Consider the following 57,671-nt stretch of genomic DNA (forward strand, 5'->3'; position numbering starts at 1 on the left):
AGGCTGTCGTCTGCTCCAATCCTTTGTTCCGATGTGCCAGCATGGTAACAAGGATCAGAATAAACACGGCCGTGCCTCCGATTAACGCCGTCGCATCGCCTCCCTGGAGATGGAGTACGAACATCGCGACGACATCGACGATAAACAAGAGAGGAATCAAAATGGCAAGCGTTTTCTTCCATTTCATCGGCAAGCTAACCCGATCCTCCGCTATCGAATTGACGGGATTTGTACCTGCTGCAATAAGGCCGTCTCTCCACTTGCCGGTACGCATATCTCTGCGCATCATCCAGAAGGCTGTAAGCGTGGTTACAACCCCCATTACAATGACGAGAGGCACGCTTGCCTGCATGACGCTGGTAACGGATAATCCGGCTGCATCAGCGGTCAGCTTTGGCGCGCCTTGAATGATGTAGTCACCGGATAATGCGATGCCATGGCCGAACAGGTTCATCGCCATTGCAGCACCAAGCGCCGGAAGCCCGACTCTGACGGCAACCGGCAACAGGACGGCTCCAATTAATGCGACGCCCGGAGAGGGCCAGAAAAACCATGAGGTTACCATCATAATCAATCCGATTCCCCAGAAAGCCAGCGCCGGTGTGCGCAAGAAACGGGTAAGAGGTTGAACCATCACTTCGTTGATACCGGTAATGATCAGGATGCGGCTCATCGCAACGATAATCGAGATGATGAAGATCGTACCCAGAAGTTCCTTCGTTGCATAGATGAAGCTGTTAAAAACACCGCTCACCGAATCGCTTAAGCTTTCTGTTGCGATTAGGCCTAGCGCAAAAATGCCGACCACACAAACAAGCGTCGTATCCCGTCTTTTGATCAGCACACCCATAATAAATACGATAAAGGCAAGATACACCCAGTGCAATGGAACTAACTGCAATTCCACCAACCATCACCCTTTCCAGCGACTGTTGCATTTATCGTATGCAAGCCGTGAACTGGGCGTTCGTCATGGCTGCTGCATCAGGCTGGGACGATTGTCGGTTGCCAAGCTGTTGCGATTTTCATATACATGAATATAGATTGCGAGTTCGAAACGATAGGGAGGTGTCGTGTGAAAATGGACAAACAATCCTTTTTTGACCTGCTGCTCCCATTTGCGAAACAGCTGTATGCGGAAGGCTCGCCTATTTTCCCATCCGTACGTCTAGCCCAGAGCTGGCTGGAGACGGGCGGCAATATCCCGTATTGGAACAACCTTGCCGGTTATAAAGTCGGGAGCGGGGTACCCAACGGCTTTTGGAAGGGCGCAGTAGTAGACAAACGTACATGGGAAGTCATTAACGGCAAACGAGTTACGGTCACGGCAACATTCCGGGCTTATGATAGCATTTATGCATTCTATAAAGACCAGGATTTATTGTTTGCGCGCAGTCTTTACAAGCCGGTACGTATGGCTAAGACACCTTTCGAACAGGTTCAAAAGCTGCTTGAATGCGGATACGCAACGGATCCTGCATATGCGGATAAATTGACGGCTATCATCCAAGGAAGCGACTTAACGCAATATGACATCACGAACAAAGGGGATGAACCGATGACTGCAGAGGAGAAGAAAGCATTCGATGACCTGCAGAAGCTGACCTTGAAGCTGAAGGCGGACAATGATCAACTTAAAATATCGCTGCAAGACCAGACGAATGCATTAAAAGAGCTGCAATTGTGGGCGCTTAAAATCGATGCCAGCAACGAAATGGATACGGTGCCTGCATGGGCGAAAAATGCGGTGGATGCTGCGGTGAAGGCACAATTGATCGATACGCCAAATGGCGGCAGCTATGATTTTTACCGCTTATTATTGGTGCTGTACAGGAAGAAATTGATTTGACGATGTATATATCCTCCTGAACTGGGCATTCTTAAGATATCGGCGTCGCGAGATGCCGTAGACAACCGCGGAGAAGACTTACGTTTCCCCATAAGCTCTTCGTCCGGTTTCTCCTCTCCCATGAAAGGGGCCCCAGCAATGGGGCCCCGGATTTTTTTGCCCAATAAAATCAACGTATTTCAACGATAGCCGCGAAGCTTACTATTCGCGGCTTTTTTTCATCTCAGGCAACGTCCTTTTGCTGTTTTCAACTAAATGTATAAATTTCCTGGAAACTACATGTAATTCTCCCTTGATTAAAATAAAGCCTAATGTTAGGATAATATTAATCCTATAATTAAGATAAATAATAATAGGATAAAAACAGAAGGTAAGGGGAGAGATTTATAGTGTTGTCCATTATTCTGCAAGTTGTATTAGGTTTGGGGTTTCTGCTGTTTGGTTTTATGAAGTTTGGTTCAAAAATGGTGGATGAATTTAAGCGTTATGGGTATTCAGGCGGTTTTAGAGTCTTTACTGGCTTAGTGGAAGTTATTGCGGCAGCATTTGTCATTTCGGGTATTTGGAATGATACACTAGCGGCTTGGGGTGCTTTAGTCGTTGTTGTAACCATGCTTGGTGCAATTGCAACCCATATGAAAGTTAAGGATCCTGCAAAAAACATGGTGGTGCCAGTGGTGCTGCTGATTATTGGAATCATTGTATTGCTTATCAATATCGGGTCCTTGTTTGGATATTAAAACCCTCCGCGCGGAATCATGGTTTACTTAGAAAAAACAAGCTGTACTATTCTATAGTGCAGCCTGTTTTTTGTTGCAATTCTCTTCGATCCAGTTCAGCATTGCACGGCTCACTAATATTAGGCGCCTCCGCTGCTAAACATGCAAAAAAAGCTATATATAATGAAGAAACTTTTTTGGCAAGACGCGTTACAGCAATAAAGCTACACTCCGTATATGCGTTGAAGTGATAAAGCTAAGTAAAAAGTCGCTGAAATCCGGTAAAATTTGTTCGCATCACAGCCTGAATGCGGTATGATCAAATTAGTCGCATACCTAGGAAATACTCCGAATAGTGCAGGATGAAGGGGGAGCTTGAAGCAATGAAAATAGTAGTCTTGGATGGATTTACGCTAAATCCCGGAGATCTGGATTGGGCCGAGTTTAACAAGCTTGGCGAGCTGATCGTTTATGAGCGGACAGCACGCGAGGATATCGTGAATCGAGCGATGAGGGCCGATGTCGTGCTCACGAACAAAACGCCGATATCAGCGGAAATAATCGCCAAGTTACCGGAGCTTCAATACATCGGCGTATTGGCAACCGGCTACAACGTCGTGGATATTCAAGCGGCTGAAGCGCATGACATTGTGGTAACGAACGTACCGGATTACAGTACGCATTCCGTTGTGCAATTAGTCTTCGCGCTCATGCTGGAACTGACTTATCATGTGACTGCGCACAGCAGTGCCGTACATAGCGGACGTTGGTCTGCAGGGCCGGATTTTACATTCTCGCTGCATCCTCTGATGGAGCTCTCGGGCAAAACAATGGGGATTGTGGGTTACGGTCAAATCGGTCAGCAGGTCGCAAGAGTAGCGTTAGCATTTGGCATGAATGTTGTGGTACATACACGTACACCGAGAGAGGTTCCGGGCCTTGAAGCCGTTACCTTTGTTTCAAACAGCGACTTGTTCCGTTCAGCTGACGTTGTCTCCCTGCACTGCCCGCTGACGCAGGACACAACCGGACTCGTGAACCAACGTACGCTGGGTCTCATGAAACGCTCGGCGATTCTTATCAACACGGCAAGGGGCGGTCATATCGTGGAGCAGGATTTGGCGAATGCACTAAACAGCGGCCGGATTGCCGGAGCGGGTCTGGATGTACTGAGTGTGGAACCTCCGGCTGTCGATCATCCGCTGCTGCATGCCGCTAATTGCACGATTACCCCGCATATCGGCTGGGCAACGGTCGAAGCACGAAGAAGGCTGATGGGAATTGCAGCGGATAATTTGCGTTCGTTTATTCAAGGCGATGTTCGCAATCAGGTGAACTAAGACGATGCGCGGGTTTTGCATCATTATCGGGTTTGACGGACTGGGCTGGCTGCTGCATCAGGTTGCATCCGTTCCGCTTCCCTCACATGTATTAGGGCTGCTGCTTCTGTCAGCAGCTTTATTTATGGGAATCGTGAAGCTGGAGTGGGTGGAACAAAGCGCTGGATTTCTTAACAGGCACATGATGCTGTTCTTTGTCCCGCTGCTGGCCGGTGCAGCTGCCTTCGGACCACAAATCGGATCGTCCTGGTTAGCTGCGATTGTTAGTCTTACCGCTGGGACTTTAACGATCGTAATTACGACTGGACTAATAACCAAGATGCTGGTTAAGCGGAAGGAGCAAGCCGCTAATGAGAAGTGAGCTATTCGCAGATCCGATGTTTGGCATCATACTGACGCTGGCTGCCTATGCTTCCGCTGTGCTGATACGCCGTCGATGGAGCTGGCTGCATCCGCTGCTCAGCGCACCGATTATCGTTTATTTGGTGTTGCAGCTTGGCGATATCTCCTATCCTGACTATCGAGCAGGGGGAGATATCGTCACCTTTTTTCTCGGCCCTGCAACGGTGGCGATGGCTATCCCGCTGTACAAGCATGCCATGCGTCTTCGCCGCATGCTTCCGTCCTTATTGCTTGGTTCTCTTGCCGGAAGCGCGATTGGTCTACTGGTGAATACGTTATGTGTCTTGCTGTTTGGCGGAACGGAAACCTTTCTTCGTTCGGCGCTGCCAAAGTCCGTGACAGCTGCGGTGGCCGTTGATTTATCCGGCTGGCTGGGCGGATCGCCGGAATTGACTGCCGCACTGACCGTATTGACCGGCCTTGTCGGCAGTATTGCAGGTCCTCCGCTGCTGCGGTTGTGCGGCGTACGCGACAACATTGCATCGTCCATCGCAATAGGTGCAGCCGCACACGGAATAGGGTCGGCCAAACTGCTGTCAGAGTCGGAAGAGCAGGGAGGTTTAAGCGGCTTCTCTATGGCTGCTTGCGCCGTATTTACACCTGTACTTTTGCTGCCTATCCATGCATGGCTATTTTGACGGATTTTCGATTATTTCGTCATATTTCATGTTATCTTAAGGTTTACGCGGGTTATACATGATATAGTGACTCAGTAATGTTAAAACTGATTGCAAATGCCGGAAGGGAGTTTTCAAGTTGAACGAGAAAGATAAAGAGAAGCATTTAAATGAGAATGAGCTTGAGGCAGTAGAGCAAGAAACGACAGAGCAAGAAGTTACGCAGCAGGAATTGAAAGAGGAAGTCTCCTCGGATGAAGCAGCGGAAGTTGAAGAGGATAAACAAGAAACTGCAGTGGCGCAGCCTGTATCAGAGGTAGTGGCAGCACCTGCAGCAAAGAATAACGGCAAGGCATGGATGTACATTTCCATTGGACTAGCTGTTGTTTTGATCTTCACGCTCGTGAAAATGCCACTAGGCGGCAGCAGCGATACGGTGGGCTCCGTTAACGGTGTAGCGATAACGAAGGATCAATTGTACGACGAGATGGCGAAGGTTGGCGGCGAGCAAACGCTGGACAACATGATTCAGGACGAGCTAATTAAGCAAGAAGCAGATAAAGCAGGGATCGTTGTCGGCGATGCTGAAGTAACGCAAGAAATCGACAACATCAAGAAACGGTTCCCATCCGAAGCGGAATTTGAGTCTGCGCTTCAGCAAGCGGGCATGACGCTTGACGATTTGAAGAAACAAACGCCAATGCAGCTTCGTATCCGCAAAATTCTAGAGCCGCAGGCGAAAGTGACGGACGCGGATATTAAAACCTATTTCGACCAAAATAAAGCGCAATTCGATCAGCCTGAACAGGTGAAGGCATCGCATATTCTTGTGGCAACGAAAGCGGAAGCGGATGCAATTGAGAAGCAGCTTAAAGAAGGCGCTGACTTTGCTACGCTGGCTAAAGAGAAATCAACAGATCCAGGCAGCAAAGACCAAGGTGGCGACCTTGGATTCTTCGGCAAAGGCGCTATGGATCCAGCATTCGAAGCAGCTGCATTCAAGCTGAAGAAAGACGAAATCAGCGAACCGATTAAAACCCAATACGGCTATCACATCATCAAAGCTACCGATCACAAAGATGCGAAAGCGGCAACCCTTGATGAGAAGAAAACAGATATTAAAGAGCAGCTGATCGCGCAGAAGGTGCAAGAGCTTTCGCCGACTTGGTTGGAAGACCTGAAGACCAAATCGCAAATCACGAATACGCTCAAGGACGCAGCTGCGGACGATGCGGCGCAAGAACCGGCTACGGGCAACGCGGGAACAAACACTTCGACGAACGCGAAGTAAGCCCAAATCCTAATTTAATAAGACGACCGCTACAGGTAAAATTTGGCCTGTGGCGGTCGTCTTATTTTGTGGCACAATAAGTTCGTAAAAGCTAGTGTGCACAAGGACTGAATGCGCTACCAGTCAAGTTCTTGTTAACTAATATGACATGTATGGATAGTAAATCTTTACAATTGTTCAAATTGTGTTTTACAAATTGTTAAATTCGTTGTATTATTGGCTCTGGGTTTAAAAAATTACACTTATCAACATGGAGGCGGGTTCTAAGAATGAAAAAGAAAATGCTAGTTCTAGTTTCACTCATGCTCGTTCTAACAGGCGTATTGTCTGCCTGCGGGAAAAGCGGATCGGGCAGCGATCAAACGTTCCGGATGAACCTTACATCCGAGCCGCCTAGTCTCGATGTTGCACAAGCACAGGATCAAGTATCCTTCACTGTGCTGAGCGGACTCTTCGAGGGTCTGACACGTATGGACGACAAAGGTAACATCGTTCCAGGCGTAGCTGAAAAATGGGATATCTCTGATGGCGGCAAGAAATTCACGTTCCACCTTCGCGATAACGCGAAATGGTCCAATGGTGACCCAGTCACTGCAGGCGATTTCGAATACTCCTGGAAACGCACTTTGGATCCTAAGCTAAACCCACCGGCTCCATATGCTTACCAGCTCTACTACATCAAAAATGCGCAAAACTATAACATCGAGCAAGACAACCCAGATCACATTTCTGATCCGGCGCAAGTAGGCGTTAAAGCCATCGATGATAAAACGCTTGAAGTTCAGTTGGAAAACCCAACACCATACTTCTTGAATATCGCAGCGTTCTTCACTTCCTTCCCGGTTCACAAATCGGCGAAAGACAACGCTAACTGGGCTGCCGAGTCGAAGGACTACATCAGCAACGGTCCTTTCAAAATGGCATCGTGGAAACACGGCGATTCCATTGAGCTTGTACCAAACGAGAACTACTGGGCAAAAGATGAAATCAAATTGTCCAGCGTTAAATTCTCCATGGTTAAAGACGCTAACACGGAGCTTAACATGTACAAAACAGGTCAACTTGACTGGGCAGGCGCTCCAACAGGAAGCATTCCGCCAGAGCAACTTGACAAGTTCCGCAAAGAAAACAACAAAGAGCTTTCTGTAAAAGGTATTGCAAGCACATACTACTACAACTTCAACAACCAAAAGAAACCTTTCAACAACGCAAAAGTTCGTAAAGCTCTTTCGATGGCTGTAGACCGTCAAGCAATCGTTGATAACGTAACTAAAGCCGGTCAAGTTCCTGCTTACGGTTTCGTATCCACTGGTATCCACGGCGTGAACGGCGAATACCGTTCCGAAGTGAAAGACGACTACTTCAAAGAAGATGTAACCGAAGCTAAGAAATTGCTTGCTGAAGGTTTGGCTGAAGAAGGCATGACTTCGATGCCGGAATTCTCGCTTTCCTTCAACGAAGGTCTTCACAAGAACGTTGCTGAGGCAATCGCTGACATGTGGAAAACAAACCTTGGCATCACAGTTAAACTGGAGCTTCAAGAGTGGAAAGTATTCTTGAAAAACCGTCAAAGCTTGAACTATGATGTTGCACGCGCTGGTTGGGGTGCTGACTACAATGACCCGATGACATTCATCGATATGTTCACATCCAAAGGCGGTAACAACGATATCGGCTTCGCAAACCCAGAGTACGATGCACTGGTTAAAGAAGCTTACAGCACAAACGATCAACAAAAACGTGTAGACGCTATGGCTAAAGCAGAGAAATTGCTGATTGGCGACAATCAAGCTCTTATGCCGCTTTACTACTACTCGTCCGCACAGCTGGTTAAACCGTATGTGAAAAACTTTGTAGTTGATTACAGCGGTAACGTGGATTACACTCGTATCTCGATCGAAAAATAATAACAGCAAGAAAAAACTAAGGGGTATAGGGATATATGTGGGTTCCCCATATATATCCCTTCTCTTTGATTGGGGGGGCTTGGGATGGCTCGGTATTTAGGTGGTAAGTTCGTTAATATTGTGATTTCGTTGCTAATTCTAGCCACCGCAACCTTTTTCTTGATGAAGGCTGTCCCAGGGGACCCTTTCACGCAAGAAAAAGCAATTCCGCCGGAGATTAAAGCGCAAATCATGGCGCATTACGGCTTGGATAAACCGATTGGCACGCAGTACGCGATTTACATGAAAAACCTGTTCCAACTTGATCTTGGTGAATCCATGAGAAGTCAGAACCGGACAGTAACAAGCATTATTACGGATTCCTTCGGCACATCGCTTAAAATTGGTTTGATTGCAGTGGTAGTTTCGGTTATTGTCGGGATTTACCTCGGTATGATGGCAGCGCTAAGACATAAGAAATTGATTGATAACCTGGCGATGTTTATTGCGGTTATCGGTATTTCGGTTCCAAACTTCGTTATCGGTGCCATGATCCAATATTACCTTGCAGTTAAGGTGCCGATATTTAATGTTGCAGGGTTGGAAAGCCCGATTGATTACGTGCTTCCTGTTATTACCTTGTCGACACTCCCTATTGCATTCATCGCGAGATTAACGCGTTCAACAATGCTCGAGGTATTGACCTCGGACTATATTCGTACTGCTAAGGCAAAAGGGTTGACTCCGTCAGCTATTCTGTGGCAGCACGGACTTCGTAACGGTATTTTGCCGGTTGTTACCTACCTTGGACCAATGACGGCGAACATCATTACAGGTTCCGTCGTAGTTGAGCAAATTTTCGGTCTTCCGGGTTTGGGTGCTCACTTCGTGGACAGTATTACTAACCGTGACTATACGCTCATCATGGGCATTACGATTTTCTACGCCGTCATTCTTATGGCAGCACGCTTCTTGACGGATGTTGCTTACATTCTTGTCGATCCGCGTATCAAAGTCAGCGGAGGTGTCGTTAAAAAATGAGTACGCGTCTGAATGAATTGAAGCTTGAAGAGCAAATTGCGAATGCGCCATTTGAGAAATTGAAGCAAAGACATACAGAAGCTGAAGTGATTACGGCTCCGAGTCGTTCCACGTTCCAAGAGAACTGGGCAAGACTTCAGAAGAACAAATGGGCTATGACAGGGATGTACGTTTTGATCGCCATGATAATTTTGGCGGTTGTATGTCCGATGTTTTCGCCTTATGATTCATCTACGAACGATTTGAAGAATACCTTTGCTTCGCCATCGGGCAAGCACTGGTTTGGAACCGATAACCTGGGCCGTGATCTCTTTACGAGAACATGGATGGGCGTTCGTATCTCGCTTCTCGTTGGTTTTACTGCTGCTTTTATCGACCTTGTAATTGGTGTTGCTTACGGCGGTGTTATGGGCTTTGCAGGTAAACGTGTTGGCGATTCTTTGAACAAGCTTGCAGAAGTGCTTTATGCGATTCCGCATCTGCTTGTTGTTATTTTGCTTTCCGTTGTCATGGGCTCAGGTCTTTCGACCATCATTATCGCGTTATCCATCACCGGTTGGATTACGATGTCGTGGATCGTTCGTGGTCAAATTCTGCAACTGAAAAACCATGAATATGTTCTTGCAGCGCAATCAATGGGCGCAAGCGGTTCCCGCATTTTGTTCCGTCATTTGATTCCGAATACACTCGGTCCGATCATCGTTACGGTAACGTTGTCGGTTCCGTCCGCTATATTTGCAGAAGCATTCCTTAGCTTCTTGGGTCTGGGCGTTCAATCGCCGGCGGCATCGCTCGGTACATTGATCGGCGAAGCAATGTCCTCTTGGACACTGTACCCATGGCTGATGCTGATTCCTGCATCCTTATTGAGCATTACAATGCTTGCATTCAACATTTTCGGTGACGGTCTACAAGATGCGTTCGATCCGAAAATGAAAAAATAAACAGCGCAGGGAGTGAGCTTATGAGTGATCCGATTCTAAGTATTTCTGATTTGCATATCTCGTTTCACGTGCGCGGTGGAGAGGTTCAGGCTGTTCGCGGGGTTGATTTGGAAATCCATCCCGGGGAGTCTGTTGCCATTGTCGGCGAGTCCGGCAGCGGCAAGAGCGTTACCGCTCAATCTATTCTTCGTCTGATCCCTACACCTCCGGGTGTGTACAAGAAGGGTTCCATTGAATTTATGGGCGAAGATCTTCTAAGCAAAACCGAGAAAGAGATGGAGTCCATTCGCGGCAAGGAGATCGGCATGATCTTCCAGGATCCGATGACTTCGCTTAATCCAACACTTACAGTAGGGCGCCAAATTACGGAAGTACTCATTAAACATCAGAAAATGAGCTCATCCGATGCAACTAGCCGTGCGGTTGAATTGCTGAATTTGGTTGGTATTCCGAATGCAGGAGAACGCGTAAAGCAGTTCCCGCATCAATTCTCCGGCGGTATGCGTCAGCGTGTCATGATCGCCATTGCACTTGCTTGTAACCCAACATTGCTGATTGCGGATGAGCCGACAACAGCACTCGATGTGACGATTCAAGCGCAAATCATGACGTTGATGAAGGATTTGCAGAAGCAAACCGGCACTTCGATCATCCTGATTACACATGACCTTGGTATCGTTGCCGACATGTGTGACCGCGTTGTTGTTATGTACGCGGGTAAAGTTGTAGAAACCGGCACGAAACAAGAGATTTTCAAAAATCCACAACATCCATACACGAGAGGGCTGCTTCGTTCCCTTCCTCGTCTGGATCACGATAAGAACGAGCCGCTTATTCCGATAATCGGAACACCGCCGGATATGTCATCGCCGCCAACTGGCTGTGCGTTCTGCGCGCGTTGTGATGAAGCGATGCGGATCTGTGTAGATAACGATCCGATTTCGTACACAATCAGCGAAACGCAAGCAGCGAAGTGCTGGTTGCATGACGCGGCCCTCAAAGGGGGAGAAAGTGCATGAAGTCAAACAATGAAATGTTGATCGAAGTCGATCACCTGATGAAGCACTTCGACATCGGCAATGGGAAAACGCTAAAAGCAGTAAACGATATATCGTTTGGTATTCGCAAAGGTGAAACACTTGGTATGGTAGGCGAGTCCGGCTGCGGTAAATCGACAGCTGGCCGTACGCTTCTCCGATTGTACGAACCGACTGCAGGATCCGTGAGGTTCCAAGGTCAAGACATTATGACTGCTAAAGGAGCTAACCTGAAGGCGCTGAGACGTGAAATGCAAATGGTTTTCCAAGATCCGTATGCATCGCTTAATCCGCGCTGGAAGGTTGAAAACCTCATTGCTGAACCGCTTGATATTCATGGTTTGGCTGGCAGTTCTAAGGAAAGAAAGCTGCAAGTTGAGCGACTGCTTGACCGTGTAGGCCTTCGTTCGGATCACGCCAAACGTTATCCGCATGAATTCTCCGGCGGTCAGCGTCAGCGGATCGGGATTGCTCGCGCACTTGCGCTAAATCCGAAATTCATCGTTTGCGATGAGCCGATCTCAGCGCTTGACGTTTCCATTCAAGCGCAAGTAGTCAATTTGCTGCAGGATCTGCAACGTGATTACGGCTTGACGTACTTGTTTATCGCGCATGACCTTGCGATGGTTAAACATATCAGTGACCGCGTAGCCGTAATGTATTTGGGTAAAATGGTTGAGCTTGCTGAGAGTGAAGAGCTCTACTCCAATCCGAAGCATCCGTATACCAAAGCGCTGATGTCCGCGATTCCGGTACCGGATCCGGATGTAGAAGAGAGCAAAGAGCGTATCGTCCTGACAGGCGAGCTGCCGAGCCCGGTTAACCCGCCTAGCGGTTGTCATTTCCGGACACGCTGTCCGTTTGCAACAGAGAAATGCGCTGCAGAAGTGCCTGCATTCCGTGAGGTTGAACCTAACCATTGGGCTGCCTGCCATTATGCATAAATAAACGAGAAGGACGGTTCGCATCATGCGAATCGTCCTTTTTTTGCCTATTTAGGAAACCTGTCTCTTCTATAATATACGTTCGCCGAGCAGCGAGCCGATGAGCTCTACGGCTAGCCTAGCTGTCCGCCCGTTTGTATCCAGGAGCGGATTCACTTCAACGATATCGGCAGAGGTCACCATGCCGCAATCAAACAGCATCTCCATGGCCAAATGCGCCTCCCTGTAATTGAGGCCGCCACGCACCGGCGTACCCGTTCCCGGCGCTTCCCCCGGATCTACGCTGTCGATGTCGAAGCTGACGTGTACACCTTCGGAGCCATACGAAGCGATCGCGATGGCTTTTTCCATTACGCGACCCATCCCGAGCCGATCAATATCGTGCATGGTGAAACAAGTGATGCCCGTGTCGTATATATTTCTTTTCTCCCCTTCATCCAGCTCTCTGACACCTACGAGAACGACGCGTTTGGCTTGCAATTTAGGTGATCGCCCTAGCAGATCCGTAAATCTCGGATCGCCAAGTCCGAGACTCGCAGCCAAAGCCATCCCGTGAATGTTGCCTGTCAGCGATGTGTCCGGCGTATTCATGTCGGCATGCGCGTCGATCCAGATGACGCCTAACTGCTGAATATGCTCCGTTATGCCGGCGATGGTGCCGATCGCGATGCTGTGATCTCCTCCTATTGTGAGTGGGAAAGTTTCGTTTTCCATAGCCAAATGAACGGATTGTGCAAGAGCTTCGCTCATCGCAAGCACGCGTCCCCAATTGCGCAACCGATCTAATGTGCGGCGTTCGATCGCGGATTCAGCGGTTTCTTTCCAAGGTAATATCGAGTAGTTCTGATTTAACAGCTGAAGCTTCTCTGGTAAGCCCGCTTGCAGGACAGCCTCTGGACCGCCGCTTGCACCGGGTCTGCTGGCTCCGAAATGAAAGGGGACGGGAAGGACTGTTACGGGTTGCCGATCTTTGTTCATGGGAATCCCTCCTATGGAATGTGTTGCGCTGCATGGTTATATATAGACGCGAAGGAGCGAAGTCATGACAAACCGGAGGCAATCGTTTAACATGCCGGCCCAATTGTGGTACGATACAAGCAGCAGTAAGGATGGATAAGGCGAAAGGGGCAAGAGCGGCTTTGAGAGTAATAGCGGGCACGGCTAAGGGCCGGACCTTAAAGGCGGTACCGGGCAAAAACACGCGTCCGACAACCGATAAAGTTAAAGAAGCGATTTTCAGCATGATTGGGCCATTCTTCGAAGGCGGACTTGTGCTTGATCTCTTCGCGGGTACCGGAGGTCTGGGTATAGAGTCCCTCAGCAGAGGGATGGATCGCGCGGTTTTTGTCGATTTGGACGGAGGAAGCATTGATATCATCAAGCAAAATGTACAGGCTGCCGGGGTTGCGGAACATGCGGAGATTTACCGTACGGAGGCTGTGCGAGCGGTGAAGGCACTGGCGAAACGCGGGCTTAAGTTCGAGCTCGTTTTTCTGGACCCGCCTTACCGGATGAAAGAAATGGACAGTTTAATGAATGAGCTCGCAGAACGCGACCTGCTCGGAACTGCCGCGACGATAGTCGTCGAGCATGATGCTGACCATGTGTATCCGGAGACGATGGATGTATTCCGGCAGATCAGACATTCGAAATATGGCGACACGGCAGTGACTATTTATAGGTACGACAAGGCAGCAGAGCCAAACGTACATATGGAGGCGTAAGCATGACAACACCAACAGGAATGCCAAGACAGCGTGTTGCCGTATATCCGGGCAGCTTTGATCCAGTCACTTGCGGGCATTTGGATATTATTAAACGCGCGGCCAAGCAGTTTGATCATGTGATCGTTGCGGTGCTCAACAATTCCAGCAAAAATCCGCTGTTTACGGTGGAAGAGCGTAAAGCGCTGTTGACGCAAATCACCAAAGAGCTGCCGAATGTGACGATCGACAGCTTCCGTGATCTGCTCGTTAACTTCATGCGCTCGCGCAATGCGGATTGTATTGTTCGCGGAATTCGTTCGGTTACGGACTTTGAATATGAGCTGCAAATGGCTTCGACCAATCACCAGCTGGACGGCGAGATTGAGACTATATTTATGATGACGAATCCCAAATACTCGTATTTGAGCTCCAGCATCGTGAAGGAAATCGCCAAGTTTAAAGGAAACGTGCAGGACCTGGTGCCTGATGAGGTGCGAGAAGCGCTGATCGCCAAATATGCGGATCAGGCTTAATTCGACTTCGATTGTGGTGCGGCCAGCATAGAGGCGGATAGAAGCGCCAGCAGCATGAAGAGGAATAGAAGCAGCAGGACAGGTGTATATGGCCACAGTGAATGTAAATCACCCGCGTGGATGATCGCATTCGAGGCGGCGCCTGTCTTTTCTGTTTGTTCCATTGCAGGAGCGGCCGTTGGGACGATGCGGCTTATCAGTGATGTCATTGGCTTCCACGCAGCAAGGGTAAGGAAGAACGCGAGTGCGCCTTGAATGAGCCGTGCAGCGGCGAGGCGGTTCAGCGATAAACCAGTGCCGGAGATGGCGCTGCCGGCTTGGAGAAGGGCGCTTAAGCCGCCAAAGCTGAGTACAGCCGCGATAGCTGCCGCGTTCCAAGGCAGGCCGCCGGTGAAGGTCGATGAAGCCGCGGCATAGGTGCCGATATGACTTTCGATGAGTCCCGGCAGCAGGAAGGCTGGTGTGCCTTCCGGCAGCAGCGGCTGCGTAAGTTTGACGAGAACGGCGCCGAACATCATGAAACCGCCGACGGCCATCAGCTTGTAGACGGACACGGTAACGGAATCGCCAAGCACTTTGCCGAAGGTTCGGCCATCGCGGTTTCTGGCGGCAACCATGGCGACAGCTGCTTGTTTCAGCAAAGTGGGCAGGGACGTAGATGCAGTTGCGGTTGGCTTAGCTTGCTTGCTTGCGCCGGTAGGTTTCTTCTTGCCGAAACGGGCGTTTAAGAAAGCTGTTAGCAGTGCGGAGACCCATACGGCTGCGGCGATCGCAGCGCCAACTGCAGGACGTTCTAAGAAGCCTGCACCAACGACGAGCAGCATGAACAGAGGGCTTGGCATATGTGCCAGCGCGAGCAGTCTTTGTCCTTCAGGAGCGGAAACCGTTTCGCTGCGGCGAAGGGCCGCCGTGGTTTCCGCTCCACAGGGGAATCCTCCGGACCATCCCAAAGCAATCGCAATGCCGGCTTCACCCGGCAGGCGGAACAGCTTGCGCATAAGCGGCTGCAGCAGCGCTCCGAAACCGTGGATGGCTCCGAAGGCAAGCATCAGCTCAAGTAAAGTAAGGAATGGAAGCAGACCGGGGAAGACTAGATTCCACCAGACAGTCAGCCCTTGCAAGGACGCTTGAAACGACTCGTCTGGCCGCGTAATAATAGAAGCGACGAGCAATATCGACAAGCATGCGAGCATGATGGTTCGCGTCATGGGACTCACTCCAATGATTCATGTAGGGGCTGGGACAAACACAGCCACTACATTTTTACGCTTGTCTACGAGAGTATAGACCTAACCGATGCAATCCGAATTAGATTGTGATCGGTTTCTCGTAATAGTCACGGAAGAGATCACGCGGATTTGCATCCGGCCAACCGAGCGCATAGGCCGAAGTAGCTTGGATATCAAGCTCCAAATACGGATCTGCTTGCTGTGAACGGGCAGCGCTGTTTAAGATGGGGAGCTTAGCCGTCTTGCGCATTCGTTTAAGAATTTCTTGCCCTCGAGGGCTGTATCCGAGTATTCTTATGTACTGGACACCTTTGCGCAGCCGCTCCGGTGCCAGAAGCTCCTTCGAATGCCCGAGCAGCACGGAGAGCAGCGCGCGCTGGAGCTTCGTACGGGTGTAGCGTTTCGTTTTTAGTTTGTCGAGCAACGGTTCGAAGGCAAGTGTATCGAGCGTAGGGAGCGTCTTCTTCAACCGATATTCCAAGCCCTCAGTCATTTCGTGATAGCTGCCAAGGGTGTCAGCCGACTCGCTGGCGAGCTTATGAAACAGCTGTGTCGTATATTGCTCCCAGCTGTTACGCCCTCTGCCGATCGCATGATCGCGCAAGAGCAGCTCGAGCGTGGAACGAGGCACGAAAGGCGCTGCGCCATCAGGGGAGGCAGCTTCGAGCGTGAGCTTGCGAATGGCCGTTGCACTCGCGATTTGCGCATCCGTGATCGTCGTCTGCGAGTAGCCGGCCTTCTCGCGTTTCAAAGAGAAGGGCTCGATTGCGCTGCCAAGCCGTTCGAGCGCAAGCAGATAATGCAGCCCCAGCGTATTGTTCGGCTGGGCGAGCGGGAAGGCAGCCGCTTCAGCGTCTCCGGCCGCTTCCATATACAAGCGAACAGCTTCGCTGTAGGCTGCGGGGTAGCTGGCGCCTGTCCGCAGGCAATCCGCCATGAGCGCGCTGAAGGCCGCTGGCTCATGCGCGAGCAGCCGAGCGACCCGGCGCAGCGGATCGATCTCGCCGGCCTCGCTGCCGAAGCAGAGCGCGTCTACGACGCCCGTCGCTTCAAGGAGCGCGACAGCGCCGTAGCCGAACCATTCCGCCGCCTGCGTAGAATAGGCGACAGGCAGCTCGATGACGACGTCGCAGCCTCCGCGCAGCGCCATCTCGGTGCGCGTCCATTTATTGAGCAGCGCGGGTTCGCCGCGCTGCAGGAAGTGGCCGCTCATGACGGCGATGACGGCGTCGCTTTCCGTTATTTTGAGCGATTGCTGCAAATGATAGTGATGACCGTTATGAAATGGGTTATACTCGACAATGAGCCCGACGGTTCGCATGTATGTAAGCCTCCAAAAGGGGATAGGGTATTTTTTCACTATATCACGGCGTGAAAATGTTGACAAAACGATTCAATAGTCGATATAATAAACTTTGTTTGTTTGGAGTGATGGTATGGAGATTTATGTCCGGGAATTAATAGCCAAAGGATTGAAAGTTCCCACTCAGTCAAGCTTAAACACGGATTGGCTGCTGCAAGTTCGTAAAGACGTATTACATGCAGACCCAATGAACGTCAACATGACGGCGTGGGGCGAAGATGGTATTGCTCATGTGGAGGGCGAACTGTCCGTTGATGTCGATCTTGCATGCTCGCGGTGTTTGGAGTCGACGAAAGAACATGTTGTCGTTCCATTTCACGAGCGTTTCAAGCCGAAAGCCGCTTTAAACGGATCTGAGGAAGAAGAAATCATTCCGGTGGAGGAGGACAAGCTTGAGTTTGAGCCATTTCTTGAAGAAATGCTGATGCTCGCTTTGCCTTTCGTACCGCTTTGTGAAGAGGACTGCAAAGGACTTTGCCACACATGCGGCACCAACTTAAATGAGACAAATTGCGGATGCCAAAAGGACGATATCGATCCCAGACTAGCCGCGTTGAAAGATTTGTTTAAGTCGGAACAATAGAGGATTCCTTGGAAACCACTATTGTTCCAAGGATCAAAAGGAGAGTATTCTATTCCATTTGATCCGGGAGTACGGAATTCTGTTAAGGAGGTGGGAAACATGGCAGTACCACAACGTAGAACATCTAAAACACGTCGTGACAAACGTCGTACGCACTTCAAACTCGCGGTGCCGGGTATGATTAAATGCGATCAATGCGGAGAGTTGAAATTGGCTCACCGGGTATGCAAAGTGTGCGGAACTTACAAATCAAGAGAGATCATCAAACAATAGTTTAAAGCGTAGCAATAGTACTTCATCCCGTGATGAGGTGCTATTTTTTTGCCCAAAAGTGCGGTTGAACATTGCGCTCGGCAGCTTTCTTTACTATACTATTAGTACCTGGTTATAATAGCTGATTGTAATCAGTGTGCTCAAACATGGTGTATGATAATCAGCCGAGGTACATACTTAGAACATTAGGCAAAGGTGGTGCGGACCATCGAACGTCTTCCGAAAAGACAAAGGCATCAGCTGCTGACTGGACTTATTGAAGATAATCCGTTCATAACGGATCAGGAGCTGACACGTCAGTTGAAAGTAAGCATCCAAACGGTGCGGCTTGACCGGCTGGAGCTTGGCATACCTGAGCTGCGGGAGAGAATGAAGCTGATGGCGGAGCGTTCGTATGACGCCGTCCGATCACTGCCGCTGCATGAGGTAATCGGGGATATAGTGGATTTGCAGCTGGACAACAGCGGTATTTCTATTTTTGAAATTAAGGAAGAGCATGTATTTTCAAGAACCGGCATCGCTCGCGGTCATCATGTCTTTGCACAAGCGAATTCACTCGCGGTAGCGGTGATTAACGATGAAATTGCTTTAACGGCAACAGCTGACATAAGATTCGTACGATCCGTGAAGCTTGGCGAGAAATGCATCGCTAAAGCGTACGTTCGTTCCGGCGGCCGCAGCAAAGCAAAGGTTGAGGTTTGCTCGTACGTAGGTGACGAATTGGTGTTCCAAGGCCATTTTGTCATCTATCGTTCCGCAGGCGCAGGCGAACCGGGTATCGAAGGAGGAATGGACGGTGCGGATCGCAATTGACGCGATGGGGGGCGACCACGCTCCTTCTCTGATTGTGCAGGGAGCGTTGGAAGCAGCACTTGAATGGCCGGCAGTACACCTGATTCTCGTTGGTGATACGGCTCAGATTGAAACGCATCTGGGCTCCAAACGGCCCTCAAACATTGAGATTTTACACGCAGAGGATGTAATCGGTCCTGATGATGAACCGGTTAAAGCCGTTCGCCGGAAGAAAAATTCGTCGATGGTTATGGCCGGACAGCTCGTGCGTGAAGGCAAAGCGGAAGCGATGCTTTCAGCCGGGAATACCGGTGCACTGATGACGACAGGACTGCTGGTAGTCGGACGCATGGAGGGCATTGAACGTCCCGCGCTCGTTACGATGCTGCCGACTATGGATGATAAAGGCGTTCTTGCGCTTGATCTTGGCGCGAATATGGATGCTAAACCGGAGCATTTGCTGCAGTATGCCATTATGGGCAGCATCTACCGCACCAAGATGAACGGCATGGATAAACCTCGCGTCGGTCTGCTCAATGTAGGGACAGAGGCGATGAAAGGCAATGAGCTTACCAAAGCAGCGTATGAGCTGCTGGAGACGGCACCGATTCATTTTATCGGGAATGTCGAGGCACGCGATGTTCTTCTGCGTAATTGCGATGTGCTGATCTGCGACGGATTTGCGGGTAATATCATGCTCAAGGCAATGGAAGGTACGGCAGGCACATTGTTCAAAACAATGCGTGATGTGTTCACCAGCTCGCTGTTATCCAAACTTGCGGCAGCGATCGTACAGCCGAAGCTCAGAGCGCTTCGCAACAAAATGGATTACAAGGAACATGGCGGTGCGCCGCTTCTCGGTGTGAACGGTCTGGTCGTTAAATGTCACGGCTCCTCGGATGTGAAGGCGGTTAAGAACGCTGTGCGTCAAGCGAAATTAGCAATCGAGAGCAATTTAATATCATCTATCGCAGCGGAAATCAGCAGGAAGTGAGTGGGACTATGCAGCTACATCCCGTAGGCATTATCGGTACAGGCAAGTATGTGCCGGAACGCATTTTGACGAATAAAGATTTGGAACAAATGGTGGAAACCAATGACGAATGGATCGTAACGCGGACCGGTATGCGCGAGCGCCGTATTGCTGCTCCGGATCAAGCGACATCGGACTTGGCGCTGCAAGCTTCCAAGAAGGCGCTCGAAGCAGCAGGCATTTCGGCAGAAGAGCTGGACTTGATCATCGTAGCGACCATTACGCCGGATATGTTCTTCCCTTCAACGGCTTGTCTGCTGCAAGAGAAGCTCGGTGCCAAGAAAGCAGCGGCCTTTGATTTATCGGCGGCATGCTCCGGTTTCATCTATGGCCTGGCTACAGCTTCAACTATGATTGCAACGGGTATGTACAAGCATGTTCTGGTCGTTGGCGCGGAATGTCTATCCCGAATTACGGATTACACGGACCGGAATACATGCATTTTGTTCGGTGACGGTGCAGGTGCAGTTGTCCTCGGTCAAGTGGCTGAAGGCCGCGGCTTCCGTTCATTCGAGCTTGGTGCTGATGGCGCCGGCGGCGAATTGCTGAAAGTATGTGCAGGCGGTTCCCGTACTCCATCTTCGGCGGAGAGCATCGAGAACAAAGAGCATTATATTTATATGGCCGGCAATGAGGTCTATAAATTTGCGGTACGGATCATGGGCAACGCAGCTGAAGAGGCGCTTCGCAAAGCAGGCCTCGACAAAAGCAAGATTGACTTGCTTATTCCGCATCAAGCGAACATCCGTATCATTCAATCTGCACTCAACCGTCTGGATTTGTCGGAAGAGAAATGCATGATCAATTTGGATAAATACGGCAACGTGTCGGCGGCATCGATTCCGATTGCACTTGCTGAGGCGGTTGAACAGAACCGTGTGAAGGAAGGCGATCACCTCGTGCTGGTCGGCTTCGGAGGCGGCTTAACTTGGGGCGCTTCGGTACTGGTTTGGTAATTCGGCAACGCCATTATATATGCATAATAAGATTCATTGAAAAGCACGGAGGTGCAGTGAAGCTTGGGTAAAATCGCATTTGTTTTTCCCGGTCAGGGGGCGCAGGCCGTCGGCATGGGAAAAGACGTATATGAAGCATTCGAAGCATCGAAAGCAGTCATTGACGCTGCGGACGAAGCGCTCGGCTTTAAATTGAGCGATATTATTTTCAACGGTCCCGAAGAGCAATTGAAACAAACCGCAAACACGCAGCCGGCGCTGCTGGCAGTAAGCATCGCTCTGCTGGAAGCGTTGAAAGACCGCGGCTTGAAGCCTGACTTCGTCGCAGGCCACAGCTTAGGCGAATACAGCGCACTCGTTGCAGCCGGCACATTGTCTTACCAAGACGCAGTACGTACAGTACGCGCTCGCGGCGAGTTCATGGAACAAGCCGTGCCAAGCGGTCAAGGCGCAATGGCGGCCGTATTAGGCGCAGAACGCGAAACTCTTGCAGCACTTTGTGCAGCAGTATCTTCCGAAGTTGGCGCAGTGGAGCTGGCTAACGTCAACTGCCCCGGCCAAATCGTGGTCTCCGGCACAGCCGCAGGCGTACAAGGCGTAGTTGAACGCGGCAAAGAAGCCGGCGCGAAACGCGTCATTCCGCTGGAAGTAAGCGGACCGTTCCACTCCTCGCTAATGAAACCAGCGGCCGAACGCCTTGAAGGCACGCTGGCAGCTATTTCGCTTAGCGATGCTTCAATACCTGTCATTGCCAATGTAACGGCTCAGCCGGTAACAAACGCAGACGAAATCCGCAAGCTCCTGGCTGAGCAAGTTTACTCGCCGGTGCTATGGGAAGACAGCGTGCGCTATTTGACCGAGCAAGGTGTCGACACCTTCGTCGAAATCGGGTCGGGCTCCGTACTAGCCGGCCTAATCAAGAAAATCGACAAAACCGTCAACATCATCTCGATCAACAGCCTAGAATCGCTTAAAGCAGCCGTTCTTTAATATGCCGCTTGCGTCTTACCTTACGGTTTTGGTCTAATTCGCCAATCAGGCGAACAGCCCTGTGGTACCGCAGGTGCCATGCCCTTGACCTGTCGGCGAAGATGAAGTCGCCGGCCCAAGAAGCCAGCCGCAGGCGCAGGCTGATCAATCTATGTGGCACCGCAGGTGCCATGCCCTTGCCCTACCCGGTGGAGGTGAAGTCGCCGGCCCAAGAAGCCAGCCACAGGCGCAGGCTGATAACGCCCGCACCAAAAGTAAAGCGTGTCCCGCAAAAGGGACGAAAGCGAGCATAAGCACGAACCTCCACCCACGCGACTCTGAAGAAGGCCACGTTACCATGTGTCCCGAAAGGGACAACAGGTAGCTAAACGGCGCGAAACGTAAAGCGTGTCCCGAATGGGACGAAAGCGAGGACCCGCACGTATGCATCACGAGATCGGTTCTCTGCAGCTCCAACGTTATCCCATTCCGGGTGTCCAGAGGGTCGGAGACCCTTGGGGTCCCCCTTCCAGGGGGATTTAGGGGGTCATTATAACGATGAAAGCAGGTGTCCCACTTTGACCTTTGCAGATTTGTCAGGCAAAATCGCCCTGGTAACAGGAGCATCCCGCGGAATCGGCCGTTCCATTGCAATCGCACTGGCGGAAGCCGGCGCGGATGTGGCGATCAACTATTCCGGCAGTGAAGCAGCCGCGGCAGAAACAGCTGAAACGATTTCGGCGCTCGGCCGTCGTACGCTGGTGCTGAAAGCGAACGTTGGTAAAACCGATGAGTTCGACGGCATGGTGAAACAAGTCGTGGAAACATTCGGCGCCATCGATATTTTGGTGAATAACGCCGGCATTACGCGCGACAATCTCATTATGCGGATGAAGGAAGAGGAGTTCGACCAAGTCATCGAAACGAACCTCAAAGGCGTGTTCAATGGCATTAAAGCCGTAACTCGTCAAATGATGAAGCAGCGTTCCGGCCGCATCATCAATATTTCGTCCGTTGTTGGTGTTCTGGGCAATCCGGGGCAGGCTAACTATGTGGCTGCGAAAGCAGGCGTCATCGGTCTCACGAAAGCATCAGCTCGCGAGCTGGCTTCCCGTGGAATCACGGTTAACTGTGTCGCACCGGGCTTTATTCAAACCGATATGACCGACAAATTGCCGCAAGAAATGCGTGAGAAGCTTGCCGCGGATATTCCGCTTGCAAGGCTTGGAGACCCGCAGGATATTGCTGCCGCGGTTCGTTTCCTTGCGTCTAACGCGGCCGGATACATGACTGGACAGACCATTCATGTGGACGGCGGCATGTACATGTAATCATGGCGAAACGTCCGTAGCGACGCCGCTGGGACATGGTCGGTATGGCAATTTGTCCGCAATTCTCGTATAATACCATGGAGGAGGTGAACCGGATGTCCGATGTATTTGATCGTGTAAAGCGCATCGTTGTCGACCGCCTTGGCGTTGACGAGTCGGAGGTGTCTCTTGAGGCTTCTTTCAAAGAAGATCTTGGAGCTGACTCTCTTGATGTCGTTGAACTTGTCATGGAGCTGGAAGATGAATTCGATATGGAAATCTCTGATGAAGATGCAGAGAAAATTACCAGTGTGGGAGAAGTAGTGAACTACATATCTTCTCTGGCTAAGTAATACAGATGATTAGTCCCGTTGTTACAGGCGGGACTTCTCTCCATATCCGTGTGCCTTGCCATAATAACAGCTGTAAGCGCATTAGCGTTTTTATAGATAGATTAACCAATTGGGTTTCCCATCAGAGGTGAATAGGTATGAAACAGAGAGTAGTCGTTACGGGCATGGGGGTTATGACTTCGCTCGGTTCCGATTTGAATACGTTTTGGGGTAATTTAATGGAAGGGAAATCAGGCGTCTCGTTAGTGGAAGCTTTCGACGTTTCTGAATATCCGACAAGAATTGCCGCAGAAATCAAGAACTTCAATCCCGAAGATTATCAAATTGATAAAAAAGAAGCGCGTCGTATGGACCGTTTCGTGCAATTCGCGGTTGTTGCGAGCACATTGGCTGTAAAGGATGCCGCACTGAACATCGGTGAAGAAGTGGATGCAGAGCGCGTCGGCGTTATGATCGGTTCGGGTATCGGCGGTTTGGGTACTTGGGAAGACCAGCATAATATCTTGCTGGAGAAGGGTCCTAAACGCGTCAGCCCATTCTTCATTCCGATGATGATCGCGAACATGGCTTCCGGCCAAGTTTCGATGATTACAGGAGCGAAAGGCCCGAACAGCACGGCAGTTACGGCTTGTGCAACCGGAACGCACTCCATTGGTGATTCCTACAAAATGATTCAACGCGGCGACGCCGATGTCATGATTTGCGGCGGCGCAGAAGCGACGATTCGTCCGACGGGTATGGCGGGCTTCTGCTCCCTGCGTGCAATGTCGACAAGAAACGACGAGCCGACCAAGGCTTCCCGTCCTTTCGACGTGGACCGCGACGGATTCGTCATGGGCGAAGGCTCAGGCGTGTTGATTCTGGAATCGCTTGAACATGCACAGAAGCGCGGCGCTCGCATTTATGCGGAAATCGTCGGCTATGGCATGAGCGGCGACGCTTATCATATGACAGAGCCGGATCCGGATGGAGCAGCTCGCTGTATGGTCAAAGCTCTTCGCGACGGCGGAATCGAGCCGTCCCAAATCGATTATATTAACGCACACGGTACATCAACTCCGGTTGGTGACAAGTCCGAAACAACGGCCATCAAGAAAACGTTCGGTGAGCATGCCTACAAGCTGGCAGTAAGCTCCACGAAGTCGATGACCGGGCATTTGCTTGGCGCAGCCGGCGGCGTGGAAGCTGTTATTCTGGGTCTTTCCCTGCAGAACGGCGTAATTCCTCCGACGATTAACCTTGAGAATCAAGATCCGGAATGCGATCTCGATTATGTGCCGAATACTCCGCGTAAAGCCGATCTGACTTATGCATTGTCCAATTCCTTCGGGTTCGGCGGTCATAACGCAACGATCGTGATGAGAAAATATGAAGCATGATAAGTTCGAAGAGCTGCAGCAGCGTCTGCAGCTCCATTTTCGTACCATCCGACTTCTTAGACAAGCATTTACACATACCTCTTATGTAAACGAACACCGTCAAACGGCAATGGAGCACAATGAGCGGCTGGAGTTTCTCGGCGATGCCATTTTACAGTTAACCGTTTCCGAGTTTCTGTACAAGACATTTCCGGAACGGCCTGAAGGACAGCTTACTCGTATGCGAGCTTCAATTGTATGTGAGCCATCGCTTGCGCGGTTTGCGGATCTGCTGGATTTGGGCTCTCATGTTCTTCTTGGACGCGGTGAGGAGCAGTTAGGCGGACGTCAACGTCCTGCGCTGCTCGCAGATTTGTTCGAAGCATTCGTAGGCGCGATTTATTTGGATCAGGGTTTGGATGCGGTTCGTGCGTTCCTGACTGGACATATGTTTCCGCATATCGACAGCGACGGCGGCTTGCTGGTGAAGGATTTCAAATCGAACCTGCAGGAGAAGGCACAGCATGCCGGGATGGGCACGATCGAATATCGCATTGTGGAAGAGCGCGGTCCGGCGCATGACCGAGAGTTCATTGTTGAAGTCTATATCGGGGATACCAGTTACGGTTCCGGTACAGGCAGGACGAAGAAGGAAGCCGAGCAGCAGGCTGCCGCAGAAGCATGGCGAAAGCTGGTATAGCATCGATGTGAAACAAAATTCTGGTCGCCACTGGTAACCGGGATTTTTTGCATTTACAGGGCAAGGTAGGTGCATACTTGGAAACGCCTTCCTCTATCAAGCGCTTAAGACCTGCAATAAGCGGGATTTCGGGCATTTTCGACGTTTTTCGACCTGACCTTTTGGGAGAGTTATGGTACAATAATCGTTGAGGTGAAGGTAAGCGATGTTCCTGAAAAGGATTGAATTAGCAGGGTTTAAGTCGTTTGCCGACAAGACGGAAATGGAATTCGTCCGCGGTATCACGGCGGTCGTTGGCCCCAACGGCAGTGGCAAGAGCAATATCAGCGACAGTATTCGCTGGGTATTAGGGGAACAAAGCGCGAAGAGTCTTCGCGGCGGCAAGATGGAGGACATTATTTTCGCAGGAAGCGATGCGCGTAAAGCGGTCAATTTCGGCGAGGTATCGTTGACGCTGGATAATTCCGATGGCGCCCTTCCGCTTGATTTTAACGAAGTAACGGTCACGCGGCGCGTGCATCGCAGCGGTGACAGCGAATATTTGATTAATAAACAGTCATGCCGACTGAAAGATATTACAGAACTGTTTATGGATACGGGGATAGGCAAAGAGGCTTATTCCATTATCGGACAAGGCCGTATTGAAGAAATTCTAAGTACGCGCTCCGAGGATCGACGGGGAATCTTCGAAGAAGCTTCCGGTATCGTCAAATATAAATCACGTAAACGCGAAGCCCAGAAGAAGTTGGAGGAAACGGAAACGAACCTGCTGCGGATTCACGATTTGGTCACCGAGCTTGAAGATCAGGTTGAGCCTCTGCGCGTGCAATCCGAGAAAGCCAAGCAATTCAAGCTGCTGCGTGAACAGCTGAAGCAGACCGAAATTTCGATGTATGTACATAACATTGAAACCGTTCATCATTCATGGAGCGATTCCAATACGCGAATGAGCAAGCTGCAAGAAGAGCAATTGTCATTGTCTACAGTAGTAAGCAAGCATGATGCGGTACTGGAGAAGGATCGGTTCAAGCTTCGCGAGCTGGAGGAAGCCCTTGATCGTTTGCACGAATCGATGCTGCAATACAGCGAAGAGTATGAGAAATGCGAAGGCTACGGTGAAGTACTCAAAGAACGTAAACGCAACCTGGAGCAAAATCGTACGCAGCTGGAAGCAACGATTTCTTCGCAAAACGAGCGGATCGGTGCGTTAACGAAGGAAGAAGCGGAGTTCCGCGGCAAAGCTGCTTCACTGGAGAATGATTTGAATACGCTTCGCTTCAAGCTATCCGAAGAAGAAGCACAGCTGCTTGGGACGTCGGCTTCCGCTTCCGGAGATGCTGAAGAATCACTCAAAGGCGAGCTCCTGGATGTGCTGAGCACGATGGCGCAGCTGCGTAACGAGATCCGTTATGCGCTCCAGCAGGAAGAAGCGCTTCAGCGCAGAATGGAACGGCTTGGCGATGAGCATTCCAAGTGGCAGGAGCAGCATGAGCGTGTCAGCGCCAGACGAATGGAGCTTAAGCAGCGACTTGAAGCAACGCTGGCTGAGATCAATAAAGTGCGGAATCGCTACATTACCGAAGCGGAGCATCTCCAGAACGGACAGAAGCTGCTTGAAGAGGCACAATCCGCTGTTCGCAAATGGGAGCAGAAGCTAGAGGCGCTTACGTCTAGACGCGATACGATGAAGGAAATGCAGGATGACTTGGACGGCTTCATGCAGGGCGTCAAAGAAATTCTGAAAGCTTCGCGTCGGACAAGCGGCGGTGTTGAAGGCGTACATGGCGCGGTTGCAGAGCTGATTCGCGTTCCTGAGAAAGTGGAGCTTGCGATTGAGACTGCGCTTGGCGGAGCACTCCAGCATGTCGTCATGAATGACGAACGCAGCGCTCGCGCAGCCATTGCTTTCTTGAAGCAGCGTCAGCTGGGACGTGCAACGTTCTTGCCGCTCGATGTAATCCGCGGACGTAATATTCAGGAACATGATAAGCGCACGATCGCGGGTATGGATGGTTTCGTAGGCGTAGCCGCAGAACTGATCTCATGTGATGCGAAGTACGCGCATATCGTGGAGAATTTGCTGGGCAACGTGCTTATCTCCGAAACGTTGGAGCATGCCAACCGAATCGCGGCGAAATGCCAATATCGGTTCCGCGTCGTGACGCTTGAAGGCGATGTCGTCAACGCCGGCGGTTCCATGACAGGGGGAAGCATCCAGAAGAAAGGTGCCAACCTGCTGGGCAGACAGCGTCAGATCGAACAATTGGACGAAGAGATTCGTTCCACTGATTTGCAGCTCGTTAAACTTCGCGACAAAATCAGCGATTTGCGCAAGGAGCAATCCATCCGTAATCAGAACGTGGATGATTTGCGGGAGCAGGGCGAGAAGCAGCGAATCGAGGAGCAGCATATCCGCGCAGAGCTTCAGCAGCTGGATAATGAGAAGCGCCACTTGGATGACCAAGCTCAGCTGTTCCAAGCCGACAGCGCGGGTCACAAGTCCGAGCAGCAGCAGATCAGCGAATCCGCGAAGGATGCGGAGAAGCGCCTTGAAGTGTTGACGAAGGAAGAGGCTCGCTTGCAGGAAGAGATTCGAAACGCGGAAGATCGCCGGAAAGCCGGTGAATCGGCGAAGGAGCAGCTGCAGGATCAACTGACGGATTTGAAGATCGCGCTCGCAAAGACGGATCAGGAGAAAATGTCGTTCGAGGATCAAGCATCACGCGTTCGATCGGATATCGGACGTGCGAAGCAGGAGCTCGCCGGTCTTCGGGAAATGCTGCAGCGCCAGGAGGAAGAGGCAGAGCAGCATCTAACGGAGAGCGTGAAGCAGGTCGAGCAGCTGAACGCATTGAAGCTGAAGAAGGACGGCTGTTCCGAGCAGACGGACCTTAAACGTGCACAGCGTGCAGAGCTTACTCGTGATCTGGAGCTGGGCGAGAGTGAAACGAAGGAGCAGCGTGCTCAGCTTCGCAGTATTGAGGATCAATTGCGGCAGATCGAGATTGCTGCGAATCGACTCGATGTCGAGCTGGACAACCTGCTTCGCAAGCTTAGTGAGGAGTATGAGCTCAGCTATGAGCTTGCGAAGGAACGTTACCCTGTACCTGAAGATGTGCTGGCTGCACAGAATGAGGTTCGTGATCTCAAGCGCCGGATTTCAAGCTTAGGCGAAGTGAGCCTTGGTGCGATTGATGAGTACGAGCGTGTGAAAGAACGGTACACCTTCTTGGATGATCAGAAGAACGATCTTATCGAAGCCAAAACAACGCTCTACCAAGTTATCCGCGAGATGGATGAAGAGATGAGCAAACGATTCCGTACCACGTTCGAAGCCATTCGCGGCCATTTCGTAGTCGTCTTCTCGAAGCTGTTTGGCGGCGGACGCGCGGATCTCATTATGGTCGATCCGGATCGGGTGCTCGACAGCGGTATCGATATCGTTGCCCAACCTCCGGGCAAGAAACTGCAGAATTTGCAGCTTCTCTCGGGCGGCGAGCGTGCGTTAACGGCGATTGCATTGTTATTCGCAATCCTGCAAGTGAAGCCCGTTCCGTTCTGCGTGCTCGATGAGGTTGAAGCAGCGCTTGATGAAGCGAACGTTGCGCGTTTTGCTCAATATTTACGCGAGTTCTCGCAATTGACGCAATTTATCGTCGTTACCCACCGGAAAGGGACGATGGAAGAAGCAGACGTCCTTTACGGGGTAACAATGGAAGAGGGCGGCGTTTCGAAGCTGGTATCGGTACGACTCGAGGACGAAGACGAAGCATACTCCGCATAAAAAAGAATCGAATTCACGTATACACACGTACTATGAGAAGCCGGAGCTTGGCGCACCCAGCGTCACAGCCCGGCTTTTGCAAGTAAAGGATGGAGGACAATAAGATGAGCTTCTTTAAACGCTTGAAAGAAAGCATCGCACAGAAAACCGAAGCCGTAACATCCAAGTTCAAAGAAGGGCTGACGAAAACCAGAACGGCATTCGTTGGCAAAATCGAGGAGCTAATCACACGCCGCAAAAAAATCGATGAAGCCTTCTACGAGGAACTTGAAGAAATTCTGATCGGCGCCGATGTAGGCGTGAATACGGTGATGCAGCTCATCGATGATCTGCGTGCTGAAGTGAAGAAACGCAAAATCGAAAATGCAGCGGATTTGCAGCCTGTCTTATCGGAGAAACTGGTGGAGCTGCTTAAAGGTGACGCGAAAGCGGAGCTGCGTATGGCAGATCAAGGCATGACGGTCATCTTGTTTGTTGGCGTCAATGGCGTCGGTAAAACAACAACGATCGGTAAGCTGGCTCACAAGTTCAAGAGCGAAGGAAAAAGCGTACTGCTTGCAGCAGGAGATACTTTCCGTGCCGGTGCGATTGAGCAGCTTGAGGTTTGGGGCAAACGCGTTGGCGTAGACGTCATTAAACAAGAGTCCGGCGCAGATCCTGCGGCTGTTATGTACGATGCCGTTCACGCGGCTAAGCAGCGCGGCGTTGACGTTCTGCTGTGCGATACAGCAGGCCGATTGCAGAATAAGCACAATCTAATGGAAGAGTTGAATAAGATCTTCCGCGTCATTCAGCGTGAAGTACCAAGCGCGCCTCATGAAGTGCTATTGGTGCTCGACGCGACAACAGGTCAGAACGCACTTAGCCAAGCGAAGCTGTTCGGTGAGAAGAGCGGCGTAACCGGTCTTGTGCTGACGAAGCTCGATGGAACAGCTAAGGGCGGTATCGTTATTGCGATCCGGAATGAGCTTGATCTTCCTGTGAAGCTTGTCGGTCTTGGCGAGAAGATGGATGATTTGCAGGAGTTTGACTCCGAGCAATTCGTACATGCACTGTTTGGCGGCCTTCTGCAAAACACGGAAGAAGAGAATGAAGATGGTGACAAGTAAAATTACTTGACAGTCCATAGGCAGCTGAGCTATGATAAACGTCGTGGAATTGATGTAAAGGTAATTGCCTTGACGTAAAGGAGTGGCTGGCATGAAGACGGTCCATGATGTTGACGCCTCGGCGAAGAAAACTCACTTACCTGAAACAGATGCCCTGGCGAAGACAAACCGAATTAATATGCTGTTTGACTTCTACGAGAAGCTGCTTACTGAGAAACAGCAAACCTTTCTGAAATATTATTTTCATGACGATTATTCACTTGGCGAAATTGCGGCTGAGTTCGATATTAGCAGGCAGGCCGTTTATGAGCATGTTAAACGTGCAGAGACGGTTCTGGAGAGTTACGAAGGCAAACTGCAATTGCTTGCCAAGCATGAAGCTGCAGCGCGAATGCTTTCCCAGCTCGAAGAGCTTGTAGAGCAGGTTGTGACGCAGAAGGAATTAAGCATGGAGCTGCACAAGCTCACCCAGAGCTTTCGTGCTCATATACAAGGAGTTACATAGTAGCGACTAGGAGGTGACGATCATGGCATTTGAAGGGTTGTCCAGCAGGCTGCAGAATGTTTTCGGCAAACTGCGCGGCAAAGGCAAAGTGTCTGAGGATGATGTTAACGAAGCGATGCGCGAAGTACGATTGGCGCTTCTGGAAGCCGACGTTAACTTCAAAGTCGTCAAGGATTTCATCGCAAAGGTGAAGGAACAGGCTGTCGGACTTGAAGTAATGAAGAGCTTCACGCCCGGCATGGTCGTCGTCGACATCGTAAATAAAGAACTAACCGAGCTTATGGGCGGTACGCAGTCGAAGCTTGCGAAGTCTAACAAGCCGCCAACTGTCATTCTAATGGCGGGTTTGCAAGGTGCCGGTAAGACTACGTCCACTGCAAAGCTGGCGAAGCTTCTACTCAAGGACAAGCATAAGCCGCTTATGATTGCAGGCGATATTTATCGCCCCGCAGCGATCAAGCAGCTGCAAGTATTGGGTGAACAGATCGGTGTTCCGGTCTTTACGCTCGGTGATCAAACATCACCGGTTGAGATTGCCCGTGCAGGTCTGCAATTCGCTAAAGATAACGGTCATGATTATGTGATCGTGGATACAGCCGGCCGGCTTCATATCGATGAAGCGCTCATGGGCGAGATTCGTCAAATCCATGAAGTAACAAAACCGGATGAAGTTCTGCTAGTGGTGGATGCGATGACAGGTCAAGAAGCGGTTAACGTAGCGCAAAGCTTCCACAGCCAGCTTGAACTGACAGGCGTCATTCTGACGAAGCTTGACGGAGATACCCGCGGTGGTGCGGCATTGTCCGTTAAAGCCGTTACAGGCTGCCCAATTAAATTTGCGGCAACCGGTGAGAAGATTGAGCCGCTTGAGCCGTTCCATCCGGAACGTATGGCTTCGCGTATTCTCGGAATGGGCGATATGCTGTCCCTGATCGAGAAAGCACATTCCACAATCGACGCTGAGAAAGCGGCCGAGATGGAACGCAAAATGCGCACTGCGGAATTTACCTTTGAGGATTTCCTTGAGCAAATGGAACAGGTTCGCAAGCTTGGACCGCTGGATCAATTGCTTGATATGATGCCTGGTATGGGCAAGATGAAGGATATGAAGAACCTCAAGGTGGATGAGAAGCAAATCGGACGTGTCGAAGCGATTGTGAAATCGATGACGAAGGCCGAGAAGCAGAAACCCGAAATTCTCAATCACAGCAGACGCAAACGGATTGCAACAGGGAGCGGAACTTCCATTGCGGAAGTAAATCGACTCATTAAGCAGTTCGATGATATGAAGAAGATGATGAAGCAGTTCTCGTCGATGATGGGTCCTAAAGGACCTAAAGGCGGAATGAAGGGTCTTAAAGGGATGCTTCCTAAAGGAATGAAATTCCCGTTCTAATATAGAGCAAAGAAATTTTTTGAAGGAGGTGAATTATCATGGCAGTACGTATTCGTTTGAAACGTATCGGTGCGCACAAAGCGCCTTTCTACCGTGTGGTTGTATCGGACTCCCGTTCCCCACGTGACGGTCGCTTCATTGAAGAAATCGGCACTTATAACCCGGTTGCACAACCGGCACAAGTGAACATTGATGAAGAGAAAGCTCTTAAATGGCTTCAAGACGGAGCACAAGCTTCTGACACAGTTCGCAACTTGCTTTCCAAAGCAGGCGTAATGACTAAGCTTCATGAGCTGAAGCTTCAAAAATAACTACTCGATGCGGGGGGCCTATTGTGATGAAAGATTTGATTCTTGTCATAGCGAAGGCTTTAGTGGATTACCCGGAGGACGTGCGTGTCGACGTGAAAGAAGACGATCGCGGCACCGTCTATCTGTTATCCGTGAATCCTGACGATGTTGGGAAGGTCATAGGCAAACAGGGACGGATTGCTAAAGCGTTGCGGACGGTTGTCACATCGGCAGCCGTCAAAACGCAAAAGCGTGTCATGGTCGATATTATTTCGTAGCGATCGTACATCGAAGCAGGGTTAGGATACGAAGGTATCCTAGCCCTTTTTCGATGGTAAATTACGAAAAAGATAGGAGAACACAATGGATCAATGGCTATCTGTAGGTAAACTGGTGAATACACACGGTATTCGCGGCGAAGTAAAGATCTTCTCGCAAACGGATTTTCCCGAGGAGCGTTTCGCTCCGCGTAAGAAGCTTACATTAATTAACCCTGAGAACAAGCAGCAGCTTGAGCTTGAAGTGCAATCCGCAAGATTTCATAAAAATATGTATATCGTAAAGTTCAAGGGCTTCGAGGATATTAATCAAGTCGAGAAGTACAAAGGCTGGGAGCTTAAAGTGTCCAAGGATGATCTTGTCGAGCTTGAAGACGGCGAGTATTACCAGCATCAAATTATCGGCTGCACCGTAGTTACGGACGAAGGCGCGATTCTTGGTACCATTACCGAAATCCTCGTTCCGGGTGCAAACGATGTTTGGGTCATTCAACAGCCAAAGGGCAAACAAATCTTAATTCCTGTCATCGATGAAGTTGTGCTTCATGTCAATGTAAAAGACAAGGTCGTTAAGGTTCACCTGATGGAAGGGCTGATCTAACGGTATGCGCATTGACGTATTGACGCTATTTCCTGAAATGTTCCACGGTGTATTCGGAGCAAGCATTCTTGGAAAAGCGAAGGATAAAGGAATTGTCAGCCTGAACGCGGTTAACTTTCGTGATTATGCAAATAATAAGCATAATACGGTTGATGACTATCCTTATGGCGGTGGCGGCGGAATGGTCCTTAAGCCGGAGCCGTTGTTCGCCGCCGTAGAGGACTTGATGCCGGAAGGCGCCGAGCGTCCTCGCGTAATACTGCTTTGCCCGCAGGGGGAGCCATATACGCAGAAGAAAGCCGAAGAGCTGTCTGCTCACAAGCATCTCGTGTTTGTGTGCGGTCATTATGAGGGGTACGATGAGCGAATCCGTCAGCATTTGGTGACAGATGAAATCTCATTAGGAGATTATGTGCTGACCGGCGGTGAGCTTCCCGCAATGGTTATGATTGATAGTATTGTTCGGCTTCTGCCCGGCGTTCTCGGCAATGAGAACTCAGCTGTGACGGATTCCTTCAGCACAGGGCTGCTGGAGCATCCGCACTATACACGTCCGGCGGTATTCCGTGATTGGGAAGTGCCGGAGGTGCTGATGTCCGGCCATCATGCCAATGTGGAAGTGTGGCGTCGTCAGCAGTCTATATTACGGACATTGGAACGTCGTCCTGAACTGCTTGAGACCGCCGAGCTTACGAAGAAAGAACGGCAATGGCTGAATGAACAGATCCGTTCCCGCGAACAAAACAGCAACAATTAGCTCTGATGTTATAACTCAAAAAGTTTATGATAAGTTATTGTGTACTGGGCTTGGATGTGTTATAATTTCAGATGTTGCTTTTGCAAAGTCGGACGGTCCGCTATGAAGCCATGATCCGGTTTTCTATCTGTTTCCGGTTAGCTTATAAGAACGTCTATGGTGGAAGGAGTGAAACTACAATGAATCTTTTACAAATCATTGCACAAGAAAATCTTCGTACAGACCTTCCTAACTTTCGTCCAGGCGATACGTTAAAGGTGCATGTAAAGGTTATCGAGGGATCTCGTGAGCGTGTACAGTTGTTCGAAGGCGTTGTTATTAAACGTCGCGGCGGCGGTATCAGTGCTACTTTTACAGTACGTAAAATCTCGTATGGCGTTGGTGTGGAAAGAACTTTCCCACTGAACTCGCCGAAGATTGAGAAGATCGAAGTTGCTCGTCGTGGTAAAGTTCGCCGCGCGAAACTGTACTATCTTCGCGAACTTCGCGGTAAAGCTGCGAGAATCAAAGAAATTCGTTAATTATCGACAAGAGAGGGGACTTGCGCAAACAAGTCCCTTTTCGTTTTTTTTAAATACTAGATTATTTACATATCTATAGTCCCAGCATAGAAGAGGGTGGAATTTGTGGATCAACAGAACCGCACAGAAGAGAATGGACAAGAGTCGAACGAATTGAATCAACGTGATCATGTACATGCTGCAGCAGATGGTGTTGATCCTTCAATCAACGAGTCCAGATCTAAACGATCGAACGGCAACCGCGCTCAGAAAGAGGTATTCGAGTGGGTTAAAGCACTTGCAATTGCAGCTTTACTAGTGCTTGTAATCCGTTATTTCCTGTTTGCTCCGTTCATTGTAGATGGACCGTCGATGGAACCAACCTTCTATACAGGGGAACGTCTTATCGTAAACAAAGTGATATATGACATTCGTGAGCCGCATCATGGCGAAGTAGTTGTCTTTCATGTACCGGAAGAGGGCAGAGATTTTATTAAACGGGTCATTGGCGTCCCTGGCGATAAAGTCAAATATCAAGACGATGATTTGTACATCAATGGCAAAAAGGTCGATGAGCCATATCTTAAAGAATCGATCGAGAATGCTAAAGCAAACGGCGAAATCTTCAACAATCAAGGGACAGACCGTAATTTCCCGAATGCTAATTTTACAACCGATGTTGTTCCTGAAGGGATGATCCTTGCGTTCGGTGATAACCGCCGCAACAGTAAGGATAGCCGGATGATCGGGTATGTATCGATGAAGGAGATCGTCGGCCGTGCGGATATTATTTTCTGGCCGATGGACAAAATTTCTTTCGTGAAACACAAATGAGGTGAAGTAGTAACATGACGATTCAATGGTTTCCCGGCCACATGACGAGAGCAAGAAGGGAAATTCAAGAGAAGCTCAAACTGATTGATATTGCGATTGAGCTGCTGGATGCCCGAGTACCGCTTTCGAGCCGGAACCCGATGATTGACGATATTTTATTGAATAAGCCGAGACTGATTTTGCTGAATAAATCGGATTTGGCGGATGCGCGTACGACCGAGAAGTGGATGGCTTATTTTGCAGACCTCGGTTATACAAGCTTGGCTATCGACTCTTCTACAGGAACGCGCGTCAATGAAATTCCGGTTAAGGTAAGGCAGCTGCTCCATGACAAAATCGAACGACAAATATCCAAAGGGATTACACCGAGAGCTGTTCGCGGGCTGATCGTTGGAATACCGAACGTTGGTAAATCAACGCTTATCAATCGTCTGGCTGGTCGCAGCATTGCGGCTACCGGCGATCGTCCGGGTGTTACGAAAGGCCAACAATGGATAAAAGTCGGCACGGAAATGGAGCTGCTCGATACGCCGGGTATTCTATGGCCGAAATTCGAGGACCAGCTCGTTGGCCAACGACTGGCTATGACCGGTGCCATACGTGAGCAAGTTCTAAACATTGAGGATGTAGCTTTCTTCACGGTGAGAGAACTGGCGAAACGCTACTGGCCGATGCTGTCGGAACGTTTTGGCTTGAAGGACCCTCCAAAGGATTACGAAGACAATGACGAAATCGTACGTTTGATGGAGGATATCGGTCGTAAGCGGGGCTGCTTGGTTAGCGGAGGCCGCGTTGACTTGGAGAAAACATCCGGCATTATTTTGCGTGAGATGCGGGCAGGTAATCTGGGCCGTCTTTCGCTTGAATCTCCGGATGATTTTATGTAATGCGCGGATTGTTATGCGAATGAAGCCGAGGCTTCGATTGCAGTAATCCGCTGCTAAGAACGGCTGCCTTGATCATGAGGGAGCCGTTTGTTTTGTATATATGGGGATTGTTGAGCAGGTTTTGGGGATTTTGTGGTACGGGGAGCGGGGATTGTTATGTTAGAGTTTGAGAAACCGTTATGGGAGCAAGGGTATCGGAGCGTTGCCGGCATCGATGAGGTAGGACGCGGCTGTTTGTTTGGGGATGTGGTCGCAGCTGCTGTTATTTTGCCGGAGGGATTGATACTTGATGGCGTTGACGATTCCAAGAAGCTGTCGGAGAAGAAACGTGAGGAACTGTACGAGCTCATCATTGATCAGGCGGAAGCTTGGGCAGTATCTTGCGTGAATGCCGAAGTAGTGGATGCCATTAATATTAAGCAAGCTGCTCGACTTGCGATGAAGCAAGCGGTCGAATTGCTTGCCGTTCCGGCTGAATATTTGCTGGTGGATGCGGAGAAAGTGGATCTTGATCTCCCCCAAGAGTCTATTATTAAAGGGGATGCTAGAAGTCAGTCTATCGCAGCTGCTTCCATTATTGCGAAAGTAACTCGCGACCGGCTATGTAAAGGGGAATGGGATCAGCTGTATCCGGAGTATGGGATTGCACTACATAAGGGCTACGCGACAAAGCTGCATCGGGAGAAGCTGCTGGAGCTAGGAGCTACTCCAATGCACCGTCAGAGCTTCTTAGGGAAGCTGTTTATGGAGCAGCAGGTGTTGTTTTAGGATGATTGATGAGAGGGAATAGCGAGATACCGGAAGCAAAGTGCATGAAGTGAGAGAAGAATAGCTGCGCTTGGACCGTTCGTTCCTATATAATTGGGGATGTTCGGTTTTTTTATTTTTGGATGCGTTAATCTGCGTCTCCACTGAGCCGATAATAATGGTATAGGATCACAATCGGTTTTGATGGTAGGGTGTATAGGAAGTTTGTTGGGAAGGAAGCGGTCGCGATATGACATTATCGATCGGACAATTGATGAAGGGACTGCTTGGCGATGTGCAGCCCGGCGATAGCAAGGCTATGGAACTTAAGGTCGGGCAAATTGTGCGTGGCGTTCTGGTTAAGATGTTAAACGATCAGGAAGCGGTCATTCAAATAAATGGGACTCAGGTGCAAGCGAAATTGGAAACGCCGCTGCAGCCGGGGCAATCCACCTTACTTCAAGTGCAGCCGCAGTCAGTCGATGGCACGCTTGTCCTGAAGCTGGTGGATCAGCAAACGGCAACGTTGAATGAAGCGAGCTTGAAAGATTGGCTGAAGGCGTCAGGTTTGCCTGAACAGAAATGGACGCAAGAGCTTGTGCGCGATTTGCGTCGTGAGGGCGGTACTCTGACTCGCGAGACAGCGAGTCAATTTAAGCAGGCGCTGGCTGTTATGCCGCAAGGCGGCGACGCGCAGGTTTGGGCAAAGGCAGCCGCGCTCGCGAATAAGCGCGGCCTGCCGATGACAAGCGCGACGATCGGAGCGCTTGCACAGACGATCTCCGGCACTCCGGCGCATACGCTGCTGGAGTCGCTGGAGCGGGGGCTTGCCGCTTGGAGCGGCGCCTCGTCCGCCGATGATGGTGCGGCGGGCGAAGCCGCGCAGCCGCAGCAGTCGGCGGCGCAAGCGGCTGCAGCGAAGCTGCAAACGCTGCTGCGCGAAGGCGCGGCGTTTATGCGCGCAGCGCAGGGCGAGGCCGGGGTGCAGCCGGCGGTTTCGAGCGCCGAAGGCGCGCTTGGCGCCGCAGCGCAGCCGGCGCCGGTGCCAGCGGGAGCAGCGGGTTCCGCTGCTGCTCCCGCCGCCGATGCGCGCAGCGCAGCGGGCGAAGGCGCGGCGGCTGGCACAGCCGCGCCGAGCACCGGAGGCGCAGCTGCGGCGAGCGCGCAGCCCGCGGCTCCGCCAACAGCAGCCCCGCCTATCATTACAGGCGGCGGGGCTGCAAAGCCGGCTTCGCCGGAAACAACCACGCACAATCATGCCGCAGACGCTGGCACGACAGCCCCATCGCCGCAGCCGGCAGGATCATCACCGAACTGGGTGGGCCAGATGATGAAATGGCTGGGCGTAGATCATGAGCGTCTGCTTGCTGCTGCAGTGACGGAAGATCAGCAGCAAGCGACGAAACAGCCCGAGCTGCAGAAACAACCAACTGACCCTGCGGTTCAGAACGGACAAGAAAATAAATCAACGCTGTCGACTCATCAGTCCCCGAAGGAAAGCTTGGAACGGAGTGTCGCAACCTTAATCAATGATCGAGCTCAGCTGCAGCAAGGAAACAATCAGCTTCCGAACGTGGTACCTTCTTCGGATTCGCTTGATTCCATGAAGAACGCTGCCGATGATTCACTGAAGAGCGCGTTAATGACACTTGCTTCCTCGGATGATGTGCCACCTACGCTTCGGGATACGGCGCAGCAGCTCGTTTCGCATATTACAGGGCAGCAATTGCTATTATCCCCTGAGAAATCAGGCGCATTGTTATCCCATGTAACGATGTTTATTCCGATGCACAGTCAGGATGGGGGACAGACGGCTTCGGTACATATTCAAACAAGACGTGGCCGTAAAGGTGAACTCGATGCAGATAATTGCAGGCTTTTGTTTGATCTGCGCATGAAGTCGTTAGGTGATACTGTCGTAGATGTACAGGTCGTTGATAAAATCGTCAGTCTTAACTTGTGGAATGACCATCCGATGGCTGGTTCACTAATAGAGACTTCCCGAGCTGAGTTGTCGGAGGCGCTGCAGCGTGCCGGATATCAGTTACTCACATTGAAAGCGACTCCGATGCCGGAACGAATGGCAGAGCGAATGAATGCATCCGATGCAACGGCAGTGGGAATAGGAGCGACTGAGTGGTCGACTAAACCTTACAAGGGAGTAGACTATCGCGTATGAACCGGAGAGATAAGAAGGAACAAACCCAAGATGGTCTCATGCAGAATAAAAAAGCAGTTGCGCTAAAATATGAGCCGGGAGAACGAAATGCTCCGGTCGTGGTAGCAAAAGGCCGCGGTAAGATGGCAGAAGCTATACTCGATAAAGCCGCTGAAAGCGGGGTTCCGATTCAGCAGGATTCCTCGCTTGTCGAAGTGCTTTCGAAGCTTGATTTGGATCAAGAGGTGCCGCCTGAGCTGTATACACTGGTGGCAGAGATATTGTCGTTTGTTTATCGGTCGGATCGCAAGGCGGGAGGAAGTAAAGATTGAAACCGAATAGCCGCACTACCAAAACCGACACCAGACAAGCGATTGGCAAGTTCGGAGAAGAGGAAGCCGTTCGCTACTTAAGAGAACACGGTTATATGATCGTTCATCGGAACTGGCGATGTCGTATGGGAGAACTGGACATTGTAGCAAAAACGGATTCCAACATCATCATAGTTGAGGTACGGACGCGCAGATCAGGCGGTAGATTCGGTTCAGCCGCTGAATCGGTCGATATTCGTAAACAGCTGCAAGTCAGGTCTATCGCTGAGGTTTATCTGTCCATGAATAAGCTGCATCATATTCCGGTACGCTTTGATGTTATTGCAATCACAGCTGTAGCTGTTCATGGAGAATCACTCGAACCCTATCGTGTCACCGAACTCAAACATATTGAATCCGCGTTCTAGTTCATGGGTTACATAGTACAAAACTAGAGAAAGAGATGGCCCAATGGCCATCTCTTTCTCTAGTTTTGACTAAATGACATGAAGCTTTCGATCCAAACAACGATAACCGATCGCTTCAGCGATATGCTGACTGTCTACTAGGTCGCTCGATTCTAAATCAGCGATCGTACGAGACAGCTTTAGTATCCGATCATGTGCACGTAAGCTGACGCCCAGCGTATCGAACGCTACGCGAAGCAGTTGTTCGGCTTCTCGCGATAATAGAACTGCTTTACGAAGAGAAGCACCGGCCAGATCAGTTATCGAACGACGGGAGAGGCTGGCAGATGTTCGAGCTTGCTGGCGCTCCGTTGCCGCTAGTACAATTGCTTTCATTTCACCAGATGACATGCCGATTGTCAGACCTTCTGTCGTCGGTGGCCGAGGTACTTCTATGTGCATATCTATACGGTCCAGTAGCGGACCGGAAATCTTCGCTCGGTAACGTGCGAGTGCTAACTCGCTGCAAACACAGCGATGCTCATCAGAGTCATGTCCATAGTAGCCGCACGGGCAAGGGTTCATGGAAGCGGCTAGTAGAAAAGAGGCCGGAAATCGAAATACAGCACGCGATCTGGCGATGGTAACTTCCTTGTCCTCCAAAGGCTGTCTCAACACCTCCAGTGCAGCTCTCGAAAACTCTGGCAGTTCATCCAGAAACAGCAGTCCCCGGTGAGCTAGTGTAACTTCACCGGGTCTGGGGATGGACCCGCCGCCAATTAACCCAGCGGCGGAGATCGTATGATGCGGACTGCGAAATGGGCGCTCCCTCATTAACGAAGGAACACCGCCCGGCAGTTTACCGGCAGCACTATAAATCTTCGTTACCTGGAGTGCTTCTTCTTCGTCTAGCGGAGGCATAATGCCCGGAAGCCTTCTTGCGAGCATAGTCTTGCCTGTCCCAGGAGGGCCAGAAAGAAGAACATTGTGTTTGCCGATTGCAGATATAAGCAAAGCACGCTTCGCATGCTGCTGTCCCAGCACATCCCCGTAATCTCCATATGGTACTCCATAATTCCTGGTAGCGGATACAATGTTCTGTTCTGCATGAACATCATATCGAAGCTGTTCCCATGTACGATCATCGGCATTCGCATCACCTAGCTCGCGCAAATGAGAAACGGCAAACAACTGCATGCCTTCGATACATGCCGCTTCTGCGGCGTTGGCCTTCGGCAGCAGCACCTGGGTAATGCCGCTCAAGCGAGCTTGCTCGACCATAGCCAGCACTCCCGGAATGGCTCGGAGTTCACCATTTAGCGCCAGTTCTCCCAGTACCAACACGTTTTCAAACATCTTGCTCTTCAGCTGTCCGCTTGAGGTCAGAACGCCTGCAGCAATGGCCAAATCAAAAGCAGTGCCTTCTTTGCGAAGATCTGCCGGTGCAAGATTAACGGTAATCCGTTCCATCGGAAATGTGAATCCACAGTTCTTGACTGCTGCTCGGACGCGTTCAATCGATTCCCTTACGGCCGGGTCTGGAAGTCCGACCACATTGACTTGGGGAAGACCATTCGAAATATCGACTTCGACGGCAATCGATTTACCTTCCACACCATAAACGCTGCCGCTGCAAATTTGCGTATACAAAACAAAAACACCTCCACCGAATAAGTCGGATGAAGGTGCTTCCTCACAGGTCCGTATGTGATCTATTTGAATCATAACTTAGCTGCAAAACAGCTGTCAACGCGTTCCCGTTAACCTGCGATAAACCGATCGATTTCATCAAGATGATGCCGATCATGAGAGACGAAGTCATCCAAATAATGATGGATCGTAAAAGGGTTCCCGTCCGCATCCGTGTAGTTCATTTCTCGTCTCTCTTCAGATAGGGAATTCAGTAGCTTCCATAGTTCTTCTCGAATGGACATGCATTCTTCGAGCAGCTGCTCTTTACTGATTGACTCCGCATAGGCGGCTGCATGGCGATTGAAAGCATCGAAATCTGAATGTCTCAATGTCAGCGGTTTGCCTTCGGCAATAGGCAGAATCGCTTCTTGCAGGAAATGACGATCCCAAAGCATAATATGACCGATTACGGAGCGGGTGGACCATTTGTCAGGTTTAAGCGGAGCATTCCACATTTCATCAGATAAAGTGCGAAGAGAGCCCGCGAATGGAATCAAGGATTGGAATGTCGATAATAGTCCGGAATAGGTGTTCATCCAGTAACCTCCTAATAAATGCTTAATCATAGGATACTAGAACATATGTTTGGTGTCAATAATTTGTTAAACTTAGGCAATACTAGTCAAGTAATCCTTATTTTAGCCTTTGCATCTCCAAGATGAGTACATTTCATGAATTCCATATCGATATGAGATGAAACTAATATCAAAAAAGATGGCTTTTTAGGCTAAAAAAATAGGAAACACATGACGAAACGTGTTACAATACTTATGGTTTTGTGTACATACGTAGGATTTGACTGCGGATAGGAGGATTTTCGTCAATGAATATCCATGAGTATCAGGGTAAACAACTGCTTAAGCAGTATGGGGTTGCCGTACCGGAAGGTAAAGTGGCGTTCTCTGTCGATGAAGCGGTGGCAGCAGCAGAAGCGCTGGGCACACCGGTTGTCGTTGTAAAAGCGCAAATTCATGCAGGCGGCCGCGGTAAAGCGGGCGGCGTTAAAGTTGCCAAAAATTTGGATGAGGTTCGCACTTATGCCAGCCAAATTCTGGGCAAAGTTCTCGTAACCCACCAAACGGGTCCTGAAGGTAAAGAAGTTAAGCGCCTGCTTATCGAGCAAGGCTGCGACATCAAGAAAGAGTACTACATCGGTCTAGTTGTTGACCGCGTAACCGGACGGATCGTCATGATGGCATCCGAAGAGGGCGGCACGGAGATCGAAGAAGTAGCTGAGCACTCGCCGGAGAAGATTTTCAAAGAAGTTATCGACCCTGCGGTCGGCCTTCAAGTTTTCCAAGCGCGTAAGCTGGCTTACTCCATCAATATTCCGAACGAATTGGTCGGCAAAGCAGCTAAATTCATGCTGTCTCTGTATGCGGCTTTCGTAGAGAAGGACTGCTCCATTGCAGAAATCAATCCGCTCGTCGTAACAGGCGACGGCAACGTTATGGCGCTTGACGCCAAGCTGAACTTCGATTCCAATGCCTTGTACCGTCATAAAGACATCTTAGATCTTCGTGATTTGGATGAAGAGGATGAGAAGGAAATTCAAGCGTCCAAGTTTGATCTGAGCTACATCGCACTCGATGGCAACATCGGTTGTATGGTTAACGGCGCAGGTCTTGCAATGGCGACAATGGATATTATCAAGTACTACGGCGGCGACCCTGCTAACTTCCTGGACGTAGGGGGCGGTGCGACCAAAGAGAAAGTTACGGAAGCGTTCAAAATCATCCTCTCCGATGAGAAGGTGAAGGGCATTTTCGTTAACATTTTCGGCGGTATCATGAAATGCGATATTATCGCAGACGGTGTTATTTCAGCGGCTAAAGAGCTCGGTCTTGACCGTCCGCTTGTTGTTCGCTTGGAAGGCACCAACGTTGAACTGGGCAAGAAAATGTTGAACGAATCCGGACTAAACATCGTGGCTGCAGACTCTATGGCCGACGGTGCACAAAAAATCGTCGCGCTTGTAAAGTAAGACTTAATTGTCGCACTTTACGCGGCATACGAATTCATTTAGGGGATGTGAGTTTCGATGAGCATTTTGGTAGGCAAAAACACAAAAGTCATTACCCAGGGTATTACTGGTGCCACAGGGTTGTTTCATGCGAAGGGCGCCCTGGAATACGGTACCCAAATGGTTGGCGGAGTTACGCCCGGTAAAGGCGGAAGCAATGTTGACATTACACTAGATAACGGAACAGTAGTTTCGCTTCCTGTATTCAATACGGTAGCAGACGCTGTTGCCAAAACAGGCGCTACAGCGTCCGTTATTTATGTTCCGCCTGCATTCGCGGCAGATTCCATTTTGGAAGCTGTTGATGCGGAGCTAGACCTGGTTATCTGTATTACAGAAGGTATTCCGGTTATCGACATGATTAAAGTAACACGGTACATGGAAGGCCGTAAAACGCGCCTGATCGGACCGAACTGCCCAGGCGTTATTACGCCGGGTGAATGCAAGATCGGCATCATGCCGGGCTACATTCATACAAAAGGCCATGTAGGCGTTGTTTCCCGCAGCGGAACGCTCACTTACGAGGCTGTTCATCAGCTGACTACCCGCGGAATCGGCCAATCCTCCGCGGTAGGTATCGGCGGCGACCCTGTTAAAGGCTCGGAATTCATTGATATCTTGAACATGTTCAATGAAGATCCGGATACTTACGCTGTCATCATGATCGGTGAAATCGGCGGCTCTGCCGAAGAAGAAGCGGCGGAGTGGGTTAAAGCGAACATGAAGAAACCGGTTGTTGGCTTCATCGGCGGCGCAACTGCACCTCCGGGCAAACGGATGGGACATGCTGGTGCGATTATTTCCGGCGGTAAAGGAACAGCAGCTGAGAAAATCGCAACGCTTGAGAAATGCGGCATTCGCGTAGCACCAACGCCTTCCGAAATGGGTTCTACCCTTGTAAGTGTTCTGGAAGAGCGCGGCATGCTTGAGAAATGCAAAACGCACTAAGAGCCACTTAACACAATAACTTCAATTAAAGGTAAGCAACCTTTCGATTTGCCCGCTATGGGCTTTCGGAGGGTTGCTTTTTTTCATTTATCAGACCGGTTGGCTTGCATTCTCCTTGCAGCAGGGTCACAATAAGGAAGAATGCGGGCCGTCATTCGAAAGGACGGTGCATTATTAATGAAGGAATATATTCAAGAGCGCGAAATCCTGCTTACGTTACATGAAACACCAGGCATAGGCTGGCAGTCAGTACGCAAGGCTGCGGAGTATGGAGAATGGCGGCTATACGAGCGATTTTCGCCCGAAGCTTGGGTGTCATCAGTCGGGTTAAAGCCGGATCAGGCAAAAGCGATTTCGAATGCGTTTGCAACGGTTAAGCCGGAAGAACGTAAGGAAAGGATGTCGAGGCTCGGCATTCAAGTGATTACGTGGTTCGATGAAAACTATCCCAAACTACTGCGTGAGATACCTCAGCCTCCTTGGGTCCTATACGCAATTGGTCGAATGGAGCTCTTGAATCAGCATGCAATTGCCATTGTAGGAACAAGAGGACCGACAGCTTATGGCCGCAAAACAGCTTTTGACCTAGCTAGGAAGCTCTCTGAGCGAGGATTAACCGTCGTTAGCGGAATGGCGAGGGGAATAGATGCATTAGCCCATGAAGGTGCGCTGGAGGCCTTTGGAAGCACGGTTGCAGTTTTAGGCACCCCCGTGGATCGAATTTATCCTTTAGATAACCGCGGGCTCTACGATCAAATTGTGAGAAATGGCGTCGTTATTTCGGAAGTTTCTCCGGGTACGCCCTTTCATCCTGGATTGTTTCCGCTGCGAAATCGCATTATAGCCGGACTTTCATTAGGGACCGTAGTAGTAGAAGCGGCTGAGCGGAGCGGGTCATTGATTACAGCCGACCAGGCGCTCGACATGTCGCGGGACGTATTTGCCGTTCCGGGTCCGATCTCTTCGCCGAAGAGTGCAGGAACAAACGGGCTGATTCGTCAAGGGGCTAAACTTATCTCATCTGTCCAGGATATTTTGGAGGACTATGAAGGATTGCTCCCGCAACTTGAAATATCGAAGGCGCAAGTAGGTTTAAAGTCTGAACTGCAAGACGTGAATTTGGATGAGAATGAAGCCGTTTTACTTCAATTCTTACAGGATGGTCCTCTATCTATTGACCGTCTGCATGAGCTTTCATCCTTTCCTTTTGGACTTTTGCATTCAGTTCTGATAAATTTATCTATAAAACGGAAGATTGAACAGCATCCAGGTTCCATATATAGTGTAATGTAGCATGCATTGGAGAGGAGGGCGCATCTATGGCAGATTCACTTGTCATCGTCGAGTCACCGGCAAAGGCGAAAACAATCGGCAAATATCTAGGAAGCAAATTCATCGTTAAAGCATCGATGGGTCATATCCGGGATTTGCCGAAGAGCCAAATCGGTGTAGAAGTCGAGAATGATTTTAACCCCAAATATATAACCATTCGTGGAAAAGGGAGCGTCCTGAAGGAATTAAAAGACGCCTCCAAAAAAGTGAAAAAAGTCTATCTCGCAGCTGACCCGGATCGCGAGGGTGAAGCGATTGCGTGGCATTTGGCACACTATCTCGAGATAGATGAGAGCGACTCCTGCCGAGTCGTATTTAATGAGATTACGAAACAGGCAGTGAAAGACGCCTTCAAAACACCAAGACCGATTAATATGGATCTGGTAAATGCCCAACAGGCGCGCCGGATACTAGATCGTCTGGTCGGATATAAGATCAGCCCGCTGCTGTGGAAGAAAGTGAAGAAGGGGCTGTCTGCGGGACGGGTGCAGTCCGTTGCCGTAAAGCTGATTATCGATCGGGAGAATGAGATTGATGCCTTTGTTCCCGAAGAATATTGGTCGATTACAGCTCAACTGAAACAAGGCTCCACGACTTTCGAAGCGAAGTATCATTCTCTTAATGGCGGCAAGCGCGAGCTTGGCAACGAAGCGGATGTGCAAGAAGTACTGCAAGCTATGGGCTCTTCCGCGTTCACGGTCAGTGAAGTGAAAGAGAAGGAGCGCCAGCGGAATCCGGCAGCTCCGTTTATTACAAGCTCGCTTCAACAGGAAGCTGCGCGTAAGCTTGGTTTCCGTGCTTCCAAGACGATGTCAGTTGCCCAGCAGCTTTATGAAGGGGTTGACCTCGGTAAAGAAGGGACAGTCGGTCTCATCACTTATATGAGAACGGATTCTACTCGCATTTCGACGATCGCCCAAGAGGAAGCGAAAGCTTATATAGAAGAGAAATATGGAGCTGCATTCGCGCCAGAGCAGCCTCGCGTTTATGTGAAGAAGAACAGCAATGCTCAGGATGCGCATGAGGCGGTTCGTCCAACGTCCGTACTCCGCGATCCGGACTCGATGAAAGAGTTCTTGAGCCGTGATCAATTCCGGTTGTATAAGCTTGTTTGGGAACGTTTTGTAGCAAGTCAGATGTCTTCTGCTGTATTGGATACGATGACTGTCGACTTTAACGTCGGTAATGGCGCCGTGTTCCGGGCGGTAGGATCCAAAGTGAAATTCCATGGTTTTATGAAAATCTATGTCGAAGGCAACGATGATGGCACGACGGATGAAGAGAAGTTTCTTCCGCCACTGTCAGCAGGCAATGTCGTCGGTACGGAATCCGTAGAACAGAAGCAGCATTTCACGCAGCCGCCTCCGCGTTATTCGGAAGCACGTCTTGTGCGGATGATGGAGGAAGTGGGCATCGGACGCCCAAGTACGTATGCGCCAACGCTTGAAACGATCCAGAAGCGCGGCTATGTGGCCATCGAAGAGAAGAAATTCATTCCGACGGAACTGGGCGAGCTGGTCATTCAGATGATGGAAGAGTTCTTCCCGGAAATTCTGGATGCAGAGTTTACGGCGCACATGGAAGATGACCTTGACCATGTGGAAGACGGGAAAGAAGACTGGGTGAAAGTACTGGCTAATTTCTACACCTCGTTCGAGAAGCGACTTGAGGTTGCTGAAGAAGAGATGAAGGAAGTTGAGCTGCAAGATGAAATATCTGATGAGCTTTGCGAGAAATGCGGCCGTCATTTGGTTTACAAAATGGGCCGATTCGGCAAGTTCCTGGCTTGCTCCGGATTCCCGGATTGCCGCAATACGAAGCCGATCGTCAAAGATATCGGTGTTGCTTGTCCCAAATGTGCGGAAGGAAAAATTATTGAACGCCGCAGTAAGAAGGGACGTTACTTTTACGGCTGCGATCAGTACCCTGGCTGCGATTACGTGTCATGGGATAAACCGACTACAAAGCCATGTCCGCAATGCAACAGCTTGATGGTAGAGAAGCGGAATCGCAGCGGCGCGAAGCTAGCTTGCACGCAGTGTGAATATAATGAAGAGGTACCTGAGGAGCAAGAACCGGCTGAGGGTTAAGATTGAAAGGATGGTAAGTTCATTGTCAGAATTACAACGTGTGACAGTCATCGGCGCAGGTCTTGCAGGCAGCGAGGCTGCTTGGCAAATTGCTTCGCAAGGAGTGCCTGTTACGCTTTACGAGATGAGACCGGCGACGAAAACGCCGGCTCACCATACGAATAACTTTGCCGAACTGGTATGCAGCAACAGCTTGCGTGCAAACGGGCTGGCAAACGCAGTTGGCGTACTTAAAGAAGAAATGCGCAGAATGAATTCTTTGATCCTGGATTGCGCGGATCGCAACGCGGTTCCTGCAGGCGGAGCGCTTGCCGTTGACCGTGACGGTTTCTCCGGCGATGTCACGAGGATTTTGAAAGAGCATCCGCTGATTGATGTGCGGACGGAAGAAATGACGGAAATTCCGACGGAGGGTATCGTTTTAATTGCGACAGGACCTCTGACGGCACCGCGTTTATCCGCTCAAATTCAAGAGCTGTTAGGTCAAGAATATTTCTATTTCTATGACGCAGCAGCTCCGATCGTGGAGAAAGATTCTATCGACATGTCGAAGGTCTATCTTGCTTCCCGTTATGATAAGGGAGAAGCGGCTTATCTCAATTGTCCAATGACAGAAGAGGAATTTGAGCGTTTCCACGAAGCTCTGACAACGGCTGAGACCGCCGAAGTAAAGGAATTTGAAAAAGAGCAATATTTCGAAGGCTGCATGCCGATTGAGGTTATGGCTAGCCGGGGCAAGCAAACGGTATTATTCGGTCCAATGAAACCAGTGGGGCTAATAAACCCCCATACAGGCAAGCTGCCTCACGCTGTTGTTCAACTGCGTCAAGATAACGCAGCGGGCACGCTGTACAACTTGGTTGGGTTCCAAACTCATCTCAAGTGGGGGGAGCAGAAACGGGTGCTTTCCTTGATTCCGGGATTGGAGAATGCGGAATTTGTTCGTTTCGGCGTTATGCACCGCAATACGTTCATCAATTCACCGAAATTGCTTCGTTCGACTTACCAAACAATCAGCCGCGACAATTTATTCTTTGCCGGTCAAATGACCGGAGTTGAAGGATATGTTGAATCTGCTGCTTCAGGTCTGATCGCGGGGTTAAATGCCGGTAGAGTAGCTCGCGGGTTAGAACCGCTAGTCTTCCCAGCAGATACTACGCTCGGCAGTATGGCGCAGTACATCACGACAGCAGACTTTAAGCATTTCCAGCCTATGAATGCGAACTTCGGCTTATTCCCGCCGCTTGAGAAGCGGATGCGCAGCAAGAAGGATAAGAACGATGCGATTGCTAATCGCGCGCTGGAACAGCTTGCTCGTTTCAAAGAAGAGCAGCTGGGCTATCCGGCCGAGCCTGTGCAAGTTGAGGCAGAAACGGTCATAGAGTAAACCATACAACCAGAACAGGCAAAAGAGCAGCGGCTTCGATCGATTCCTCGGCCGCTGCTTCCTTTTTGCATCTATAGGTTTCAGGGGAATTTTTGCAAAACTCAAGCTATTCTAACGAAGTAGTTTTGTTATCGTTATCTGAAAGATTATGTCTTCGCGAAACGTATGCCTATCCTTATGAAGCAGTTTCGCGTATGCGAGACTTTTAGGAGGTTGTTACTAATGGAAATGCAATTTCATGCGACAACGATCTGCGCAGTTCGGCACAATGGAAAAGGTGCTATTGCCGGCGACGGACAAGTCACGTTTGGTAATAGTATGGTCATGAAGCACCATGCGAAGAAAGTTCGCCGTCTGTATCGCGGGCAAGTTATTGCTGGTTTTGCCGGTTCAGTTGCTGACGCGATTGCCCTCTTCGAGAAGTTTGAAGGGAAGCTGGAGGAGCATCACGGAAACTTACAAAGGGCTGCTGTAGAGCTTGCGAAGGATTGGCGCTCTGACCGCGTGCTGCGTAAATTGGAAGCTATGATGATCGTGATGGATGCGACGGGGTTGCTGCTCATTTCGGGCGGCGGGGAGATTATTGAGCCGGATGATGGTATTCTCGCTATTGGCTCAGGCGGTAGTTTTGCGCTTGCAGCAGCCAGAGCTCTCTATCAGCATGCACCTCAGCTCGAGGCAAAGGATATGGTTAAATCAGCGCTTGAGATCGCAGCTGATATTTGCGTGTTCACAAACCGGAATATTATTGTGGAAGAAATAGGCTAATTTACGCGTTCATTACGGACTCATTTGGAGGGATCGGAAATGTCAAATGAAGCTATGACACCGAAGCAAATCGTGACGGAGCTTGATAAATATATCGTAGGTCAGAAACCGGCCAAACGGTCAGTGGCAGTAGCACTGCGAAACCGTTACCGGAGAAGTCGTCTGGAAGAAGCGATTAGAGACGAAATTGTGCCGAAGAATATTTTGATGATCGGACCTACCGGCGTTGGTAAAACTGAGATTGCGAGACGATTAGCGAAGCTGGTCAATGCACCGTTCGTTAAAGTGGAAGCAACGAAATTCACAGAAGTCGGCTATGTAGGTCGCGACGTAGAATCCATGGTCCGCGATCTCGTGGAAACCGCGATTCGGATGGTTAAGCAGGAAAGAACCGAGAAGGTGAAGGATAAAGCGGAGAAGCAGGCTAACGAGCGTATTGTTACGTTGCTTGTGCCGTCCGCGGCAAAACCTAAAAGCCAGAAGAATCCGCTGGAAATGCTCTTTGGCAGCACCCAAGGCGCGAAAGAGCCGGAGGTCGAGCCGGAAGAATCTGCTTCGGTCATCGAACGACGTAAGCAAGTAAAGGAACAACTGGCAGCCGGCAAACTTGAGAATGAGATGATTGAAATTGAGGTAGAGGATAACTCGCCGAATATGCTGGATATGCTTGCAGGGCAAGGTAACGAAGGCATGGGCATGGGCGCGAACATGCAGGAGCTGTTCGGGCAGCTGATGCCGAAGAAATCAAAGAAACGGAAGCTGCCTGTTAAGGAAGCCCGCAAGGCACTCACGCAGGAAGAAGCCAATAAACTAATCGATATGGACGACGTAATCACCGAATCGGTCAGCAGGGCAGAGCAGTCGGGCATTATTTTCATAGACGAAATCGACAAAATAGCAAGCTCCTCGCGAGGCTCAGGACCTGACGTGTCCCGGGAAGGCGTGCAGCGAGATATATTGCCGATTGTCGAAGGATCTACTGTGATGACAAAGTATGGCCCGGTGAAAACCGACTATGTGCTGTTTATTGCGGCAGGCGCTTTCCACATGGCTAAACCATCGGATTTAATTCCGGAGCTTCAAGGGCGATTCCCGATTCGGGTTGAATTGACGAACCTAACCTTGGAAGATTTTGTTAAGATTTTAACTGAACCCAAAAACGCATTGACCAAACAATATACGGCCCTCTTGGAGACAGAAGGCATTACGATTACTTTCTCTGAGGAAGCGATTCGTGAGCTTGCATCGATTGCGGCTGAAGTAAATAAAAACACAGAAAATATTGGCGCGCGCCGACTTCATACGATTCTGGAGAAGCTGCTTGAAGATTTATCCTTTGAAGCGCCTGAGCTCTCTCTGGAGGAGCTGGTTATCACACCGGAGTATGTCCGTGAGAAATTAGGCAGCATTGCGAAAAATCGCGATTTAAGTCAATATATACTGTAAAGGACCGGTAAGGAAAGTAGGGGGCATAAGTTAATGATTTTATTGGCAAAAACAAGAACGCTTAATCGTCTGCTGCAGCGTGCGGCAGGCGGAGCGCTCAATTTTCGTGAAATGGCAGAGGTGCTCTGCACAACGATTCAAGCCGACGTGTTCGTCGTAAGCCGTAAAGGTAAAGTATTGGGCTGCGCGGCAGTAGGTCCATTCCAACATGAACAGCTGCGTGGACTACCAGTCGCAGATTTGCGGTTTTCTATGGAAAGCAATGAACGATTCATGAATATGCAAGAAACGGTCAATAATGTCGCTCCGGATGAAGGCATCAGCGAAACTTTCCCTATGATGTCGGGTCAGCGTAAGATGACGGTGGTTCCGATTGTTGGCGGACGTGAGCGCATCGGTACGCTGATTTTGCTGCGCAATGCTGAACCATTCGGTGATGACGAGTTAATTTTGGCGGAATATGGAAGTACGATAGTAGGCATGGAGATTTTGCGTGAGCGTGCAGAGGAAATTGAGCAAGAGGCCAGAAGCCGAACCGTTGTTGCTGTGGCAGTCGGTTCTCTTTCATTCAGCGAGCTTGAGGCTGTTGAACATATTTTCGAAGAATTGGATGGTAAAGAAGGTCTTCTTGTCGCATCCAAAATTGCAGATCGCGTTGGAATCACACGTTCGGTGATCGTCAACGCACTTCGCAAATTGGAGAGTGCCGGCGTAATCGAAACGCGTTCACTGGGAATGAAAGGTACTTACATTCGAATACTAAATACCCAGCTTCTCCAGGAGTTAAAAAAGAACAAAAATTAAAATATTAGACAGTTCCATTACAAATTCATTCATAAACCAGTACATTAATCCCAAATTAAGGTCCTATCTTCGACAAAGATAGGGCTTTTTTCTTATTGTAATAAATTAGGAAAGTGAGGAAGATTAACATGACGGAAAACTTCGACACAACTCTCTCATATTTTTAATAATTCTTTGTCGAATGAAGGAGGAATGAGAGAGAATCTGTTGAATTAATTATATTACACAAGATGGAAAGTGGGGTTTTTCAGTGAACCTGTTGAATGGCCCGGAATTCAGTCGATTACAGGGTGCTATGAATGCTGCAGAAATGCGCCAACGCATCATCTCCAACAATATAGCGAATGTAGATACGCCGAAATTCAAGCGCTCTGAGGTTGTTTTCGAACAGATACTAGAGCAAAGCATGGGCGGTAATAAATTCCAGATTTCTGGTAAAAGAACAGATGCTCGTCACATTGCCATTGGTGCTTCATCCGCCGTTCCCGAAGCAAGAGTGATTACGGACGAATCGAGCGTGATGAACAACGACATAAACAATGTCGACATTGATCGAGAAATGTCGCTTCTTGCAAAAAATCAATTGAACTACAATTATTACGTTCAACAGATCAATCATGAAGTGAAAATGATGAGATTGGGCATCGAAGGGAGAGCTTGAGTATGAGGTTAACTAACGGATTTGATGCCAGTGCATCAGCATTAACTGCTCAGCGGCTCCGAATGGATGTCATTTCCTCGAATATTGCGAATGCGGAAACAACGAGAGCGAATTTTGTGAATGGCCGTTACGAACCTTACAAACGTAAACTGGTCGTGCTGGAACCGACTTCCCAATCGTTCGCGGATGTTCTAAACGGACAATTAAACGGTAAGAATTCATCCCCCGGTGTTAAGGCTTCTCGGATTATTGAAGATCAGACGCCATCAAAGCTGGTATACAATCCAAGCCATCCGGATGCGGATGAGAATGGATATGTGAAAATGCCAAACGTTGATGTGCTGAAAGAGATGGTGGATATGATCTCTGCCTCACGGTCATATGAAGCCAATGTAACCGCATTGAATGCCACAAAAGGTATGTTTATCAAAGCGCTTGAAATCGGTAAATAAACAGAGATAAAGCGGAGGGATACCATTGATTAACCCATTGTCGTTGAATATGCTGCAATCGCAAAATGTTAAACTTTTTGACTCAGGAATAGAGAAGAATGATGCAAATGCCCCATCTTCTGCTTCTGCTTCGGACATGACGAAATCGTTTAGTGATTTCCTGAAGAATGCATTGGATGGTGTCGGTGAACAAGAGAAGAACGTACATACAATGACTGATCAATACATGCTGGGTAATGTGGATATATCGCAAGTTATGGTTGCTTCACAGCAGGCTGAACTCGGCTTGCAGCTCACCTCACAAGTCCGCAACAAAGTGATTGAAGCCTATCAAGAGATTATGCGGATGCAAATCTAATAGCAGCACAATTGGCATTAGAGGATAACAGTGAGGTGAAATCGTGAACGAGAAATTTGCCCAGTATCGAGCTAAGGTTGCTCAATATTGGAATGCAATGGAGAAGAGACAGAAGATTTGGCTGGGAGCCTCGGTTGGCGTACTCGTCCTAACAATTGTATTACTAACTATGATTTTCTCGAGGGTAAGTTATGAAGTCGCGTTTCGCGATTTGGATAGTACGGATGCTGCGGCTGTAATGGAATACTTGGACACGAACAAAATTCCTTACAAGCTTGAAAACGGCGGACAAAGCATTCTGGTTCCGACGGCGGATGCCGCAAAGGTCAAGATCGAAGCAGGCTCGCAGGGAATCGTTCGCAACGGTTCGATCGGACTCGACATTTTTAATGATACGAACTCCATGTTCGGTTCTACGGATCGTGAATTTGATGTCAAATTAAGAAACGCGTTGAACGGAGAAATTCAGCAGCTTCTTAACGGGATGCAAGGCGTTCAGAAATCGAATGTTCTTGTGACGATACCGAACGAATCTCCATTCATGACTGAAGAAGAGAAAGAGCAGTCTTCTGCAGCAATAACAATGACTTTCCGTCCGGGCTATCGACCGAGTCAGAAAGAAGTTGACGGCTACTATAACTTGGTGAAAAGCTCGATTCCTAATATCAAGATCGACAACATTACCATTTCAAGCCCCGAAGGCGAGCTTCTTGCATCGGATGAGATCGGCGGCGCAGCTTCAGGCGGAGATCTAATTGAGACACACTACCAGCTGCAGCGCAAATACGAGAATGATCTTAAACAAAAGATTCAAACTTTCCTAGCTCCGATGGTCGGGATGGAAGATCTCGTAGTTAATGTTTCCAGCTCACTGAACTTCGAGAAGAAGGTTTCGGATCAGAATCTAGTGAGACCACTGGAGAACAATAATAATAACGGCATCGTTTTAAGTGAAACGGAGAATAACAAAACCGCGACCGGCGCAGGTGGAGCAGGCGGAGTTGCAGGGACCGGCGAAACAGATGTTCCGGGGTACACAGCAGATCAAGGAGCTGGCGGCACCTCAGAAGAAAACAATCGGATAACAAACTATGATTATGATAAGATTCATAACCAAATCGAGTCTGGGCCATACGCCATTAAGGACTTATCTATTAGTATCGGCGTAGAGAAGAGTAAACTTAATGACGATTCGAAAAATGATATTAATAATTTCCTAACAAATTTGGTTCGTTCCCAATTGGTAGAGTCAGGCCAAGATGTAAATGATGACGTGTTAATGGCCAAAAAGGTTTCCATTATGGCGCAGACATTTGTTGACAATGGCAGTGCTTCTACTTCTGCAATCTTATCAACAGGTTGGTTAACTGCAATCGGACTTGCTGCACTAGCTATCATTGGCGGACTTGGTTATGTCGTTGTAAGACGTCGCAAGCAAGCAGCGCAAGCAGAAGAACTTGCAGCCAATCAGGCGAAAGTCGAATATCCGACAATCGATTTGGAAACTGTCCAAAACGAAAGTCAAGTACGCAAGCAGCTTGAAACACTTGCCAAGCGCAAGCCTGAGGAATTTGTTAATTTGCTCCGGACTTGGCTTGTTGATGAATAGAGGTGGCCAGGGTGGCAAGGATGCATGGATTCAGCGGTCGTCAGAAAGCGGCAATTTTATTAATCTCGCTCGGGCCTGAAGTTTCCGCTCAAATTTTCAAACATTTGAGAGAAGAAGAAATTGAACAGCTGACGCTGGAAATCGCGAATGTCCGCAAGGTTGATACGCTGGACAAAGAAACGATTTTAAACGATTTTCATCAAATCTGTGTTGCACAAGAATATATTTCGCAAGGCGGTATTACCTATGCTCGAGAAATTTTGGAGAAGGCGCTTGGCGAAAGCAAGGCAATGGAAGTTATCAACCGTTTAACTGCCACATTGCAAGTTCGTCCGTTCGATTTTGCCCGCAAGGCGGAGGCGAGCCAAATTCTCAACTTCATACAGAACGAGAATTCGCAAACGATCGCATTGGTGCTTTCTTATTTGCAAGCGGAGCAAGCTTCTCAAATTCTTTCTTCGTTACCGCAAGAGAAGCAAGCTGAAGTTGCCCGTCGTGTCGCACTTATGGATAGCACTTCGCCAGAAGTCATTTCGCAAGTGGAACGCATACTCGAACAGAAACTATCAGCTACCGTTACTCAAGATTACACAAGTGCAGGCGGTATTGAATCAATTGTTCAAATATTAAATGGCGTCGATCGGGGTACCGAGCGTACCATCTTGGATGCGCTTGAGATTCAAGATCCGGAACTTGCAGAAGAAATCAAGAAAAGAATGTTTGTCTTCGAAGATATCGTCAATATCGACAATCGCTCCATCCAGCGTATTATCCGTGATATCGAGAATGCCGACCTACAGCTTGCGCTTAAAGTTGCGAGCGAAGAAGTACGTGAAGCTATCTTCCGCAACATGTCCAAACGTATGGCTGAGACGTTCAAGGAAGAGATGGAATACATGGGACCTGTCCGGCTGCGTGACGTTGAGGAAGCTCAAACGCGCATCGTAGCAACGATCCGTAGACTCGAAGAGTCCGGTGAAATCATCATCGCCCGCGGTGGAGGGGATGATATCATTGTCTAAGTTGTACAAATCTTCGCATGTCATTTCCGTAGAAGATGTAAAGCGGCTTGAATGGTATAACAAGTATATTCAAACGCCGGCTCCTGACGAACAGCAAAGCGAGCCTGCAGGGCCAAGTGTTGAAACACTTACCATGCGAGATCAAATCCTTGACGATGCCGAACAATTCGCTAAGCAGCGAATTCAAGAGACTGGCGAGCAAATTGAGATCATGCACGCAGAGGCCAACGCTCAAATCGACCAGTGGTGGTTGGAACGTCGTCTGCAGGATGAACAGCTGATGGAACAAATCCATCATGAGGGTTTCCAGCAGGGCTACCAAGAAGGCAAGGCACAAGCCGAAGCGGATGTGCAAGCGCACTGGGAAGTGATGCTGACTGAAGCCAGATCGATTCTCGATTCTGCCTATGACACAAAGGAACAAATCATTCAAGAAGCGGAACCGTTCGTCGTTGCGCTCAGCACGGCAATTGCAGAGAAGATCATTCAGAAGCAATTGACGATTGATCCGAATTGGTCGCTTGATATTATTCGTAAGTCGCTCGAGCGTCGCAGAGAGCAAGGCGTGATCACATTGTGCGTTTCACCTCTGCAGCTTACGTTCGTACAAGCCGCTCGTGAAGAATTATCGCTGGTGATAGATTCTCAAGCTGAATTGCAAATTGTGCCGGATGTTTCGGTCAAGGAATTCGGTTGTGTGATCCGTTCTTCCTTTGGCAGCATCGATGCACGAATTGATACTCAGTTGACTGAAATAAAACGTGAACTCATCCAATTAGCGCATCAAGCGGATGAACAAGGAGCAACTGATGACTACTAATAGGTTGGATGTAGAACGCTACATTGAACATTTACGTCCAATTGATCCTGTTCGCGTCAATGGTAAGGTCACACAGGTTATCGGGTTGACCGTAGAATCAGAAGGTCCGGATGCCAGCATCGGCGATGTTTGCTTGATCTATCCGGCAAAGTCTACTAAACCACTTAAGGCTGAGGTAGTAGGTTTCCGTAATAACAAGGTTATTCTAATGCCGCTGGGAGAGCTTCAATCCATTGGACCCGGCTGCGATGTAGTGGGTACAGGCAAACCATTAACGGTGCAGGTTGGTTCCGATTTGCTTGGCAAAGTGTTAGATGGTCTCGGACAGCCGTTAGACGGTTCTTATATCTCGAGCCGAATGCCACATCACTCTACTCATAATCTGCCGAGCAATCCACTTTCGAGACCGAGAGTAAAAGATCCGCTCAGTATTGGTGTTCGAGCGATCGACGGCTTGTTAACCGTAG

General features: G+C 49.6%; 59 protein-coding genes (2 of these 59 only partly in view). 53 read left to right on the plus strand and 6 right to left on the minus strand.

Annotated elements, in window-relative coordinates:
* Nucleotides 1-850, minus strand: partial view of a hypothetical protein gene (locus AC6ESO_RS11090; RefSeq protein WP_497091635.1) — the 5' portion only. The gene continues 494 nt to the left of window position 1, outside the view; the window shows 850 of its 1,344 coding nt (coding positions 1-850); its start codon is at nt 848-850; the stop codon falls past the left edge of the window.
* A gap of 231 nt (nt 851-1,081) precedes the next feature.
* Here AC6ESO_RS11090 and AC6ESO_RS11095 point away from each other — a divergent pair, with 231 nt between their 5' ends.
* From AC6ESO_RS11095 to AC6ESO_RS11145, 11 genes are all read left to right on the plus strand, one after another.
* Nucleotides 1,082-1,849 (plus strand): glycoside hydrolase family 73 protein, encoded by a 768-nt coding sequence (locus tag AC6ESO_RS11095; protein WP_497091636.1) that lies wholly within the window; start codon nt 1,082-1,084, stop codon nt 1,847-1,849.
* Between the two features lie 389 nt (nt 1,850-2,238).
* A complete protein-coding gene (locus AC6ESO_RS11100; RefSeq protein WP_497091375.1) occupies nt 2,239-2,589 on the plus strand; it encodes a DoxX family protein in 351 nt (116 codons plus the stop codon).
* Nucleotides 2,590-2,951: 362 nt separating this feature from the next.
* Nucleotides 2,952-3,908 carry a D-2-hydroxyacid dehydrogenase gene (locus tag AC6ESO_RS11105; protein ID WP_497091376.1) on the plus strand — a complete coding sequence of 319 codons (957 nt, stop codon included), beginning with the start codon at nt 2,952-2,954 and terminating at the stop codon, nt 3,906-3,908.
* A gap of 4 nt (nt 3,909-3,912) precedes the next feature.
* Nucleotides 3,913-4,269 (plus strand): CidA/LrgA family protein, encoded by a 357-nt coding sequence (locus tag AC6ESO_RS11110; protein ID WP_497091377.1) that lies wholly within the window; start codon nt 3,913-3,915, stop codon nt 4,267-4,269.
* Nucleotides 4,259-4,948: an LrgB family protein gene (locus tag AC6ESO_RS11115; protein ID WP_497091378.1), complete on the plus strand. Its 690-nt coding sequence runs from the start codon at nt 4,259-4,261 to the stop codon at nt 4,946-4,948. The genes AC6ESO_RS11110 and AC6ESO_RS11115 overlap by 11 nt, the downstream gene beginning before the upstream one ends.
* Nucleotides 4,949-5,066: 118 nt before the next feature.
* Nucleotides 5,067-6,218 (plus strand): peptidylprolyl isomerase, encoded by a 1,152-nt coding sequence (locus tag AC6ESO_RS11120; RefSeq protein WP_497091379.1) that lies wholly within the window; start codon nt 5,067-5,069, stop codon nt 6,216-6,218.
* Nucleotides 6,219-6,487: 269 nt separating this feature from the next.
* Nucleotides 6,488-8,125, plus strand: coding sequence for a peptide ABC transporter substrate-binding protein (locus tag AC6ESO_RS11125; RefSeq protein ID WP_497091380.1), 1,638 nt, complete (start codon nt 6,488-6,490; stop codon nt 8,123-8,125).
* 84 nt (nt 8,126-8,209) lie between these two features.
* Entirely contained in the window at nt 8,210-9,145 is a 936-nt protein-coding gene (locus AC6ESO_RS11130; RefSeq protein WP_494818994.1) for an ABC transporter permease subunit, read from the plus strand.
* A complete protein-coding gene (locus AC6ESO_RS11135) occupies nt 9,142-10,089 on the plus strand; it encodes an ABC transporter permease subunit (RefSeq protein ID WP_494818995.1) in 948 nt (315 codons plus the stop codon). The genes AC6ESO_RS11130 and AC6ESO_RS11135 overlap by 4 nt, the downstream gene beginning before the upstream one ends.
* 20 nt (nt 10,090-10,109) lie before the next feature.
* Nucleotides 10,110-11,108 (plus strand): ABC transporter ATP-binding protein, encoded by a 999-nt coding sequence (locus tag AC6ESO_RS11140; protein WP_497091381.1) that lies wholly within the window; start codon nt 10,110-10,112, stop codon nt 11,106-11,108.
* Nucleotides 11,105-12,070, plus strand: a complete 966-nt coding sequence (locus AC6ESO_RS11145; protein ID WP_497091382.1) for an ABC transporter ATP-binding protein — start codon at nt 11,105-11,107, stop codon at nt 12,068-12,070. Before AC6ESO_RS11140 ends, AC6ESO_RS11145 begins: the two co-directional genes overlap by 4 nt.
* A 69-nt stretch (nt 12,071-12,139) precedes the next feature.
* Here the strand turns inward: AC6ESO_RS11145 and rocF are convergent, their stop codons facing one another.
* Complete coding sequence (gene rocF, locus AC6ESO_RS11150; protein ID WP_497091383.1) at nt 12,140-13,048, minus strand: arginase; 909 nt, start codon at nt 13,046-13,048, stop codon at nt 12,140-12,142.
* Nucleotides 13,049-13,209: 161 nt separating this feature from the next.
* Here rocF and rsmD point away from each other — a divergent pair, with 161 nt between their 5' ends.
* Both rsmD and coaD read left to right on the plus strand, forming a co-directional pair.
* Nucleotides 13,210-13,794, plus strand: coding sequence for a 16S rRNA (guanine(966)-N(2))-methyltransferase RsmD (gene rsmD, locus AC6ESO_RS11155; protein WP_497091384.1), 585 nt, complete (start codon nt 13,210-13,212; stop codon nt 13,792-13,794).
* A 2-nt stretch (nt 13,795-13,796) separates the two neighbouring features.
* Nucleotides 13,797-14,309, plus strand: a complete 513-nt coding sequence (gene coaD, locus AC6ESO_RS11160) for a pantetheine-phosphate adenylyltransferase (RefSeq protein ID WP_497091385.1) — start codon at nt 13,797-13,799, stop codon at nt 14,307-14,309.
* Here the strand turns inward: coaD and AC6ESO_RS11165 are convergent.
* Complete coding sequence (locus AC6ESO_RS11165; RefSeq protein ID WP_497091386.1) at nt 14,306-15,517, minus strand: nucleoside recognition domain-containing protein; 1,212 nt, start codon at nt 15,515-15,517, stop codon at nt 14,306-14,308. The genes coaD and AC6ESO_RS11165 overlap by 4 nt on opposite strands.
* Before the next feature lie 100 nt (nt 15,518-15,617).
* Nucleotides 15,618-16,859: a nucleotidyltransferase gene (locus AC6ESO_RS11170; RefSeq protein WP_497091387.1), complete on the minus strand. Its 1,242-nt coding sequence runs from the start codon at nt 16,857-16,859 to the stop codon at nt 15,618-15,620.
* Between the two features lie 115 nt (nt 16,860-16,974).
* Here AC6ESO_RS11170 and AC6ESO_RS11175 point away from each other — a divergent pair, with 115 nt between their 5' ends.
* The 25 genes from AC6ESO_RS11175 (at nt 16,975) to AC6ESO_RS11295 (ending at nt 39,813) form a co-directional block, all read left to right on the plus strand.
* Nucleotides 16,975-17,484 carry a YceD family protein gene (locus AC6ESO_RS11175; RefSeq protein WP_494819002.1) on the plus strand — a complete coding sequence of 170 codons (510 nt, stop codon included), beginning with the start codon at nt 16,975-16,977 and terminating at the stop codon, nt 17,482-17,484.
* Between the two features lie 99 nt (nt 17,485-17,583).
* Complete coding sequence (gene rpmF, locus AC6ESO_RS11180) at nt 17,584-17,757, plus strand: 50S ribosomal protein L32 (RefSeq protein ID WP_090976607.1); 174 nt, start codon at nt 17,584-17,586, stop codon at nt 17,755-17,757.
* Nucleotides 17,758-17,952: 195 nt separating this feature from the next.
* Nucleotides 17,953-18,570: a transcription factor FapR gene (gene fapR / locus AC6ESO_RS11185; protein ID WP_494819003.1), complete on the plus strand. Its 618-nt coding sequence runs from the start codon at nt 17,953-17,955 to the stop codon at nt 18,568-18,570.
* A complete protein-coding gene (gene plsX, locus AC6ESO_RS11190; RefSeq protein WP_497091388.1) occupies nt 18,554-19,543 on the plus strand; it encodes a phosphate acyltransferase PlsX in 990 nt (329 codons plus the stop codon). The genes fapR and plsX overlap by 17 nt, the downstream gene beginning before the upstream one ends.
* Before the next feature lie 8 nt (nt 19,544-19,551).
* On the plus strand, nt 19,552-20,538 hold the full coding sequence (locus tag AC6ESO_RS11195; RefSeq protein ID WP_497091389.1) for a beta-ketoacyl-ACP synthase III: 987 nt from the start codon (nt 19,552-19,554) through the stop codon (nt 20,536-20,538).
* A 63-nt stretch (nt 20,539-20,601) separates the two neighbouring features.
* Nucleotides 20,602-21,528, plus strand: coding sequence for an ACP S-malonyltransferase (fabD, locus tag AC6ESO_RS11200; RefSeq protein ID WP_497091390.1), 927 nt, complete (start codon nt 20,602-20,604; stop codon nt 21,526-21,528).
* A gap of 557 nt (nt 21,529-22,085) precedes the next feature.
* Nucleotides 22,086-22,838 (plus strand): 3-oxoacyl-[acyl-carrier-protein] reductase, encoded by a 753-nt coding sequence (gene fabG / locus AC6ESO_RS11205; RefSeq protein WP_497091391.1) that lies wholly within the window; start codon nt 22,086-22,088, stop codon nt 22,836-22,838.
* A 95-nt stretch (nt 22,839-22,933) separates the two neighbouring features.
* A complete protein-coding gene (acpP, locus tag AC6ESO_RS11210) occupies nt 22,934-23,170 on the plus strand; it encodes an acyl carrier protein (RefSeq protein WP_091218839.1) in 237 nt (78 codons plus the stop codon).
* Between the two features lie 137 nt (nt 23,171-23,307).
* Nucleotides 23,308-24,549 (plus strand): beta-ketoacyl-ACP synthase II, encoded by a 1,242-nt coding sequence (gene fabF, locus AC6ESO_RS11215; RefSeq protein WP_091218836.1) that lies wholly within the window; start codon nt 23,308-23,310, stop codon nt 24,547-24,549.
* On the plus strand, nt 24,539-25,228 hold the full coding sequence (gene rnc / locus AC6ESO_RS11220) for a ribonuclease III (protein WP_494819009.1): 690 nt from the start codon (nt 24,539-24,541) through the stop codon (nt 25,226-25,228). Before fabF ends, rnc begins: the two co-directional genes overlap by 11 nt.
* 205 nt (nt 25,229-25,433) lie before the next feature.
* Complete coding sequence (gene smc, locus AC6ESO_RS11225) at nt 25,434-29,012, plus strand: chromosome segregation protein SMC (RefSeq protein WP_497091392.1); 3,579 nt, start codon at nt 25,434-25,436, stop codon at nt 29,010-29,012.
* A 104-nt stretch (nt 29,013-29,116) separates the two neighbouring features.
* Nucleotides 29,117-30,121, plus strand: a complete 1,005-nt coding sequence (gene ftsY / locus AC6ESO_RS11230) for a signal recognition particle-docking protein FtsY (protein WP_497091393.1) — start codon at nt 29,117-29,119, stop codon at nt 30,119-30,121.
* 178 nt (nt 30,122-30,299) lie between these two features.
* On the plus strand, nt 30,300-30,626 hold the full coding sequence (gene ylxM, locus AC6ESO_RS11235; protein WP_494819244.1) for a YlxM family DNA-binding protein: 327 nt from the start codon (nt 30,300-30,302) through the stop codon (nt 30,624-30,626).
* Nucleotides 30,627-30,648: 22 nt separating this feature from the next.
* Nucleotides 30,649-32,022, plus strand: a complete 1,374-nt coding sequence (gene ffh / locus AC6ESO_RS11240; RefSeq protein WP_494819012.1) for a signal recognition particle protein — start codon at nt 30,649-30,651, stop codon at nt 32,020-32,022.
* Nucleotides 32,023-32,060: 38 nt separating this feature from the next.
* Nucleotides 32,061-32,333, plus strand: coding sequence for a 30S ribosomal protein S16 (gene rpsP, locus AC6ESO_RS11245; RefSeq protein WP_090976586.1), 273 nt, complete (start codon nt 32,061-32,063; stop codon nt 32,331-32,333).
* A gap of 26 nt (nt 32,334-32,359) precedes the next feature.
* The gene (locus AC6ESO_RS11250; RefSeq protein ID WP_091218819.1) at nt 32,360-32,590 is read left to right on the plus strand and encodes a KH domain-containing protein; all 231 of its coding nucleotides are present in this window, start codon (nt 32,360-32,362) and stop codon (nt 32,588-32,590) included.
* 85 nt (nt 32,591-32,675) lie between these two features.
* The gene (gene rimM, locus AC6ESO_RS11255) at nt 32,676-33,191 is read left to right on the plus strand and encodes a ribosome maturation factor RimM (RefSeq protein ID WP_497091394.1); all 516 of its coding nucleotides are present in this window, start codon (nt 32,676-32,678) and stop codon (nt 33,189-33,191) included.
* 4 nt (nt 33,192-33,195) lie between these two features.
* Entirely contained in the window at nt 33,196-33,948 is a 753-nt protein-coding gene (trmD, locus tag AC6ESO_RS11260) for a tRNA (guanosine(37)-N1)-methyltransferase TrmD (RefSeq protein ID WP_494819014.1), read from the plus strand.
* A gap of 179 nt (nt 33,949-34,127) precedes the next feature.
* On the plus strand, nt 34,128-34,469 hold the full coding sequence (rplS, locus tag AC6ESO_RS11265) for a 50S ribosomal protein L19 (RefSeq protein ID WP_091218811.1): 342 nt from the start codon (nt 34,128-34,130) through the stop codon (nt 34,467-34,469).
* Nucleotides 34,470-34,574: 105 nt separating this feature from the next.
* Entirely contained in the window at nt 34,575-35,282 is a 708-nt protein-coding gene (gene lepB / locus AC6ESO_RS11270; protein ID WP_497091395.1) for a signal peptidase I, read from the plus strand.
* Nucleotides 35,283-35,296: 14 nt separating this feature from the next.
* Nucleotides 35,297-36,169 (plus strand): ribosome biogenesis GTPase YlqF, encoded by an 873-nt coding sequence (gene ylqF / locus AC6ESO_RS11275; protein ID WP_494819016.1) that lies wholly within the window; start codon nt 35,297-35,299, stop codon nt 36,167-36,169.
* Nucleotides 36,170-36,325: 156 nt separating this feature from the next.
* Nucleotides 36,326-36,937 carry a ribonuclease HII gene (gene rnhB, locus AC6ESO_RS11280; RefSeq protein ID WP_497091396.1) on the plus strand — a complete coding sequence of 204 codons (612 nt, stop codon included), beginning with the start codon at nt 36,326-36,328 and terminating at the stop codon, nt 36,935-36,937.
* Nucleotides 36,938-37,166: 229 nt separating this feature from the next.
* Entirely contained in the window at nt 37,167-39,095 is a 1,929-nt protein-coding gene (locus AC6ESO_RS11285) for a TP0910 N-terminal domain-containing protein (protein ID WP_497091397.1), read from the plus strand.
* Nucleotides 39,092-39,406 (plus strand): EscU/YscU/HrcU family type III secretion system export apparatus switch protein, encoded by a 315-nt coding sequence (locus tag AC6ESO_RS11290; RefSeq protein ID WP_497091398.1) that lies wholly within the window; start codon nt 39,092-39,094, stop codon nt 39,404-39,406. The genes AC6ESO_RS11285 and AC6ESO_RS11290 overlap by 4 nt, the downstream gene beginning before the upstream one ends.
* Entirely contained in the window at nt 39,403-39,813 is a 411-nt protein-coding gene (locus AC6ESO_RS11295) for a YraN family protein (protein WP_497091399.1), read from the plus strand. The genes AC6ESO_RS11290 and AC6ESO_RS11295 overlap by 4 nt, the downstream gene beginning before the upstream one ends.
* A 69-nt stretch (nt 39,814-39,882) precedes the next feature.
* On the opposite strand, the gene AC6ESO_RS11300 is transcribed toward AC6ESO_RS11295, so the two are convergent.
* Together AC6ESO_RS11300 and AC6ESO_RS11305 are read right to left on the minus strand one after the other, a co-directional pair.
* Nucleotides 39,883-41,442, minus strand: a complete 1,560-nt coding sequence (locus AC6ESO_RS11300) for a YifB family Mg chelatase-like AAA ATPase (protein WP_497091400.1) — start codon at nt 41,440-41,442, stop codon at nt 39,883-39,885.
* Nucleotides 41,443-41,552: 110 nt separating this feature from the next.
* Nucleotides 41,553-42,020, minus strand: a complete 468-nt coding sequence (locus tag AC6ESO_RS11305) for a DinB family protein (protein WP_497091401.1) — start codon at nt 42,018-42,020, stop codon at nt 41,553-41,555.
* Between the two features lie 287 nt (nt 42,021-42,307).
* Here AC6ESO_RS11305 and sucC point away from each other — a divergent pair, with 287 nt between their 5' ends.
* The 15 genes from sucC to fliI form a co-directional block, all read left to right on the plus strand.
* Nucleotides 42,308-43,468 carry an ADP-forming succinate--CoA ligase subunit beta gene (gene sucC / locus AC6ESO_RS11310; protein WP_497091402.1) on the plus strand — a complete coding sequence of 387 codons (1,161 nt, stop codon included), beginning with the start codon at nt 42,308-42,310 and terminating at the stop codon, nt 43,466-43,468.
* A 57-nt stretch (nt 43,469-43,525) separates the two neighbouring features.
* Entirely contained in the window at nt 43,526-44,455 is a 930-nt protein-coding gene (gene sucD, locus AC6ESO_RS11315) for a succinate--CoA ligase subunit alpha (RefSeq protein WP_494819023.1), read from the plus strand.
* 177 nt (nt 44,456-44,632) lie between these two features.
* Entirely contained in the window at nt 44,633-45,748 is a 1,116-nt protein-coding gene (gene dprA, locus AC6ESO_RS11320) for a DNA-processing protein DprA (RefSeq protein ID WP_497091403.1), read from the plus strand.
* A gap of 26 nt (nt 45,749-45,774) precedes the next feature.
* Nucleotides 45,775-47,877, plus strand: coding sequence for a type I DNA topoisomerase (gene topA, locus AC6ESO_RS11325; protein WP_494819025.1), 2,103 nt, complete (start codon nt 45,775-45,777; stop codon nt 47,875-47,877).
* A gap of 10 nt (nt 47,878-47,887) precedes the next feature.
* The gene (gene trmFO / locus AC6ESO_RS11330; protein ID WP_494819026.1) at nt 47,888-49,264 is read left to right on the plus strand and encodes an FADH(2)-oxidizing methylenetetrahydrofolate--tRNA-(uracil(54)-C(5))-methyltransferase TrmFO; all 1,377 of its coding nucleotides are present in this window, start codon (nt 47,888-47,890) and stop codon (nt 49,262-49,264) included.
* A gap of 222 nt (nt 49,265-49,486) precedes the next feature.
* Complete coding sequence (gene hslV, locus AC6ESO_RS11335; protein WP_090976555.1) at nt 49,487-50,032, plus strand: ATP-dependent protease subunit HslV; 546 nt, start codon at nt 49,487-49,489, stop codon at nt 50,030-50,032.
* 39 nt (nt 50,033-50,071) lie between these two features.
* The gene (gene hslU, locus AC6ESO_RS11340) at nt 50,072-51,478 is read left to right on the plus strand and encodes an ATP-dependent protease ATPase subunit HslU (protein ID WP_497091404.1); all 1,407 of its coding nucleotides are present in this window, start codon (nt 50,072-50,074) and stop codon (nt 51,476-51,478) included.
* Nucleotides 51,479-51,511: 33 nt separating this feature from the next.
* Nucleotides 51,512-52,282: a GTP-sensing pleiotropic transcriptional regulator CodY gene (gene codY / locus AC6ESO_RS11345; RefSeq protein ID WP_497091405.1), complete on the plus strand. Its 771-nt coding sequence runs from the start codon at nt 51,512-51,514 to the stop codon at nt 52,280-52,282.
* A gap of 250 nt (nt 52,283-52,532) precedes the next feature.
* Nucleotides 52,533-52,943 (plus strand): flagellar basal body rod protein FlgB, encoded by a 411-nt coding sequence (gene flgB / locus AC6ESO_RS11350; protein WP_497091406.1) that lies wholly within the window; start codon nt 52,533-52,535, stop codon nt 52,941-52,943.
* A gap of 2 nt (nt 52,944-52,945) precedes the next feature.
* Nucleotides 52,946-53,395: a flagellar basal body rod protein FlgC gene (gene flgC / locus AC6ESO_RS11355; protein ID WP_497091407.1), complete on the plus strand. Its 450-nt coding sequence runs from the start codon at nt 52,946-52,948 to the stop codon at nt 53,393-53,395.
* A 25-nt stretch (nt 53,396-53,420) separates the two neighbouring features.
* Complete coding sequence (gene fliE / locus AC6ESO_RS11360) at nt 53,421-53,753, plus strand: flagellar hook-basal body complex protein FliE (RefSeq protein ID WP_497091408.1); 333 nt, start codon at nt 53,421-53,423, stop codon at nt 53,751-53,753.
* Nucleotides 53,754-53,796: 43 nt separating this feature from the next.
* The gene (gene fliF / locus AC6ESO_RS11365; protein ID WP_497091409.1) at nt 53,797-55,362 is read left to right on the plus strand and encodes a flagellar basal-body MS-ring/collar protein FliF; all 1,566 of its coding nucleotides are present in this window, start codon (nt 53,797-53,799) and stop codon (nt 55,360-55,362) included.
* A 20-nt stretch (nt 55,363-55,382) separates the two neighbouring features.
* Nucleotides 55,383-56,384: a flagellar motor switch protein FliG gene (gene fliG / locus AC6ESO_RS11370; RefSeq protein ID WP_091218765.1), complete on the plus strand. Its 1,002-nt coding sequence runs from the start codon at nt 55,383-55,385 to the stop codon at nt 56,382-56,384.
* Complete coding sequence (locus AC6ESO_RS11375) at nt 56,377-57,204, plus strand: FliH/SctL family protein (RefSeq protein WP_497091410.1); 828 nt, start codon at nt 56,377-56,379, stop codon at nt 57,202-57,204. Before fliG ends, AC6ESO_RS11375 begins: the two co-directional genes overlap by 8 nt.
* Nucleotides 57,194-57,671, plus strand: the 5' portion of a protein-coding gene (gene fliI / locus AC6ESO_RS11380; RefSeq protein WP_494819033.1) for a flagellar protein export ATPase FliI. Its footprint extends 857 nt past the window's final position; only the first 478 of its 1,335 coding nucleotides appear in the window; it begins with the start codon at nt 57,194-57,196; the stop codon falls past the right edge of the window. The genes AC6ESO_RS11375 and fliI overlap by 11 nt, the downstream gene beginning before the upstream one ends.

The organism is Paenibacillus rhizoryzae (genome assembly GCF_059686995.1).

What these genes read in the sequence shown, in the direction of transcription:
- coaD (WP_497091385.1), top strand. Translation starts at nt 13,797, where the DNA reads ATGACAACACCAACAGGAATGCCAAGACAGCGTGTTGCCGTATATCCG.
- rimM (WP_497091394.1), top strand. Translation starts at nt 32,676, where the DNA reads ATGGATCAATGGCTATCTGTAGGTAAACTGGTGAATACACACGGTATT.
- ylxM (WP_494819244.1), top strand. Translation starts at nt 30,300, where the DNA reads ATGCTGTTTGACTTCTACGAGAAGCTGCTTACTGAGAAACAGCAAACC.
- rpmF (WP_090976607.1), top strand. Translation starts at nt 17,584, where the DNA reads ATGGCAGTACCACAACGTAGAACATCTAAAACACGTCGTGACAAACGT.
- acpP (WP_091218839.1), top strand. Translation starts at nt 22,934, where the DNA reads ATGTCCGATGTATTTGATCGTGTAAAGCGCATCGTTGTCGACCGCCTT.
- trmD (WP_494819014.1), top strand. Translation starts at nt 33,196, where the DNA reads ATGCGCATTGACGTATTGACGCTATTTCCTGAAATGTTCCACGGTGTA.
- rnc (WP_494819009.1), top strand. Translation starts at nt 24,539, where the DNA reads ATGAAGCATGATAAGTTCGAAGAGCTGCAGCAGCGTCTGCAGCTCCAT.
- fabF (WP_091218836.1), top strand. Translation starts at nt 23,308, where the DNA reads ATGAAACAGAGAGTAGTCGTTACGGGCATGGGGGTTATGACTTCGCTC.
- dprA (WP_497091403.1), top strand. Translation starts at nt 44,633, where the DNA reads ATGAAGGAATATATTCAAGAGCGCGAAATCCTGCTTACGTTACATGAA.
- AC6ESO_RS11135 (WP_494818995.1), top strand. Translation starts at nt 9,142, where the DNA reads ATGAGTACGCGTCTGAATGAATTGAAGCTTGAAGAGCAAATTGCGAAT.
- ftsY (WP_497091393.1), top strand. Translation starts at nt 29,117, where the DNA reads ATGAGCTTCTTTAAACGCTTGAAAGAAAGCATCGCACAGAAAACCGAA.
- ylqF (WP_494819016.1), top strand. Translation starts at nt 35,297, where the DNA reads ATGACGATTCAATGGTTTCCCGGCCACATGACGAGAGCAAGAAGGGAA.
- AC6ESO_RS11250 (WP_091218819.1), top strand. Translation starts at nt 32,360, where the DNA reads ATGAAAGATTTGATTCTTGTCATAGCGAAGGCTTTAGTGGATTACCCG.
- codY (WP_497091405.1), top strand. Translation starts at nt 51,512, where the DNA reads ATGATTTTATTGGCAAAAACAAGAACGCTTAATCGTCTGCTGCAGCGT.
- sucC (WP_497091402.1), top strand. Translation starts at nt 42,308, where the DNA reads ATGAATATCCATGAGTATCAGGGTAAACAACTGCTTAAGCAGTATGGG.
- AC6ESO_RS11170 (WP_497091387.1), bottom strand. Translation starts at nt 16,859, where the DNA reads ATGCGAACCGTCGGGCTCATTGTCGAGTATAACCCATTTCATAACGGT.
- trmFO (WP_494819026.1), top strand. Translation starts at nt 47,888, where the DNA reads ATGGTAAGTTCATTGTCAGAATTACAACGTGTGACAGTCATCGGCGCA.
- hslU (WP_497091404.1), top strand. Translation starts at nt 50,072, where the DNA reads ATGTCAAATGAAGCTATGACACCGAAGCAAATCGTGACGGAGCTTGAT.
- hslV (WP_090976555.1), top strand. Translation starts at nt 49,487, where the DNA reads ATGGAAATGCAATTTCATGCGACAACGATCTGCGCAGTTCGGCACAAT.
- AC6ESO_RS11305 (WP_497091401.1), bottom strand. Translation starts at nt 42,020, where the DNA reads ATGAACACCTATTCCGGACTATTATCGACATTCCAATCCTTGATTCCA.
- ffh (WP_494819012.1), top strand. Translation starts at nt 30,649, where the DNA reads ATGGCATTTGAAGGGTTGTCCAGCAGGCTGCAGAATGTTTTCGGCAAA.
- flgC (WP_497091407.1), top strand. Translation starts at nt 52,946, where the DNA reads ATGAGGTTAACTAACGGATTTGATGCCAGTGCATCAGCATTAACTGCT.
- AC6ESO_RS11165 (WP_497091386.1), bottom strand. Translation starts at nt 15,517, where the DNA reads ATGACGCGAACCATCATGCTCGCATGCTTGTCGATATTGCTCGTCGCT.
- rnhB (WP_497091396.1), top strand. Translation starts at nt 36,326, where the DNA reads ATGTTAGAGTTTGAGAAACCGTTATGGGAGCAAGGGTATCGGAGCGTT.
- AC6ESO_RS11285 (WP_497091397.1), top strand. Translation starts at nt 37,167, where the DNA reads ATGACATTATCGATCGGACAATTGATGAAGGGACTGCTTGGCGATGTG.
- AC6ESO_RS11125 (WP_497091380.1), top strand. Translation starts at nt 6,488, where the DNA reads ATGAAAAAGAAAATGCTAGTTCTAGTTTCACTCATGCTCGTTCTAACA.
- AC6ESO_RS11130 (WP_494818994.1), top strand. Translation starts at nt 8,210, where the DNA reads ATGGCTCGGTATTTAGGTGGTAAGTTCGTTAATATTGTGATTTCGTTG.
- smc (WP_497091392.1), top strand. Translation starts at nt 25,434, where the DNA reads ATGTTCCTGAAAAGGATTGAATTAGCAGGGTTTAAGTCGTTTGCCGAC.
- AC6ESO_RS11145 (WP_497091382.1), top strand. Translation starts at nt 11,105, where the DNA reads ATGAAGTCAAACAATGAAATGTTGATCGAAGTCGATCACCTGATGAAG.
- AC6ESO_RS11110 (WP_497091377.1), top strand. Translation starts at nt 3,913, where the DNA reads ATGCGCGGGTTTTGCATCATTATCGGGTTTGACGGACTGGGCTGGCTG.
- rpsP (WP_090976586.1), top strand. Translation starts at nt 32,061, where the DNA reads ATGGCAGTACGTATTCGTTTGAAACGTATCGGTGCGCACAAAGCGCCT.
- AC6ESO_RS11095 (WP_497091636.1), top strand. Translation starts at nt 1,082, where the DNA reads ATGGACAAACAATCCTTTTTTGACCTGCTGCTCCCATTTGCGAAACAG.
- sucD (WP_494819023.1), top strand. Translation starts at nt 43,526, where the DNA reads ATGAGCATTTTGGTAGGCAAAAACACAAAAGTCATTACCCAGGGTATT.
- rocF (WP_497091383.1), bottom strand. Translation starts at nt 13,048, where the DNA reads ATGAACAAAGATCGGCAACCCGTAACAGTCCTTCCCGTCCCCTTTCAT.
- rplS (WP_091218811.1), top strand. Translation starts at nt 34,128, where the DNA reads ATGAATCTTTTACAAATCATTGCACAAGAAAATCTTCGTACAGACCTT.
- fliG (WP_091218765.1), top strand. Translation starts at nt 55,383, where the DNA reads ATGCATGGATTCAGCGGTCGTCAGAAAGCGGCAATTTTATTAATCTCG.
- topA (WP_494819025.1), top strand. Translation starts at nt 45,775, where the DNA reads ATGGCAGATTCACTTGTCATCGTCGAGTCACCGGCAAAGGCGAAAACA.
- AC6ESO_RS11290 (WP_497091398.1), top strand. Translation starts at nt 39,092, where the DNA reads ATGAACCGGAGAGATAAGAAGGAACAAACCCAAGATGGTCTCATGCAG.
- AC6ESO_RS11115 (WP_497091378.1), top strand. Translation starts at nt 4,259, where the DNA reads ATGAGAAGTGAGCTATTCGCAGATCCGATGTTTGGCATCATACTGACG.
- AC6ESO_RS11195 (WP_497091389.1), top strand. Translation starts at nt 19,552, where the DNA reads ATGCAGCTACATCCCGTAGGCATTATCGGTACAGGCAAGTATGTGCCG.
- AC6ESO_RS11140 (WP_497091381.1), top strand. Translation starts at nt 10,110, where the DNA reads ATGAGTGATCCGATTCTAAGTATTTCTGATTTGCATATCTCGTTTCAC.
- AC6ESO_RS11175 (WP_494819002.1), top strand. Translation starts at nt 16,975, where the DNA reads ATGGAGATTTATGTCCGGGAATTAATAGCCAAAGGATTGAAAGTTCCC.
- AC6ESO_RS11105 (WP_497091376.1), top strand. Translation starts at nt 2,952, where the DNA reads ATGAAAATAGTAGTCTTGGATGGATTTACGCTAAATCCCGGAGATCTG.